The following is a 55,961-nucleotide window of genomic DNA, read 5'->3' on the forward strand; positions in this document are numbered from 1 at the left end:
GGCTGCGTGTCAGCCCCGTCGCGACAAACAAAAACCGCGTGAAGCCTTTGGGCTCACGCGGTTTTTTTGTGCCCTGCTTTGGCGGGGACAGAGTTGCTGGGGCCGAGCAGCGGCCCCAATGCGATTCACTGCACTTGCTGCGGCGTCTCCTCGCCAACACAGCGCACCGCACGCTTGCGGTTGTCGACCAGCACACCGGTCAGGCCCTTCTGCTGCATATCGATCAATACCAACACCCCATCCATGCACTGCGCCACCTGCGCCGCAGGCTCCAGCGAGACCTTGTAATCCTCGCCCGGCACCGTCTTGAGCATGGTGAAGTCCTGCAGCAACAGGGCATCCTCAGGCTTGGCAAAATGCAGGTAGCCGTAATACCAGAGGGCCCCTACCGTCACGATGATGCTACCGACGCCGGTCAGAATCAGCGGGATGGCGTTGCGTTCTTCACTCATTGCTTGTTCTTCTCATCAGGGAAATTAGGCACTTCGGCCAAGCGCCGCAGGCCGTTGAAATGGGTCGGATCATCCAGGAAGCGGATCATCACCTGGCGCCAGGTCGGGTCGGCAAAGGTCTGCACGTGGCCGCCGCGGGTCAGTTGCAACACCCGTGGTGGTGGCGCATGACGGTACAAATCCAGACCGTTTTCCAGCGGCACCAGGGCATCGTCGATGCTGTGGAAAAACAACTTCGGCGGGCTGTCCAGGCGCTCGATCGAACGGATCGCGCTGTCGCCGTCGGGCACCAGCCATGACAGCGGCACCTGCAGCGGCCAGGTCAGCCAACCGGTACCCAGCGCGTATCGCCCGACCGAGCGATAACTGGCCGGCACACCATCGAACACCAGCGCACTGAAGCGCTGACGCTGCTCAGGGTGGCCCGCCAGGTAATGAATCGCCATCGCTCCGCCCAGGCTCTGCCCCAGCAGCACCAGTGGTTTGCCCTGCACCTCAGGCGCCCGTTCAAGCCAGCTCATGGCCGCAGCTATGTCTTCGTACACCTCAGGCAGGCTTGGCTTGCCTTCGGACAGGCCATAACCGCGATAGTCGATCATCAACACCTGGAAGCCCTGCTCCGGCAGCCAGTAGCTGCCGCCGAGGTGCCCAGGCAGGTTGCCGCCGTTGCCGTGCAGGTGCAGCACCGTACCCTTGACCTCGACGCCATCCTTGGCCGGCAGCCACCAACCGTGCAGGCGCATGCCATCGCTAGTGGTCAGGGTCACATCGCGATAGGCCAGCTTGGCCCGCTCGGGGGTGAATGCCTGGCCCGGCTCGGGATAGAACAGTAGGCTGCTGCAGCCGCCGAGGGTCAGGGCCAGGGTCAGGGCCAAGCCTTTACAGAATGTTCGCGTAGTCGGCTTCAATGCGATCAAGGCTCAGGTGGTTGAGGAAGTTGGAGAAGCACATCCAGGCAGACAGCGCATTCAGGTCGCGGAACTGCTCGGGCAGGTACTTGGGCGGTTCGACCAGGCCTTCCTCGACCAGCTGGCGCAACGTACGCATGTCCTCCAGAGTGGTCTTGCCGCAGAACAACAACGGGATCTGCTCAAGCTTGCCCTTCTTCACGGCCAACTGAATGTAGTTGTAAACCATGATGAAGCCCTTGAGGTAGGACAAGTCCTTGGTGAATGGCAAGCCGTTCGGCACCGAGCCGCGGAACACTCGGCTGGCGTTGCTGTAACTCTGGCCGATCTCGAAGCCCTGGCCACGGAAGAACTCATACACCTGCATGAAGTCGGCGCCCTGCTCGACCATGTGAATGGCACGAGTGCGGTTGGTCAGCTTGCGCAGGCGACTCGGGTACGAGGCAAAGGCGATCACTTCCATAAGGATGGCCAGGCCTTCCTGAGTCACAGTCGACGACGGCGGTCCCTTGGCGAGGAAGGTGCAGATCGGCTGGTTAAGCCCGTTGAGCGTGGTACCAACATGCACCAGTCCTTCATGAACCTCCAGCGCACGCACATCACGGCTGTTGAACATGGCATCGGCACGCACCTTGATGTAGTCGGCGCCCGCCGCTGCATCGGCGACGATACCGTCGGACTCGAACACGCGGATGGTGCCTTCGGCCTCACCGAACACCGTATTCAGCCGGCGCTGGAGGATATCCACCGCTTGCTTGGCAGTAAGGTTCTTCGGCTCGTCCTTGAGATCGCCGCGGCCATCGATGTTGTTCAGGTAATCAGAAAGCATCAAGCCAAGGTCGGCCAGGGTCGGGTCGCCGGCATGAAACGCATCGGAAGCTGCACCATACAGCTCCTGCGAAATCAGGCCGAAGTCCTCGGTGCCGCGCGCTTCCAGCATGCGCACCACCATGCGGTACTCGCGGCACATGCGCCGCATGATCTGCCCGACCGGGTTGAACTGGCCCAGCTGGCGAGTGATGTCGCGCTCGATGCTCTGAAACTCGGCCTTCAATGCACTCGAATCGAAGCCCAGGGGGCGCGACTGGTAATAGGCGCGGTCCACGGCAGGCGGCTCTTTGCCCTTGCCGTTGATGAAGGCCTGGCGGATGTTGTCGTCCCACTTCACCGCATCGAGCACGCGGATCGGCGTCTGCGCCACGACAATGCGGTCGGACAACGCGCGAATGGTCTGCTGATACTCGTCCACGGCTAATTCCTTGTAGCGGCTATTACTTGCCGACGCGCTGGAAGCGCGCCACTTCGACGAACAGGTCAGAGTTGGCCGGGTCATCCAGGTAGGCCAGCACTCGCTCGGTCGGGCTGTCGATCAACACGCCCGGACCGTTGTCTTCCGGCACCTCGATACTGCGCCCGCTGAGTTCCTTGCGCGTGAGCGCCTCGTGCACCTGATCGACGTCCAGGTTGTACACCACCAGTTCCTTGCCGTCGGCGCTGACCTCGAAGCCGCCAATCAGGAAGTTGCCGCCCAGGCGCTTGGGCACCCCGGCCGACAGGTACCAGCGGCTGCCATGACGGGCCACGGTAAACACGTAGTCTTCAGCCGGCTTGCCTTTGGCTGTGGCAAACGCCTTGTAGCTGTTGCCAGCCGCGCGGCTGATGCTCAGCGTGAGCGGCTCGCCCCAGGCATCCTTGCTGCTCCACTTGCCCAGTAACGCCTTGGGTGCGGTCTGGTTGGCCGGCAGCGGGTCGCCAAAGGTCACCAGACAACCGCCCAGCATCAGGAATGACAACGTCAACAACACCATACGCCAGGCTTTCATCAGGCTCTCCTAGATAGATCAGTGACAGCGCAAACCGCTCGCAGCTCAGACCGATGCCAGCACCAGGTGCAGGTAGCGGGTAAGAATAGCGAGCATCTGCCCATCGGCCTGCCTGTTCGTTTGTTCAAGCAGGCCTTGATATTCCATCTGCTCGATAATCGCCGTCAACATCTGTGCGTCCTGCTCGGGATGATGCGAGCCGATTACCTGGAGCATCTGCCGCGCGCCTTGCGCGAGGATCCGTTCGTGCGCGCGCACAAGCTCGGCCAGCCGCGGGCAGAGCAAGGCCTCCTGGCGGAAAGCCTGCTCGGCCATGAGAAAGTCACGCCGATTGCTCAGTTGCCGGCTGACGTAGTCGGCGGTCATCCGCGCGATTTCATCGACCAGCCGCGTCCGTGATGCGGCGCTGCCATCGTCCTGCGCGAGCAACTGGCGCAACACCCCTTCACTGGTCGCCCACAGCTTGGCCATGTAGTCGGCGCTGCGCTCGACGTACTGGGCAAAGGTGTCGGTGAGCAGGTCTTCGATGTCCTTGAAGTAGTAGGTGGTGGCCGACAGCGGCACACCGGCCTCGGCAGCCACGGCGCGGTGGCGCACGCCGCGCACGCCATCGCGGACGACGATGCGCATCGCTGCGTCGAGAATCAGCTGGCGGCGTTGTTCACTGCCCTGGCGACTGGTCTTGCGCCCTTGGTACTGCACGCTTTCAGCAACGGCGCTGGCTACGCCGGCTGCGCCTTGTTCGGCGATTGCTGGGTTCACGCTGAATACCTCATGAGGGAAGTGTGCGGCTCATATGCGCCTGGCGCGATCAGCACGGGGCCGCTACGCGGCCCTTTCGCGACACAAGGCCGCTCCTACAGGGCCCGCGCATGGCTTGAATGCTTGCGCGATCGATGTAGGAGCGGCCTTGTGTCGCGAAAGGGCTGCGTAGCAGCCCCTGCAATCCAGAAGTGTAAACCCGCTCAGCCCTGTGGGCGCATATGCGGGAACAGGATCACATCACGGATCGACGGCGAGTTGGTCAGCAACATCACCAGGCGGTCGATGCCGATGCCTTCACCGGCAGTCGGCGGCATGCCGTATTCCAGCGCACGGACGAAGTCGGCGTCGTAGTGCATGGCTTCGTCATCACCGGCATCCTTCTCCGCCACCTGGGCCAGGAAGCGCTCGGCCTGGTCTTCGGCATCATTGAGCTCGGAGTAGGCGTTGGCGATTTCACGGCCACCGATGAACAGCTCGAAGCGGTCGGTGACGTTCGGGTTGGCGTCGTTGCGGCGGGCCAGCGGCGACACTTCGAACGGGTACTCGGTAATGAAGTGCGGCTGCTCCAGCTTGTGCTCGACCAGCTCTTCGAAAATCATCACTTGCAGCTTGCCCAGGCCTTCATGGCCGAGCACCTTGGCACCTGCCTGCTTGGCAATCGCGCGGGCCTTGTCGACGTCCTGCAGGTCGGCGGCGGTCAGCTCGGGGTTGTACTTGAGGATCGAGTCGAACACCGACAGGCGCACGAACGGCTCGCCGAAGTGGAACACCTTGTCGCCGTAAGGCACGTCGGTGCTGCCCAGCACCAGCTGCGCCAGCTCGCGGAACAGCTCTTCGGTGAGGTCCATGTTGTCTTCGTAGTCGGCGTAGGCCTGGTAGAACTCGAGCATGGTGAACTCGGGGTTGTGCCGGGTCGAAACACCTTCGTTACGGAAGTTGCGGTTGATCTCGAAGACCTTCTCGAAGCCACCCACGACCAGACGCTTGAGGTACAGCTCAGGCGCGATCCGCAGGAACATCTGCATGTCCAGCGCGTTGTGGTGGGTTTCGAAGGGCTTGGCTGCCGCACCGCCTGGGATGGTCTGCAGCATCGGCGTTTCCACTTCGAGGAAATCGCGCTTGGCAAGGAAGCTGCGGATGTGCGAGATCACCTGCGAACGCACACGGAAGGTGTGGCGGGTCTCTTCGTTGACCATCAGGTCGACGTAGCGCTGGCGATAGCGCTGCTCGGTGTCGGTCAGGCCGTGATGCTTGTCCGGCAACGGACGCAGCGATTTGGTCAGCAGACGCACGCTGGTCATTTCGACGTACAGGTCGCCCTTGCCGGAACGCGCCAGGGTGCCTTCGGCGGCAATGATGTCGCCCAGGTCCCAGGTCTTGACCGCAGCCAGGGTCTCTTCCGGCAGGGTCTTGCGGTTGACGTAGACCTGGATGCGCCCGGTCATGTCCTGGATAACCATGAACGAGCCACGGTTGAGCATGATACGACCGGCAACCTTGACCGGGATCGCTGCAGCTTCCAGCTCTTCCTTGGTCTTGTCGACATATTGCTTCTGCAGGTCGCTGCAGTAGCTGTCGCGACGGAAGTCGTTGGGGAAGGCCTGGCCCTTGGCACGCTCGGCGGCAAGTTTTTCCTTGCGCAGCGCGATCAGGGTGTTTTCTTCCTGTTGCAGGTCTTGCGGGTCGAGTTTGAGATCGCTCATGTCGTCAGATTTTCCATCAAGGATTCATTGCCCTCGCCCGCAGGCGAGGGTCTTGCGCCAGCTCAGCAGCCGAGAAGTTACAGGCCTTGCTTGAGGCTCGCTTCGAGGTATTCGTCGATATCGCCGTCCAGCACCTTGTCGCAGTCGCTGCGTTCGATGTTGGTGCGCAGGTCTTTGATTCGCGACGCGTCGAGCACGTACGAGCGAATCTGGTGACCCCAGCCGATGTCCGACTTGCTGTCTTCCAGAGCCTGCGAGGCTGCGCTGCGCTTTTGCATCTCCAGCTCGTACAACTTGGCCCGCAACATTTTCATGGCGGTGTCCTTGTTGGCGTGCTGGGAACGTTCGTTCTGGCAGCTGACCACGGTGTTGGTCGGCACGTGAGTGATCCGGACCGCCGAGTCGGTGGTGTTGACGTGCTGACCACCGGCACCCGAGGAGCGGTAGGTGTCGATACGCAGGTCGGACGGGTTGATGTCGATCTCGACCTTGTCGTCGATCTCGGGCGAGACGAACACTGCCGAGAACGAGGTGTGGCGACGCGCGCCGGAGTCGAACGGGCTTTTGCGCACCAGTCGATGAACGCCAATCTCGGTACGCAACCAGCCAAACGCGTACTCGCCCTTGATGTGCACGGTGGCGCCTTTGATGCCGGCGACTTCACCTTCGGACAGCTCCATGATGGTGGCGTCGAAGCCACGCTTGGAGGCCCAGCGCAGGTACATGCGCAGGAGGATGTTGGCCCAGTCCTGTGCTTCGGTACCGCCGGAACCGGCCTGGATATCCAGGTAGGCGTTGTTCATGTCCATCTCGCCGCTGAACATGCGACGGAATTCGAGCTTGGCCAGGGACTCTTCGAGACCTTCGAGCACTTCGACAACGTCGTTGACCGCCGCTTCGTCGTTTTCTTCGACGGCCATGTCGAGCAGCTCGCGCGAATCGGCCAGGCCACTGGACATCTCGTCCAGGGTGCCGACGATCTGCGCCAGCATGGCGCGCTCGCGGCCCAGCTCCTGGGCGTACTCGGGTTTGTTCCACACGGCCGGGTCTTCCAGCTCGCGGTTGACTTCGATCAGGCGCTCAGCTTTCAGATCGTAGTCAAAGATACCCCCGAATCGATTCGGAACGTTCGGTGAGGTCTTTGATGGTGTTGAGGATCGGTTGGATTTCCATTGGGCAGGCTACTCGCGCGAATTCGGTGAAAAGCCGGTGAGTATAAACCAGTCCGAGCCACGACGGCAGACCCGCCGGGCAGGCGCAAGGCGCTTATCAGGCAATACCGGCCTGATTGCGCCCATTGTTCTTGGCCAGGTACAGCCCTTTGTCGGCGGCCGAGATCAGTTGCCGGCAATGGCTACCGATAGCCGGGGTCAGGGTGGCGATGCCCAGGCTCACGGTCAGCCGCGCATCGGCCTCGGGTGCGGTGTGGGCGATGCCCAGGCCGTAGACCGACTGGCGCAGTTTTTCGGCAATCAGGCGGGCGCCGCCCGGCGAGGTGTTAGGCAGCACCAGGGCGAACTCTTCGCCGCCGTAGCGCGCCGGCAGGTCGCTTGGCCGTGAGCATGAACTGCGAATCGCCGCAGCCACCTGGCGCAACGCCTCGTCGCCGGCAAGATGGCCGAAGCTGTCGTTAAAGGCCTTGAAGTAGTCGACGTCGATCATCAACAGCGACAGTTGCTGCTGCTCACGCATGGCCCGGCGCCACTCCAGTTCCAGGTACTCGTCGAAGTGGCGGCGGTTGGACAAACCGGTCAAGCCATCGGAGTTCATCAGGCTCTGCAGCATCAAATTGGTGTCGAGCAGTTGCTGCTGGCTGACGCGCAGTGCGCGATACGCCTCGTCGCGCTGCAACAGGGTCATGTAGGAGCGCGAGTGGTAACGAATCCGCGCCACCAGCTCGATGGTATCCGGCAGTTTGACCAGATAATCATTGGCCCCGGCGGCAAACGCGGCGCTCTTGACCAACGGGTCCTCCTTGGTCGACAGGACGATGATCGGGATGTCCTGAGTGGCCGGGTGGTTGCGGTATTCGCGCACCAGGGTGAGGCCATCCAGGCCCGGCATGATGAGGTCCTGGAGGATCACCGTCGGCTTGATGCGCATGGCCTGGGCGATGGCCTGATGCGGATCGGCACAGAAGTGGAAGTCGATATTCTCTTCATGGGCCAGCCCACGCCGCACCGCTTCGCCGATCATTGCCTGATCGTCCACCAGCAGCACCATCGCCGAATTTTCGTTGGCGGTCACAAGACCTGCGCTTGGTAGATCAATCATGCCTGTTCACCTGATCACGACCGTCCAGGCGGTGTGACTCAATTGCTGATGTCATTTGGTAAAAAACTCCGTCAATCGCCCGGCAATGCGCTCGAGCGGGCGGATCTCCATCGCTGCATCAATCGCCGCAGCGGCCTTGGGCATACCATATACAGCACTGCTCTGTTGGTCCTGGGCAATGGTCAGAAAGCCCTGCTGGCGCATCATCTTCAAACCCTGGGCGCCATCGCGGCCCATCCCGGTGAGCAGAACGCCCACGCCGGGCGCATTCCAATAGCGGGCCACGCTCTCGAAAAACACATCGATCGAGGGCCGGTAGATTTCATTGACCGGCTCGGCGGTGTAGGCGAGCTGGCCGTTTTTCAGCAAGCGGATATGGTGGTTGGTGCCTGCCAGCAATACCTGCCCGGCCTGCGGCGGCTCGCCTTCGCGGGCAAGCCGTACGACCTGGCCGCAGGTACTGCTGAGCCAGTCGGCCATACCTGCGGCAAACACTTGGTCCACATGCTGCACCAGCACGATGGCCGCCGGAAACTGCTTGGGCAGGCCCTTGAGCAAAACTTCAAGCGCGGCCGGGCCGCCAGCAGACGAACCAATCGCCACCAGGCCGGTACGCTGCGAGACTTCGCGCACAGCGGTGGGCACGTTGCTTGGCGCCGAAGTGCGCTGTTGGCCGATCAGCCAGCCGATATTGAGGATCTTGCGCAACAATGGCGCGGCCGCTTCGCGCGGATCACCCGCGCCCAGCGCCGGCGTATCGACTACATCCAGCGCGCCGTGGCCCATGGCCTCGAACACGCGGTGCACGTTCTGCTTGCGGTCGACCGTGACGATGACGATAGCGCAGGGCGTTGCCGCCATGATTCGCCGGGTTGCCTCGACGCCGTCCATCACCGGCATGATCAGGTCCATCAAAATCAAGTCAGGAGTCTGTTCGGCGCAGCGCTCGACCGCCTCCTGGCCATTGCCGGCGACCCAGATCAGCTCATGCGCTGGCTCCAGCGCAAGCGCCCGGCGCAGCGCCTCGACGGCCAGGGGCATGTCGTTGACGATGGCAATTTTCATCCTTGTGCACCTCCGATCAACTCGACCACTGCATCCAGCAACGCGTCATCGTGGAAGCTGGCCTTTGCCAAATAGTAGTCGGCGCCGGCATCCAGGCCACGCCGGCGGTCTTCTTCACGGTCCTTGTACGACACCACCATCACCGGCAAGCCTTGCAGGCGCTGGTCGCGGCGCACCAGGGTGACCAGTTCGATGCCATCCATGCGCGGCATGTCGATATCGGTTATCAGCAGGTCGAAGTCATCGCCGCGCAGGGCGTTCCAGCCATCCATACCGTCCACCGCCACGGCCACGTCGTAGCCGCGATTGCTTAGCAGCTTGCGTTGCAGCTCACGCACCGTCAGCGAGTCGTCCACCACCAGCACGCGCTTGCGGCTGACGCCCTTGGCACTGGCGCCGTTGCGTTCGATGCGCTCCAGGCGGCCGGTAGTCAGCAGCTTTTCCACCGAGCGCAGCAGGTCTTCGACGTCGACGATCAGTACCACCGAGCCATCGTCGAGCAACGCTCCGGCAGAAATATCCTGAACCTTGCCCAGGCGCGCATCGAGCGGCATCACCACCAGTACGCGCTCGCCGATCAGGCGCTCGACGGCAATCCCGTATAACTGATCGCGCTCGCGAATGACCACAACCCGCAGGCTGCGCTCATCGCCCTGCCCTTGCGGGCGATTGAGCAACTGATTGGCCGAGACCAGGCCGATATGGCGCTGCTCGTGCCAGAAGTGTTGACGCCCTTCGATCTGGACGATGGCCTCGGCGGGCACGTCGAGGGTGCGCTCGATATGCGCCAGCGGAAAGGCATACGCCTCGCCGCCGACCTCAACCACCAGGCTGCGCACCACCGACAAGGTCAGCGGCACCTGCAGTTGGAAGCAACAGCCTTGGCCAGCAACCTGGGTCAGCTCGATCGAGCCGCGTAGCTCGCGCACCATATGCTGCACTGCGTCCAACCCCACCCCGCGACCGGACACCTCGGTGACCCGATCGCGCATGCTGAAACCGGGCAGGAACAGGAACGTCAGCAGCTCGGCTTCGCTCATCTGCGCCACGGTCTCGGCCGGTGACAAGGCCCGTTCGGCAATACTGCAGCGCAGCCGCTCAAGGTCGATGCCGGCGCCATCGTCACTCAGCTCGACAATCAGCATCCCAGCCTGGTGGGATGCACGCAGGCGGATCACGCCATCGCTGGGCTTGCCCGCCAACAGGCGTCGTTCGGGCAGTTCGATGCCATGGTCGACGGCGTTGCGCAGCAGGTGAATCAGCGGCGCTTCGAGTTTTTCCAGGACATCGCGATCGACCTGGGTTTTCTCGCCCTCAATCTGCAATTGCACCTGTTTGCCCAGTGAGCGGCCCAGATCGCGAACCATCCGGCTCTGCCCGGTAAGCACATCGGCGAACGGCCGCATGCGGCAGGCCAGCGCCGTGTCATACAAGTTTTGCGCGCGCTGGCTGGCTTGCCAGCCGAACTCATCGAGCTCGGCTGCTTGCTGTTGCAGGATGGCCTGGGTTTCGCCGAGCAGGCGTTGGGTCTGGGCCAGCGCATCGAGTACTTCAGGGCTCTGGCCGCTGCTCTCAAGCTGGCTCTTCAGCCCGTCGAGGGCACGCATGCCCTGCCCGTGCATGCGCTTGAGCCGCTGCAGGCTGGCTAGGTAGGGCTTGAGCCGCTGGGTTTCCACCAGCGACTTGCTGGACTGGTCGAGCAGGCTGTTCAAGCGATCCGCGGTCACCCGCAATACTCGCTCGCCGGTCTGGCTGCTGCGTTTGCCTGGCCGCGGTGCAGGCTCGACATCGGCTTGCGCCTCGGCTGCCAGGACGAGCACATCGGCGCTAGCCACTGACGGCGCGGCCAACAGCGGTTCGCTCACTGCGGGGGTAACCACCTGTGGCGCCGCGCTGAACGCAGCAGCGGGGTCGAGCAACGTCGCCATCTGTGCGACAAAGCCCGGCACTGCCAGCTCACCGGCGGCATCGCCCGGCGTGGCGATGCGCATCAGCAGGTCGGTGCCTTGCAGCAAGGCATCGATGTGTTCGCCACGCAAACGCAGCCGGCCTTCCTGGGCCGCGACCAGGCAGTCTTCCATGACGTGGGCAACGCTCACCCCGGCATCGACGCCGACGATCCGCGCCGCGCCTTTGAGCGAGTGCGCGGCACGCATGCAGGCTTCGAGCTGATCGGCCTGGGTCGGGTTGCGCTCGAGCGCAATCAGGCCAGTGTTGAGCACCTGGGTCTGGGCTTCGGCCTCCAGACTGAACAGCTCCAACAAAGACGCATCACGCATTTGCTCAGGGGTCATGACAGGCTCCGCTTGACAGCAGACAGCAAGTGGGTCGAATCCAGTACGCGCACGCTGCGCCCGCGCCACTGCAGCACTGCGGCGGTGAAGCGCGCAGTGTCCTGGCTGTCTTCACAGGCATCGATATCAAGCCGATGGATGCCATCGACTTCATCCACTGGAGCAACTACCGGCCCGCCTTCGGCGGCCAGAATCAGCATGCGTGGCATTACCCGACCATTGATGGGGCTGGCCGGCAGGCTGTCGGCTCCCAGCAGCGCGGCCAGTGACAGGCACGGCACCAGGGCGCCGCGCACATTGGCCACACCTTGCAGTACCCGCGAGCGCTGATGCGGCAGGGAATGCACGGATTGCACCGGAGCGATCTCGGCGAGGCTGGCAGTCGCCAGCGCCAGCCATTCTTCACCCAGGCGGAACACCAGCATCGAACGCCCGGTGCATTCGGTCAGCGGCGCGGCTGCGACAGGCGCTTCGTCCTGCTGCAGGGCGTAGCGATCGAGCAGGCGCGTGGCGGCTGCGGCATGCACTTCACAGTTGCGGCAGTGAATATGCTGTTCAAGCAAAGGGCATTGTTTGTTGCCATGCACGCCGATGCGATTCCAGCAGTCGTCGATCGGCGCGTGGTCTTCGCTGACCAGCAGCAGCTCATGCATCTCGCTCATCGTTGCGGCTCCCGACCGGCCCGCGCGGCGCGTTCCTGCAGACGCCGCGCACCGGCCTCATCGCCTTGTGCGGCGAGCAGCGTGGCCAGCTGCAGCAGCGCCTCGGGGTGTTGCGGCTCGAGGTACACGGCCTTGCGGTAATGAATAATGGCGTTGTGGCTGTCGCCTGCGGTGTCGCTGAGCAGGCCCAGCCAGTAATACACCTGCGCCTTGGGTTCGAACTGGCGCAGGTAGCGCTCGCAACTGGCCAGCGCGGCCTGGCTGTCACCAGCGTTGGCCTGGCGGGCGATTTGCGCCAGCAGCTCGCTCTCGCCGGCCTGCCCGGCAATGGCCACCATCGACGGGGCGGGCGCTGAGCGCACGTGCCGCGGCGCTGGCGGCAAGCTACGCGGCACAGGCGGCTGGCTCCATGGCGCAGACACCAGGGCCGGCCGTGCAGGCGTCCGGGTAACTACGGGCACGGCTTGTTCCGGCTGGCGCACATAGGCGAACGACTGCGGGATGCCCAATGGCCGCATGCCCAGGCGCGCCAACAGGCTGCCTTCGGCGGGGCCAATGAACAGCACACCCTGGGCATGCAGCAATTGCTTGAGCACCGCAAACACCCGGCGCTGGGTGGGCACGTCGAAGTAGATCAGCAGGTTGCGACAGAAGACGAAGTCATAATGCCCGTTGCGACTAGCCAGGGCTGGATCAAGCACGTTGCCGACCTGCAGATCGACCTGGTGGCAGACTCGCTCGTGCAACTGATGGCCCTCACCGGTATCGCTGAAGTGCCGCTCGCGAAAGGCCACATCACTGCCACGAAACGAATTGCGCCCGTACAGCGCCTGGCGTCCACGGTCGACCGAGTTGGGGCTGATGTCCAGCCCATCGACACTGAACGCGGCGGCGCTCATGCCGCTGTCGAGCAACGCCATGGCTATCGAATAGGGCTCTTCGCCGGTCGAGCACGGCAGGCTGAGAATGCGTAGCGGCCGCACACCGGCCAGTTCGGCCAGGCGCTTGTGCGCGAGGCTGGCCAACGCGGCAAACGACTCGGGATAACGGAAAAACCACGTTTCCGGGACGATCACCGCCTCGATCAGCGCTTGCTGTTCAGCCGCCGATTGCTGCAGCAGCAGCCAGTAATCGTTCAAGTCGTGGGCTGCCAGCGCAGCACTGCGCTGACGCAGGGCACGCTCGACCATGGGCGCACCGACCGACTCGACATCCAGGCCGATGCGCTCTTGCAAGAATCGAAAAAACTGCTGTTCGATCATACCGGCACCTGCGCTGGCGGATCCGCGAACAACAAGCGACGGACCTCGTCACTGAGCAACTGGTCGATCTCGATGCGCTGCAACATGCCCTGGGCATCCTGGCGCACCGGGCCCAGATAGGGCGCCTCGACGTTGTCCAGGCCATACGGCTGGAACTCGTCAGGCTGGCAGCGCAGGGTCTCGGTGGCCTGCTCGAGGATCAACCCCAGGCGCAGCGTTGTAGCGCTGGCAGCCGGGTGATAACGCACCACCACCAGCCGCGTGCTGGTGCGTGCTGCGGCCGGCCTGGCAAAGCTCAGCGCGGCCAGGTCGATCACCGGGATCAGCGCACCACGATGGCTGAGAATCCCGCGCACCCACCCCGGCGCCTGAGCGATAGGCTTGAGCGTACGCAGTGCCAGCACTTCCACCACCTCACGCACATCCAGAGCGAAGCGCTGGTCATTGAGGCGAAACTGCAGGTACAGCACACCTTTGCCGGTGCCGGCTGTGGGTTCGCGCTGAGGCAGATCCTTCATTGTCATCAGACTTTGAAACGCGAGACACCGCCACGCAGGCCAGCCGCGACCTGGCTCAGCTCATCGATGGCGAAACTGGCCTGGCGCAGCGATTCGACGGTCTGGGTGCTGGCGTCGCTGAGCTGAGACAGCGCCTGGTTGATCTGCTCGGCACCGGTAGCCTGGGCCTGCATACCGTCATTGACCATCAATACCCGCGGCGCCAGCGCCTGGACCTGATGGATGATCTGGCTGAGTTGCTCGCCAACCTGCTGCACTTCGAACATGCCGCGGCGGACCTCTTCGGAAAACTTGTCCATGCCCATCACCCCGGCCGAAACCGACGACTGGATCTCGCGCACCATCTGCTCGATGTCGTAGGTCGCCACGGCGGTCTGGTCGGCCAGGCGGCGCACTTCAGTGGCCACCACGGCGAAGCCGCGGCCGTATTCGCCGGCCTTCTCGGCCTCGATCGCAGCGTTCAGCGACAGCAGGTTGGTCTGGTCGGCAACCTTGACGATGGTCACCACCACCTGATTGATGTTGCTGGCCTTCTCGTTGAGGATGCTCAGCTTGGCGTTGACCAGATCGGCCGCGCCCATCACCTGGTGCATGGTTTCTTCCATGCGTGCCAGGCCTTGCTGGCCGGAGCCGGCGAGGATCGAGGCCTGGTCAGCAGCCGAGGTGACCTCGGTCATGGTCCGCACCAGATCACGCGACGTGGCGGCGATCTCACGCGAGGTGGCGCCGATTTCGGTGGTAGTGGCTGCGGTTTCGGTGGCCGTGGCTTGCTGCTGCTTGGAGGTGGCGGCAATTTCGGTAACCGAGGTGGTCACCTGCACCGACGAGCGCTGGGCCTGGGCGACCAGGCTGGCAAGGGATTCGGCCATTTCGTTGAAGCCGGTTTCGATGGCGCCGAACTCGTCCTTGCGGTCCAGGTCCAGACGCATGCTCAAGTCGCCCGAGCGCAGCTTATCGAGGGCATGGACGATGCGTTGCATGGGCGTGGTGATCGCACGCATCAACAACAGCCCGCAAATGCCGGCAGCGATGATGGCCAGGATCAGCGAAACGATCATGCTGCCCTTGGCGGTGGCCACGGCGCTGACGATATCTTTGGTGGCTACGTCGGCCGCTTCGCGATTGCGTTCGATCACGGTGTTGAGGTGCTTGCGCCCTTCGACCCAGGCGGGCGTCAGCACGTCGGTGATCAAGCGCTCGGCTTCGGCGTAGTTCTTCTGCCGGTAGGCCTCGAGTACCAGTTCGATGTCGGCGATGTAACGTTTTTCCATGTCAACGAAGGCGTCGAAGCTGGTCTGGTCTTCCGTAGTACGAATGGTTGCCTGATAACTGGCCATATGCTGGCGCAGTCGCTCGTCAAAGCTCTTGAACAGTTCGATATCCGCAGAGGCGATATCGCGATGCTTGCTCAGGCCGACCAACTGCTGGCTGGTGACGTAGCTGTCGACCCAGGCGCTGCGGATCATCGAGCTGTAGTAGACGCCGGGGATGGCATCGGAACCGACCGCTTCCTCGCTCGCGGAAATGGCGACCAACCTTGAGTAGGCTGCAACGATCATCAACAACATGATGGCGATGATCACGGCAAAACTTGCCAGGATCCGTTGGCGCATGGTCCAGTTTTTCAAAATCAGCCCTCAAGAATTCAGTACGAGCGGGGAAATCGCTCGAGTATAGCCCAGGCATGATCCGGGTTTCTCAGCTGAATGAGCGGCGTTCGCGGCATCCCTGCCGGCAAAGGTGGCAAATAGCCAGATTACTGACCGGCGGCAAGCCTGGCCTGGGCTTCGAGCTCCTGGCGTAGGGCCGGGTCGAGGCGCAACTGGCGCGACAGCTCATCGAGGTAGGCGCGCTCCATGAAGTTTTCCTGATCAACCATCATCAAGCTCGCCAGGTACATCTCGCCGGCCATTTCCGGGGTTTGCGCGGCGCGGGCAACTTCTGCCGGGTCGAGCGGTTTGTTCAGCTCGGCGTGCAGCCATTGCTGCAGTTCACGATCGCTGTCCAGACGGGTGAATTCGCCTTCGATCAGTTCACGCTCACGCTCATCGATATGGCCATCGGACTTGGCTGCCGCGACCAGCGCACGCAGCACGGCCTGGCTGTGCTGCTCGGCTTCAGCCGGTGGCAGCCGGTCGAGCGTCTGCGGCTCCCGCACCTGGCCGGTGGCCTGCTGCGCCTGCCAGTTGTTGAAGGCCTTGTAGGCGATCACCCCCAGCGCAGCCAGGCCGCCGTAGGTCAGCGCCTTGCCGCCGAACTTGCGCGCGCTCTTGTTACCCAGCAACAAGCCCATGGCGCCACTTGCCAGGGCGCCGCCGCCCATGCCGGAGAGCAGCCCACCGAGCCCGCCTGCACCGAGTGACGGCTTGCCGCCAGCACTTTTACCGGTTTGTTTGCTGAGCATTTCCTGGCCGGTCTTGAACAGTTGATCGAGCAAACCTCGGGTGTTCATGCGCACGTCTCCACGCTACAGAAAGGAAAACCCAGAGTAAGGCTTGGCCTGTCGTTCGCCATGGAAGTATTTGCTTCGGGATGTTGCACAAGCCGACCAAGTGCGCTGGCAAGGCGGCACGCTCGGCCTGATCATCGAATACCCGCCAAGGGTCCAGCTCCATCGACCATGCATGGCCAAACCTTGCTCAGCGGTCAACCTTGCAACATTTTTGGGGCCATCCTGAATTTGCTCTGCGAAACCGCATAATCGGCGCTGAAACGATAATGGCCATGTGCGGCCATTGAAATTAGGTGATGTTGCTAGCCATGAAACGAGCCGAACTGCTGGACTACCTGCATCTGACGATCAGCAACTTCTACCGCCTTGATTCCGATGCCGCGCTGGACAAACACCTGCAGTTGATGCTTGAGCAATATCGGCGCAAACCATTCTTCTTCAAGAGCTTGCTCAAATACGACCGGTTAATGGTCGTGCTGTCGCTGCTCGCCTTTTATTTCCACGACCCAATGACGCCTTTATCCCGGGTCAAGGCATTTTGCGAGCGGCGTGGCTACCTGACGCGCAACACCCTGGAGTCGTACTTCTCGTTCTTCCTGATATCGGGCTATATGCACGTATCGCCCCACCCGGATGATGCTCGGCAACGCATCTACAGGCCCAGCAAAACAGCTATCGATCTGGCCACGCAACTGATCAGCGCATACCTCATACCGGCCCAGCAACTGATCCCCGATGCACAGCCTGGGCAGCGCACCGAGCCAACTGCGTTCCTGCGTCAATACTTTAGCGGATTCGCTCATCTGCTGGATGCCGACGTGCTGCTGGACGGGCTGCTGCCGGGGGCCAAGTGGATCATGAACCGTGACGGTGGTCATCTGCCGATGCTGAGCCTGTACCTCGATGCCCGGGGCTTTCACTCAAACGACGGCGGCTACAAGGTCTCCAGCTATGCCGAGCTGTCCTCCCGGCTCGGGGTGTCCACCATGCACGTGGCACGGCTGGTCAAGGAAGGCGAAAGCAAAGGCTACTTCCGCACCCAGGGAACACTGGTCGAGATGCGCCCGGCATTCGCCGAGCTGGTCAGGCACACCATGGCGATCTACTTCGCCGTTACGCGGGTCAGCATGGAGCTTGGTAGTTATGCCCTCGAATCGGAAATACCCCAGCCTGGAGCTGGATGTCTCGGCTGATCATCGCCCGCGCATCAGGCTGCTGCTGCGCGAGGGCATCATTGCCGTGCAACTGTTGGTTATCGCCAGCTGGCTTGCCGTTCACCTGGTGCTTGACGAACGCATCGCCACCCTCGGCGCCTGGGGACCGCTATTGATGATGGTAGCTCTGTTCACCATCCAGACACGGACAAACTCGGACAATGTATGGCGGTATTCGGGCTTGCTGTTCATGTTGACGGTGGTGCTCGGCTTCAAGTTGATCTTTCTCGAATACCCGCTATTGCATCGCCAGTTCTCTCTGGCCATGACCGTACTGGCGGTGGTCGGCGCATCGCTGCTGATCCGTGGGCCAATGGATTATCTGCTGGTCGCCGTGTTGAGCTGGGTGCTGGTGATGCCCCACATCGGTCACGATGACGTGAGCGACTACCGCTGGTATCTGGCTATTTTTTTTGCCTTCTCGATCAGCCTGGGCTGGATCAACAGCCGCACCTACCTGCGCGCACTGAGCATCACACTGCAGATCGAGCAGCACTATCGTACCCTGTCGGAAACCGACTACCTGACTTCGCTGTACAACCGACGTGCACTGATGGACCGCTTCGAGCGCTTCATCGAAAGCCACGGTGGCGGTTTCTTCATGATGATCGATATCGACGACTTCAAGCGGATCAACGACCAACTTGGTCACGCCGCCGGCGATCAAGTGCTGCGCGTGCTCGCTGCACGCCTGCGCAACATGGCCGGCAGCCACTGTGCCGGGCGGCTAGGTGGTGAGGAATTCGGCGTCATCATCGACACCCTGAGCCCAGCCATCGCCCTGGCCATCGCCGAGCGCCTGCTGGAGGCGGTACGCAACAGCCGCGAAGCTCCCGCCCGCTTCACCTTCAGCGCTGGGCTGGTGCCCTTCAGCCATGATCAAGCCCTAGCCGACATCCTTATCCACGCCGACCGCTGCCTGTACAAGGCCAAACGCGCCGGCAAAGACCGGGTGCATTTCGGTGTAGGCGAGCATTTATCCTGACAATTACCGGAGTTCGCCGTGTTCAACCGCCGCTGCACGCAGGCACTGCTCGCTTGCCAACAACAACTGGACAGCCTGCAAGCTGTGCTCGCCCAACTGGAACAGCAACTGCTCAGCGCTCGCCTCGATGCCAACGGCTGCTTCACCGAGGTCAATGCGCCGTTCGCCAACGCGCTTGGCTTTTCCGCCGCGCAACTGCTCGGGGTCAAGCTCGAAGCCCTGCTTGAACCAGGCTGCAGCTTGCCGGCACCACTGACAGGCTCGCCGTCGCTCAATTGCCGGGGCGCCGACGGCCGCCCGGTGCTCCTTCAGCTATGCTGGTTGCGCGACGTGCTGGGCCAACATCGTGGTTACGGCTGCGCCAGCCCCGGCACCAGCCGCCGTGACCGGGACGGGCTGGAGTTATACAACGCCCTTGACCATTCCACCGCCATCATCCAGTTCAACCTCAACGGCATGGTGCTCGACGCCAACAAAGCCTTTCTCAACGCCATGGGCTATGGCCTGACGCAGATTCTCGGCAAGCACCACCGCATGTTCTGCTCTGCCGAGGACGCCGCCTGCGCCGACTACACCCAGTTCTGGCAAGCGCTCAATCGCGGGCAGTTCGTGGCGGGGCGCTTTCGTCGTATCGACGCCCGCGGCAATACCGTATGGCTTGAAGCGACCTACAACCCGATCAAGGACCAGCACGGTCGCCTCTACAAGGTGGCCAAGTTCGCCAATGTGGTAACCGAACAGGTGGAAAAAGCCGACCTCGTGCGCGGCGCTGCCGAACTCGCCCATGATGTTTCGCTGACCACCGAGCACAGCGCACAGCAAGGCCTGACAGTAGTCATGCAGGCCGCGTCGGCCATGCAATCCATCGCCGGGGAAATGGCCAGCGTTGGCCAGGACATGCAAGCGCTGCAGGCGCAGTCCCTGAACATTGGTGCGATCGTCGAGATCATCGGCGGGATTGCGGCGCAGACCAACCTGCTGGCACTCAATGCGGCCATCGAGGCCGCTCGTGCCGGCGATCAGGGCCGTGGCTTTGCTGTGGTTGCCGATGAAGTCAGGCGCCTGGCCGCGCGCACTACCGAGGCCACCCGGGACATTTTCGAGGTAGTGCGTCTGAACCGGGAACTGGCCGATGGCGCCTTCAATGGCATTCAGAACAGCCGCGAGCATGCCTGCGCTGTGCAGGACTTGGCCAGCCAGGCCGGCAACGCGATGAACGAAATCAGCCGCGGCGCACGCCAGGTCGTCGAGGTCACCAGCCGGGTAGCCAATGAGCTGCAGTGAGTGGTCTACGCTATCGACCATCGCAAATGCCTCGGAGGATTGCCCCATGCACACCCAGATGCTGATCAACGGCCAACTGGTGGCCGGTGAAGGCCCGGCCTGGACCGTACTCGACCCAGCCGCAGGCACTGCCCTGGCGCAGATCAGCGAGGCCAGCGAGGCGCAGGTCGACAGCGCCGTGCGCGCCGCCGACAGCGCCTTTGCCAGTTGGTCGCAGACCAGCCCGAAAGACCGCTCGCTGGCCCTGCTGGCGCTGGCCGATGCCATTGAACAACACGGCGAAGAACTGGCCAGCCTCGAATCGCAGAACTGCGGCAAGCCCCTCGCCGCCGCCCTCAATGACGAGATCCCGGCCATTGTCGACGTGTTTCGCTATTTCGCCGGGGCGGCGCGCTGCCTGGGCGGTTCGGCGGCAGGCGAGTACCTGCCGGGGCACACTTCGATGGTGCGGCGTGACCCGCTGGGCGTGGTCGCCTCGATTGCACCGTGGAACTACCCGCTGATGATGCTCGCGTGGAAGATCGCGCCGGCACTGGCCGCAGGTAACACCGTGGTGCTCAAGCCCTCCGAGCTGACCCCGCTGACAGCGCTGCGCCTGGCCGAGCTGGCCCGCGAGATCTTCCCGGCGGGTGTGCTGAATATTCTGTTTGGCCGTGGCGCGACTGTGGGCACGCCGCTGGTCACTCATCCGCGCGTGCGCATGGTATCGCTGACCGGCTCGATCCCGACTGGGGCGAACATCATCGGCGCCACTGCCGCCAGCGTGAAGCGCATGCACATGGAGTTGGGCGGCAAGGCGCCAGTGCTGATCTTCGATGACGCCGATCTCGATGCGGCCGTCGATGGCATTCGCAGCTTTGGTTTCTACAATGCCGGCCAGGACTGCACCGCCGCGTGCCGGCTGTATGTACAGGACGCCATCTACGATGAATTTGTCGAGCGCCTGGGCCAGGCTGTCGCCAGCATCAAGCCGGGACCTCAGGGTGCGGCCGACACCGAACTCGGCCCACTGATCAGTGCGCAACACCGCGACAAGGTAGCGGGCATGGTTCAACGCGCCCTCGACCAGCCGCATATCCGCCTGGTCACTGGCGGTAAAGTGTTGGAGGGTGCAGGCTTCTTCTACACGCCGACCCTGCTGGCCGACGTGCTGCAGGACGACGAGATCGCCCGTCATGAGGTGTTCGGCCCGGTGGTCACCGTCACTCGCTTTGCCGACGAAGCCCAGGCGCTGGAGTGGGCCAACGACTCCGAGTACGGCCTTGCCTCATCGGTGTGGACCACTGACGTGGGCCGCGCGCACCGCCTTGCCGCACGCCTGCAATACGGCTGCACCTGGATCAACACGCACTTCATGCTGATTAGCGAGATGCCCCACGGCGGGCAGAAGCAATCGGGCTACGGCAAGGATATGTCGATGTATGGGCTGGAGGACTACTCCTGTGTCCGCCATGTGATGTTCAAGCACTAGCCGTATTGGCTGCCTTGTCGCCGTCTTCTGTCGACGACAAGGCAGCCACATCAACGTCAGGCGTCGCGCAGGTCGGACTCGTGAATCGGGTTGGCGCGGTGGGTTGCCCGTTGGTATTGCGCTGGCCAAGTGGCCTTGTTGCCACCCAGATCATCGTCGGCATGCAGCGGCCAGTACGGATCACGCAGCAGTTCGCGGGCGAGGAAGATCAGGTCAGCCTGCCCCGTGCGCAGAATGTGCTCGGCCTGGGCGGGTTCGGTGATCATGCCGACGGTGCCGGTGGCGATCTCCGCCTCTTTGCGCACGCGCTCGGCAAAGCGCGTTTGATAGCCCGGGCCGGTGGGAATCTCGGCGTTGGCCGAAGTGCCGCCCGACGACACGTCGATCAGGTCGACGCCCAACGCGCGCAGGCGGCGCGCCAGCTCGACGGTTTCGTCAGGGTTCCAGCCGTCTTCGACCCAGTCGGTGGCCGATACCCGGACGAACAGCGGCAGCTCTTTGGGCCATACCGCACGCACAGCCTCGGTAATCTGAAGGGTAAAGCGAATGCGGTTTTCGAAGCTGCTGCCGTATTCATCGCGGCGCTGGTTGCTCAGCGGCGAGAGAAACTGATGCAGCAGGTAGCCATGGGCAGCGTGCAGTTCGACCACCTTGAAACCCGCAGTGAGCGCGCGCTCAGCGGCTTTGACGAAGGCGTCGATGATCTCCTGGATCTCGCTGGTACTCAGCTCACGCGGTGCAGTGTGCTCCGGGTCGAAGGCGATTTTCGACGGACCGACCGGCTGCCAGCCGCCGTCCTCCGGCTTGACGCTGCCGTGCTTGCCCAGCCAGGGCCGATGAGTGCTGGCCTTGCGCCCGGCATGGGCCAACTGAATGGCGGGCACTGAACCCTGGGCAGTGATAAAGCGAGTGATGCGCTGCAGCGGCGCAATCTGCTGGTCGTCCCACAGACCGAGGTCTTCAGCGGTAATCCGACCATCGGCGGTGACCGCCACGGCTTCGGTGAAGACCAGCCCGGCCCCGCCTACGGCACGGCTGCCCAAGTGCACTAGATGCCAGTCATTGGCCAAGCCATCGGCGGCCGAATACTGGCACATCGGCGACACGGCGATGCGGTTGGGCAGGGTCAACTGGCGGAGGGTGTAGGGCTCTAACAGCAGGCTCATGGGGGATCTCCCTGGGACTCCAAATGGGTGACCGGCCCGGGCACTGATGTGCAGCCGTGGCCTGGTACCGGTTCTCTTGAGCCTAGACCAGTTTGTTGCGACCTGGGTTCAGCCCGGTCGCAGGAGTATCCCGCAGCAGCCGGTTAGCGTGGTTCGATGTGCGCGATCATCAGTTGCACGCTTTCGTTGCCGCGAAACTCGTTGACGTCCAGCTTGTAGGCCAGCTCGACCCAACGCACGGTGGGGTTGGGCCAGACTTCGCGGTCGATACCGAAGGCAATACCGTCGAGTTTGACCGCACCGCACTCGCTTTTGAGCACCACTTTGAGATGCCGCTCACCGACCACACGCTGCTCAACCAGCTGGAACACACCATGGAACAGCGGCTCGGGAAAATGCTGGCCCCACGGGCCGGCGTTGCGCAGGGCGCGGGCCAAGTCCAAGTGGAATTCTTCAACCGCCAGGGTACCGTCGGTCAACAAACGCCCGGTCAGGTCGTCTTCATTGAGCTGACGCCGGGTTTCTTCGTCGAACGCGGCGGCAAAGGCCGGGAAATTATCTGCCGGCAGCGACAAACCGGCGGCCATCGCGTGGCCACCGAACTTGCTGATCAACTGCGGGTGGCGCGCAGCCACGGCGTCCAGCGCGTCGCGGATATGAAAGCCTGGCACCGACCGCGCCGAACCCTTGAGCACACCCTCACCGGCATCGGCAAAGGCGATGGTCGGGCGGTGGTAACGTTCTTTCAGGCGCGAGGCGAGGATACCGATCACGCCCTGGTGCCACTGGGCATCGAACAGGCACAGGCCGTACGGCATCGACTCCAGCGGCAACTCCTTGAGCTGGGCCAGCGCTTCGCGCTGCATGCCCTGCTCGATCGACTTGCGGTCCTGGTTGAGGCCGTCCAACTGCTCGGCCATGTCACGGGCCAGCGCCGGGTCGTCACAGAGCAGGCATTCGATGCCCAGGCTCATGTCGTCCAGCCGGCCTGCGGCGTTCAGGCGCGGACCGAGGATAAAGCCCAGATCGGTCGAGGTGATGCGCTGGTAGTCACGGCGAGCGACTTCGAGGATCGCCTTCAAGCCGGCGCGGGCGCGACCAGCGCGAATTCGCTCGAGGCCCTGATGGACCAGGATGCGGTTATTGGCATCCAGCGGCACCACGTCGGCGACACTGCCCAGCGCGACCAGGTCGAGCAGCTCACCGATGTTCGGTTGTGCCTGGGTCTGGTAACGGCCAAGGCTGCGCAAACGCGCGCGCAAGGCCATCAGCACGTAGAAGATCACCCCTACCCCTGCCAGCGACTTGCTGGGGAACTCGCAGCCTGGCTGGTTCGGGTTGACGATGGCGTCGGCGTCCGGCAAGTGCTGGCCGGGCAAGTGGTGGTCGGTCACCAGCACCTTAAGCCCAGCGGCCTTGGCGGCGGCAACGCCCTCGACACTGGAGATGCCGTTGTCGACGGTGACCAGCAGTTGCGGTTGGCGCTGCAGCGCGACTTCGACGATTTCCGGGGTCAGGCCATAGCCGTACTCAAAGCGGTTTGGCACCAGGTAGTCGACATGCGCCGCGCCCAGCAGCCGCAGGCCCAGCACGCCAACGGTGCTGGCGGTGGCGCCATCGGCATCGAAGTCGCCGACGATGAGGATGCGCTGGCGCTGGTCCAGCGCCTCGACCAGCAGATCGACCGCCGCGTCGATGCCCTTGAGCTGCTGATACGGCAGCAGACGGGCGAGGCTCTTGTCCAGCTCAGCCTCCGATTGCACGCCGCGAGCGGCGTACAGGCGGGTCAGCAACGGCGGCAAGGCACCCAGAAAAGGCAGGGTGGGCGGCAACGGGCGGGGTTCGATACGCATGGGGTCTTCAGCAGTCTATAAAGGTTGAAATCAGCCGCGCTCGCCGAGCAGCCACTGCAGCTGCACTTCGTGCTGGCCGCGGTCGTCGGTGACGAACACCGTGCCTTCGCTGATCATCACATCCCACTTGATCACCCGCGGCATGTCCTTGGCGATGACTTCCAGCACGTCTTGCGGGACGGCGGCGATGTTGACGTTTTTCAGGTTCTTGATCGCGCCGAGCACCTTGGTTTCCCACACGCGCAGGCTGCCATAGGCGAGCAGGCTGGTGCGCTCGGTGCGACGCGAGCACCAGGTCAGCCGATCAGCGTCGGGCTGGCCGACTTCGATCCAGTGCAGGACCCGATCATCCAGGCTCTTTTCCCACAGCGCAGGCTCGTCGACGTCCGACAGACCACGGCCGAACGACAGTTGCTCGTTGTACCAGAGCGCGTAGGCGAGCAGACGCACGGCCATGCGCTCTTCGGTTTCCGAAGGGTGGCGGGCGATGGTCTGTTTGACGCTTTCGTAGACGTTGCGGTCGAGGTCGGTCAGGTTCAGTTCGAACTTGTAGGTGGTGGACGGCTGGGCCATGGGTGACGGGCTTCTAGCTGGAGAAAGTCGGCTAGTCTAACTGATCCTGCCCTGCTTGCGTCGCGACAGTATCTGCCGCAGGCGAGCTGTGATAAAACCAGCGCTTTGTTTCTGCCGCCACGGATGCCCCCATGCCCACGCCCAGCAAACCCCTCGCCGGCCTTAAAGTCATCGAGCTCGGGACCCTGATCGCCGGCCCTTTTGCGTCGCGTATCTGCGCCGAATTCGGTGCCGAGGTGATCAAGGTCGAATCGCCCGACGGCGGTGATCCGCTGCGCAAATGGCGCAAGCTGTATGAAGGCACGTCGTTGTGGTGGTTCGTCCAGGCGCGCAACAAACAGTCGCTGACGCTTAACCTCAAGCATGAGGAAGGTCGCGAGATCCTCAAGCGGCTGCTGGCCGAAGCCGACATCCTGATCGAGAATTTCCGCCCCGGCGTGCTGGAAAAACTCGGCCTGGGCTGGGACGTGCTGCATGCGCTCAACCCGCGCCTGGTCATGGTGCGCCTGTCGGGCTTCGGCCAGACCGGGCCGATGAAAGACCAGCCGGGCTTCGGTGCAGTCGGCGAATCGATGGGTGGCCTGCGTTACATCACCGGCTTCGATGACCGTCCGCCCGTGCGTACCGGTATCTCTATCGGCGACTCGATTGCCGCCCTGTGGGGCGTGATCGGTGCATTGATGGCGCTGCGTCACCGCGAGGTCAATGGCGGTGCCGGGCAAGTGGTCGATGTGGCGCTGTATGAAGCGATCTTCGCCATGATGGAAAGCATGGTGCCGGAATTCGACGTGTTCGGTTTTATCCGCGAGCGCACCGGCAACATCATGCCCGGCATCACTCCCTCGTGCATCCACACCAGCGCCGACGGCAAGCATGTGCAGATCGGCGCCAACGGCGATGCGATCTTCAAGCGCTTCATGCAGGCAATCGGCCGCGACGACCTGGCCGATGACCCAACCCTGGCCAGCAACGACGGCCGCGACCTGCGCCGTGACGAGCTGTACGGCGTGATCGATCGCTGGGTCAATGGCTTGCCGCTGGAACAGGTACTGGAGGTTTTGAACACCGCACAGGTGCCGGCCAGCCGGATCTATTCGGCAGAAGACATGTTCAGCGACCCGCAGTTTCTGGCCCGCGAGATGTTCCTGCAGGGCCGCTTGCCCGATGGCAAAGCGTTCAAGATGCCCGGCATCGTGCCGAAGCTGTCCGACACGCCAGGCTCGACTGAATGGGTTGGCCCGGCGCTGGGCGAACACACCACGGCGCTGCTCAGCGGCCTTGGCTACGACGCTGCAGCCATTGCCCGGCTGCGCAAGGATGGCGCGGTCTGAACCGCGCCGCCGTGGTGTTCAGACTCAAGTTAGGCAGGCTGCGGACGCTTGCACTTATCTGCGCGCTGCTGCCCGGCGTAGCCATGGCCAAGGAAACGCTGCTGTGGCTGATCCGCGATCTGCCGCCCTTCACGATCTTTGAAGGGCCTGAACAAGGCCAAGGCGTGCTCGACCGCATGCTGCCGCTGCTGATCGCGCAGATGCCCGAGTACGAGCACAGCATCGTCCGGGTCAACCGCGCCCGCGGCATCCAGATGCTGCAAGAGCCTTCCTTCACCTGCGATCCTACCCTGCTGTGGACTCCGGAGCGGGCCAAGTACGCTTATTTCTCCAGCCCGACCATGGCCACGTTGAGCAGCGGCCTGTTGGTGCGCAACGAGGACCAGGCGCTGATCGAACCTTACGTGCAAGGCGGCAGCGTCGACCTCAAACGCCTACTGACCCAGAGCACGTTGAAGCTCGGGATCGTTGCCGAGCGCAGTTACAGCGCCTCGGTCGATGAGATGCTCAGGCAACTGCCCGACAGCGCATTCAACCGTCACTACGGCACCGAAGCGACCGCCAGCTTGCTGCAGATGCAGCAGTTGGGCCGTTTGCAATTGGTGCTGGGTTACTGGCCAGAGGTGCGCTACCTGCTCAATCAGCAAGGCGCGGATACGCACAGTTACCATTTTTATCCGATCCAGAGCGTGCAGCCCTACCAGCTACTGCATGTCGCCTGCTCCGACACACCGCTCGGGCGTGAGGCGATCGGCCATATCGACAAACTGTTGCCGGCGCTGCGCCGTGACACCTTGCCGCATCTGTATGCCCACTGGCTAGATCAAGAGCAGCGCGAAGCGTATATGCAGCGAGCCGCAGAGCTGGCCGACGATCAGGCCTACGCCACGCCCTGAGCCAGAAAAAAGAAACCCCGGTCGCTGGGGAAAACGACCGGGGTCAAGCGAAAGTCATCTGGACTTTCCGTGGCAGCGCAACGTCACCGGAGCAAAGCGCCGCTGGGCTGCCATTAGCAAATAAGACGCAGTCAGCTGGCAAAGGTTCCGTGAATCGGTTGGCGCTGCTGCAGCGCAGCGATCACACAAGGCTGCAGGCGTCCTTCAGCAATCTGCACATCCCGATGCAGGCCATCGACCAGATCTATCAGCAGGCTCTGTTCTTGCAATTGTCGCGAACTGACAGCCCGTTGCAGGGTGACATTGCCTTGAGGGTCACGCAGAACCAGTTGACGATTGCCATCGGCATCGGCGGCGGCAAGGTGAGCTTGGTAAGGGGTCAGAGCATCATTGAGCAGTCTGCAAATTCTTTCCATCCGGCGCACTCACTTGTTTTTTGGCTATATGGGTACTGACCCTTGGCGGCCGCAGAAAGTTCGTTGCTGCGGGACTCAGTGAGCATGCGCGCGCATCATGACAGTTTGAAAATCGCTCACAGCAGGTTTATAGCGGCTGCCACCCACCCGCTGCAGCGTCCGTTGCAGTGCTGGCATCGACAAAGGCCAGGCCAGTTCGTTGACCACCCACAAGCCTTTTTGCCGGGCCTGCTGAACAATATCAACCTGAGCGGGACGCGGCTGACCGATCAACAGCAACGCGGTCGATGGACAGGTGACACTCAGTTGCTGCAGCAACTGAATGCCGTCGGCACTGGGCATGGCGTGATCGAGGATCAGCAGATCAGGTGCACGCCGGCTGGCCAGCAAGATTGTAGCGATAGCCAGGTTGTCGGCGATGCGCACATTGAAAATACCCTGAGCATTGCAGGCCTGATGCAAGCTGATCTGCTGGGCAGGACGAGTTTGATAGATGACGACGTTGAGCCGGTACATAGGGCGCTCCTGAGCGCCGCGCGCCCGGATTGAAGTAGCGCCAACTGTAGAAAGGGTCAAGTGCGAGGGATATAGGAAAAGGCTGAATGTGCGGGGCAGGACAATCCATGAATGGGGTCTGCTCGCAGACCTTCGCGGGTGAACCCGCCCCCACAAAAGTGACTCGCCGTAAGGGCGAAAGGGGCCTGCATAACCACCATCGGAAACGGATAAGTCCACAGCAATGGTGAACGAACCGGAGATCGCGGGGGCCGCTGCGCGACCCAATCGCGACACGAGGCCGCTCCTACAGAGATCCCACTAGGCAAACCATATGTAGAAGCGTCCCCCATCTACCCCATCACAAAGGCTTACCGCGATTCCCATGCTGGCTAACAAACCCCTGCACCACTTTCAGGTCATTGGCCAACACCGTACACCGCTCTTCCCGCTCAAACAGGTCAGTCAGGTGCGCCGGCAATTCCAACGCCTTGCCCACCCCAGCCTTCTCCACTGCCTCGGGGAACTTGACCGGATGCGCCGTCCCCAACACCACCATCGGCGTATCCAGACTGCGCCGGCACTCACGCGCAGCATGCACGCCAATCGCCGTGTGCGGATCCAGCACTTCACCCGTGCTGGCAAATACCTCGGCAATGGTCGTGCAGGTCTGCTCGTCACTGACCGCCAGCGAATCGAACAGCTTGCGCGCCTCGGTCCAGCGGTCTTGCTCGACGCTGAAACCACCACCCTGCTTGAAGTTGGCCATCAACTCGGCAATCGCCGCACCGTTGCGCCCGTGCAGGTCGAATAGCAGCCGCTCGAAGTTGGACGAAACCATGATGTCCATCGACGGCGACAGGGTCGCGTGCAGGGTTTCCTTGACGTACTGATTGCCGCTCATGAAGCGGTGCAGGATGTCGTTACGGTTGGTCGCGACGATCAGCTGGCTGATCGGCAGGCCCATGTTGCGCGCCAGGTAACCGGCGAAGATGTCGCCGAAGTTGCCGGTCGGCACCGAGAACGCCACCGAACGCGCCGGCCCGCCCAACTGCAGGGCCGCGTGGAAGTAGTAAACGATCTGGGCCATGATCCGCGCCCAGTTGATCGAGTTGACTGCCACCAGGCGCGTGCCTTTGAGGAACGACTGGTCGGCGAAGCTGGCCTTGACCATTTCCTGGCAATCGTCGAAGTTGCCTTCGATGGCGATGTTGTGGATATTCTCGCCAAAGATGGTGGTCATCTGCCGGCGCTGCACTTCCGACACGCGCTGGTGTGGGTGCAGGATGAAGATGTCGACGTTGTCGCAACGGCGGCAGCCTTCGATAGCTGCCGAGCCGGTGTCGCCGCTGGTAGCACCGACGATCACCACGCGCTCGTTGCGCTTGGCCAATACGTGATCGAGCAGGCGGCCGAGCAGTTGCAGGGCAAAGTCCTTGAACGCCAGGGTCGGGCCGTGGAACAGCTCAAGTACCCATTCATTGGAGCCAAGCTGGCGCAGCGGCGCCACTGCCGCATGGGCGAAGGCGCCGTAGGTTTCTTCGAGGATCTTCTTGAAGTCGGCGTCGGTAATGCTGCCGGCCACGAACGGGCGCATCACCCGGAAGGCCAGCTCGTGGTACGGCAGGCCGGCCCACGAGGCGATTTCTTCCTGGGTAAAGCGCGGCAGGTTCTCCGGCACATACAGGCCGCCATCGCTGGCGAGACCGGCAAGCAGGACGTCTTCGAAATTCAGGGCCGGTGCCTGGCCGCGAGTGCTGATATAGCGCATGGTGCAAACCTTCAATGCTGGGGCCCGGGCCGCAGACGCGGCCCGACGGCGAAATTAGTTGAGCTGCTCGACGCGGATGCGCACGACCTTGCCGACTACATCCTGCAGGCTCTCCAGAGCCAGGATCGCGTCGTTGATGTGCTCCTCGACCACGCGGTGAGTGACCAGGATCATCGGCACCAAGCCGTCCTGCTCCTCAGCTTCCTTCTGCATGATCGACTCGATGTTGATCCCGCGCTCGGAGAGGATGCTCGCGACCTGAGCCAGCACACCGGGGTGATCCTTGGCCTGGATGCGCAGGTAGTAGGCGCTCTGGCAGGCTTCGATCGGCAGGATCGGGTGGGCTGACAGCGAATCCGGCTGGAAGGCCAGGTGCGGCACGCGGTTTTCCGGATCGGAGGTCATCGCCCGTACCACGTCGACAAGGTCGGCGATCACCGACGAAGCTGTCGGCTCCATGCCGGCGCCAGCGCCGTAGTACAGCGTGGAACCCGCGGCATCGCCATTGACCATGACCGCGTTCATTACGCCATTGACGTTGGCGATCAGGCGGTCGCTCGGGATCAGCGTCGGGTGCACGCGCAGCTCGATACCGGCCTCGGTGCTACGGGCCACGCCCAGGTGCTTGATGCGATAGCCCAGTGCTTCGGCATAGTTGACGTCAGCAGTGGTCAGCTGAGTGATCCCTTCGGTGTAGGCCTTGTCGAACTGCAGCGGGATACCAAAGGCAATCGAGGCCAGGATGGTCAGCTTGTGCGCGGCATCGATGCCTTCGACGTCGAAAGTCGGATCGGCTTCGGCATAACCCAGCGCCTGCGCTTCGGCCAGCACATCGGGGAACGCCCGGCCTTTTTCGCGCATTTCGGTGAGGATGAAGTTACCGGTGCCGTTGATGATCCCGGCCAGCCAGTTGATGCGGTTGGCCGAAAGCCCTTCACGGATCGCCTTGATCACCGGAATACCACCGGCAACGGCGGCTTCGAAAGCAACGATAACGCCCTTCTCGCGCGCCTTGGCAAAGATCTCATTGCCATGCACGGCGATCAGCGCCTTGTTCGCGGTAACTACATGCTTGCCGTTTTCGATGGCCTTGAGGACCAGGTCACGGGCAATGGTGTAGCCGCCGATCAGTTCGATGACGACGTCGATTTCCGGGTTGCTGGCAACCTTGAACACGTCAGCGGTAATGGGGGTACCGGTAATCTGACAGTTCGGGTTCTGCGAGCGCATGGCAATCTGAGCAACTTCAATACCGCGCCCGGCACGACGGGCAATCTCCTCGGCGTTGCGTTGAAGTACATTGAAGGTACCGCCACCGACGGTCCCCAACCCACAGATGCCTACTTTGACCGGTTTCACTGTGAACTCCCCATAGAACGGCCGGCACTCGGCCGACCGTGAAAACTACCGCCGCCGCATGGCGACGGCGCACTGAATTGAATTACTTGCTGCCGGCAGCCAGGGCCAGCTTGGCCACTTGCGGGGCTGGCTGGTAACCAGGAATCACCTGCCCGCTTTCGAGCACGATGGCTGGCGTACCGTTGACACCGATCGACTGGCCCAACTGGAACTGTTTGCCCACCGGGTTGACGCACTTGGCCGCTTTGACGTCCTTGCCATCGGCCATCTTGTCCATCGCCGCGCGGCGGTCGCTGGAGCACCAGACGGCCTGCAACTGCTCGTCACCGGTCGAACCCAGGCCCTGGCGCGGGAAGGCGACATAGCGCACTTCGATACCGCGACGGTTGAGCTCGGGTACTTCGGCGTGCAGCTTGTGGCAGTACGGGCAGGTGGTGTCGGTGAACACGGTGATGTGCGACTTGGTCTCGCCCTTGGCAGGATAAACCACCATCTCGGCAGCTGGAATGCCGTTGATGAGCTTGGCGATACCCTGGCGCTCGGTCTTCTCGGTCAGGTTGACCGGCTTGCCATCGGCGATCTGGAACAGATAACCCTGCATGACGAACTGGCCGTCGGCGCTGGCGTAGAGCACGCGGCCGCCCTGCAGCTTGACTTCATAGAGGCCATTGAGCGGGCTGCTGGCGACGCTCTCGATCGGCACTTCCAGCTCGAGGGTCTGCAGGCTCTTGCGGATTGCCTGCTCGGCGCCATTGTTGGTTTCGCTGGTTGCAGCCACAGCAAAGGTACTGGCCAGCGCCAAGGCGGCGGCGGCAATGATACGGGTAACGCGCATGGGGTACTCCTGAAGACGGACCGGGCCGAAGACGTCACCTGCGGGTAAAAAACCGCGGCGACCGTGCGGCCCTTGGTGCAAACCGACCAAGCCTACCACATCAGGCTGTGCTGAATGAGCCCTCAGCGACCGCTCAGCGCAACATGAATTTGCTTCATCCACGCGGATGGTGCTGTGCGTGCAGCTGCTGCAGCCGGGCCTTGGCTACATGGGTGTAGATCTGCGTGGTCGACAGGTCACTGTGGCCCAGCAGCATCTGCACCACGCGCAGGTCTGCACCGTGATTGAGCAGGTGCGTGGCAAAGGCATGACGCAGGGTGTGCGGCGACAGGGCCTTGTCGATTCCGGCAACCTTGGCCTGGTGCTTGATCCGGTGCCAGAAGGTCTGCCGGGTCATCTGCTCGCCGCGCAGGCTGGGGAACAGCACGTCGCTGGGGCGCTCGTTGAGCAGCTCAGGGCGGCCATGACGCACATAGCGCTCCAGCCACAGCACAGCTTCCTCACCCATTGGCACCAGCCGCTCCTTGCTACCCTTGCCCATTACCCGCACCACGCCCTGGCGCAGATTGACCTGATCAAGGGTCAGACTGATCAGTTCGGTAACGCGTAAACCACAGGCATACAACACCTCAAGCATGGCCCGATCACGCTGACCGATAGCCTCGCTGAGATCCGGCGCCTGCAGCAACGCCTCGACGTCAGCCTCCGACAGCGACTTGGGCAGTGGCTTGCCCAGTTGCGGCATGTCGATCTGCAGGGTGGGATCGACGGCGATCAGCTTCTCCCGCAGCAGGTAGCGAAAGAAGCCACGCAGGCCGGAGATGAAACGCGCCGTCGAGCGCGGCTTGTAACCCTGATCGAGGCGCCAGGCCAGGTGATCGAGAATCAACGTACGACCAGCATCTGGCAGCGCAACGCCATGCTCCTGCAGCCAGCCGTTGAACAGCGCAAGGTCACTGCGGTAGGACACGCGGGTGTTGTCGGACAGGCCTTTCTCAAGCCATAGCGCATCGAGAAACTGGTCGATCAAAGGGTGGTCAAGGGCGGGCATGCACAGTCGCTATCCAGGGAAGATGGGCTGAGTGTTTCACAGCCGCCGAGGGGCTGTCATCGGCGCTCGACCAGACAACAGTCAGAACCCGGCCAGCACCGGCACCGGGCGTTTGTCCTCGTCGATGGCGACAAAGCTGAAGACCCCATGAATGGCGCGCTCGCGGCCATCCAGATACATGTTCTCGACGAACACATCGACCTGCACCTGCAGACTGGTATTGCCCACCTTGATCACAGTGCCGACCAGCTCGACGATGGTTCCCGCCGGGATCGGGTGCTTGAAGTCGATGCGGTCGGTCGACACGGTCACCAACGGCAAGCGGCAAAAGCGCGTTGCGGCGATGAACGACACTTCATCCATCCAGGCCAGCGCGGTGCCGCCAAACAAGGTGTTGTGGTGGTTGGTGGTGTTGGGGAACACCGCCTTGGTCACGCGGGTTACCGACAGTTCGGTGCGGCGCTGGATTTCCTGCTCGCGGGTATTGGTCATGGTTATGTCACATCACTAAGGCAAGGTTGCAGAAAGCAAAAAAGCAGCCCGAAGGCTGCTTTTTTTCTCGCATGGCGGCCGCAGCCGCCAGTCAAACTGTACTCAGGACAGTTTTTCTTTGATGCGAGCGGCTTTGCCGGACAGGTCACGCAGGTAGTACAGCTTGGCTTTACGCACGTCACCACGACGTTTCACGGCCAGGCTGTCGATCTGCGGGCTGTAGGTCTGGAAGGTACGCTCAACGCCAACGCCGCTGGAGATCTTGCGCACGGTGAAGGCGCTGTTCAGACCGCGGTTACGCTTGGCGATAACAACGCCTTCGAATGCCTGCAGACGGGAACGATCACCTTCCTTCACTTTAACCTGGACGACAATGGTGTCGCCTGGTGCGAAGGTAGGGATTTCCTTGCTCATCTGCTCTGCTTCGAGCTGCTGGATGATTTTGTTAGTCATGCTGTGCTCCTAAGGTGGAAAACGTGATCCACCATCGATACGTTAACTATCGTTCCGCTCGCGGAGGTATTCCTCGAGCAGCTTTTTCTCTTCTCCAGAAAGTGAGCGACTTTCCAGAAGATCAGCGCGACGTTCGAAGGTCCTACCAAGGGACTGCTTCATCCGCCATCGCCGGATATGTGCATGGTTGCCACTTAGCAACACGTCGGGTACACGCTGATCCGCATACACCTCAGGTCGGGTGTAGTGCGGGCAATCCAGCAAGCCATCGGTGAAGGAATCTTCCTCCGCCGAGCCTACATGCCCTAAAGCTCCGGGCAGCAGCCGCGTAACCGCATCGATCAGTACCATGGCCGGCAGCTCGCCACCGGAAAGTACATAGTCACCAATCGACCACTCTTCATCGACATGAGCCTCAATAAAGCGCTCGTCAATGCCTTCGTATCGGCCGGCGATCAGGATCAAAGATTCCTGTTCGGCCAAGCCTTGAACCGCCTGCTGATCCAGCTTGCGGCCCTGTGGCGAGAGGTAGATCACCTTCGCCGTCGCTCCGGTCGCTTGCCTGGCGCTAGCCAGTGCATCTTCCAGAGGCTTGATCTTCATTACCATCCCCGGACCACCGCCAAACGGCCGATCATCCACCGTATGGTGACGATCTGTGGTGTAGTCCCGCGGATTCCAGCAAGTGACTTGCAACAAGCCCTGCTTCACCGCGCGGCTGGTAATGCCGTACTCAGTAATGGCCGAGAACATCTCGGGGAACAACGTGATGACTTCTACGCGAAGGTTACCCATCAGTTAGAAATCCGCGTCCCATTCGACCCGCATCACGCCGGCTTCAAGGTCGACTGCAAGCACGCATTGCGCCGTATAGGGCAACAGACGCTCACGGTCATCCAGGCTGCCTGCACAAGGCTTGACCACCATTACATCGTTCGCGCCGGTCTCCAACAGGTGATCAACCGTGCCGAACAGATGCTCGTCCTGGTTGATGACTTTCAGACCTTGCAACTGGTACCAGTAGTACTCGTCGTCAGTCAGGTTGGGCAAAAGGCTTCGCGAGATGCAAATCTCGTAACCGCTCAGAAGACGTGCTTCGTCACGATCGTCGAGGCCCTTGAGCTTGGCGACCAGCTCCTTTTTATTGGAACGGCCACTGACCAGCTCGACCTGTTTGACCGTCCCTTCGCGCCGAAGCGTCCAGTTCTGGTAATCCAACAGGTTTTCAATCGGATCGGTAAAGGAATAAACCTTCACCTCGCCGCGAACGCCGTGTACCGAAAAAATCTTGCCAACGACGATGAGGTCGTCAGCCTTTTCTGGCGTCGCGTTCATACTGTTCAGGCAGCAGCCTTGGCAGCTTCCTTCAGCAGCTGAGCAACACGCTCAGACGGCTGTGCGCCAACGCTCAACCAGTGAGCAACGCGGTCTTGTTTAACGGACAGACGAACTTCCTGACCACGAGCGACTGGGTTGAAGAAACCAACCTGTTCGATGTGGGAGCCGTCACGCGGGTTACGCGAGTCGGTTACGGTCAGTTGGTAGAACGGGCGCTTTTTGGAGCCGCCACGGGCAAGACGAATGGTAAGCATTGAACATCGTTCCTGTAGTCGGTGCTGCAAATCATGATGCACAGCGGGCACACGGGTGCCCGAAAGGCCGCATATTCTCAAGGAATATCCGGACATTTGCAAATGCCTTTTTTCACCGGGTTGTTCACCCTGAAAAAAGACCCGCCTGCCGATCTGCGATAAAGCTGCCTCGCAAGGCAGCGGTGTCCCCGCCGAAGCGGGATCCCGGCCAGCCGCGCCTTCGCGCCACTGGCCTGAGTAGGGTTACATCTTGGGCATGCCGCCACCTGGCATCATGCCGCCAAGGCCGCGCATCATCTTCGACATGCCGCCCTTGGTGGAAAATTTCTTCATCATCTTCTGCATTTGCTTGTGCTGCTTGATCAACCGGCCGACGTCCTGCACCTGGGTGCCGGAGCCGAGGGCGATGCGGCGCTTGCGCGAACCGCTGATCAAATCGGGATCGCGGCGCTCGGCCGGGGTCATCGAGTTGATCATCGCTTCCATCTGCTTGAACTGCTTCTCGGCCGCGCCCTGGGCATTGCCCATCTGCGACAGGTTGACCCCGCCGATGCTCGGCAGCTTGTCCATCAGGCCGCCGAGGCCGCCCATGTTCTTCATCTGTTGCAGCTGGTCGCGGAAGTCTTCGAGGTCGAAGCCCTTGCCCTTCTTCAGCTTCTTGGCCAGCTTGTCGGCCTTGGCCTTGTCGATGGTCTGCTCGGCCTGCTCGATCAGGCTGAGCACGTCGCCCATGCCGAGGATGCGCGAGGCGATACGGTCAGGGTGGAACGGCTCGAGCGCGTCGCTCTTCTCGCCCATACCGATGAACTTGATCGGCTTGCCAGTGATCGAGCGTACCGACAGCGCGGCACCGCCACGGGCGTCACCGTCGACTTTGGTCAGCACTACGCCGGTCAGCGGCAGCGCATCACCAAACGCCTTGGCGGTATTGGCGGCATCCTGACCGGTCATGGCGTCGACCACGAACAGGGTCTCGACCGGCTTGACCGCGGCGTGCAGCGCCTTGATCTCGTCCATCATGTCGCTGTCGATGTGCAGACGACCGGCGGTGTCGAGGATGACCACGTCGATGAACTTGAGCTTGGCCTCGCGGATCGCCGCTTCAGCGATTGCCACAGGCTTCTGGCTGATATCGGACGGGAAGAAAGTCACGCCGACTTCGCCTGCCAGGGTTTCCAGCTGTTTGATCGCCGCCGGACGGTAGACGTCGGCAGACACCACCATTACCGACTTCTTCTTGCGCTCTTTAAGGAAGCGCGCCAGCTTGCCGGCGGTGGTGGTCTTGCCCGCACCCTGCAGGCCGGCCATCAGCACCACAGCGGGCGGGGCGGCGTTCAGGGCAAGGTCTTCGTTGGCTGCGCCCATCAGGCTTTCGAGTTCGGCCTGGACGATCTTCACGAACGCCTGGCCCGGGCTCAGGCTGCGCGACACCTCGGTGCCGATTGCGCGTTCCTTGATGCTGTTGACGAAATCCTTGACCACCGGCAGCGCAACGTCGGCTTCGAGCAACGCCATGCGCACTTCGCGCAGCGTGTCCTTGATGTTGTCTTCGGTCAGCTTGGCCTTGCCGGTGACATGGCGCAGCGTCTGTGACAGGCGGTCGGTCAGGTTTTCGAACATGGTGATCCTTTCAGGCTTGGCAAAGCCGCGATTTGTCAGGCGCCCCGGCGGTAAACGACACGCACGGGGAACAGCAAGCCGGCGATTATAGCGGAGACTTGACGCCGCGCACACCATGTACAGGACCATCGGCCCAATCACCCGCAGCGCGAGGCCTGCGCTGGATCAACGCCAGAGCCGTGCGTCGGCCTTCCTTGGCACCCGCGTTCTATGCCAAACTCGCGGTCTTCCCGGGCTTGCCTATCAGGACTTATGCTCTCTTCACCCAGCCTCATCCCCAATCTGCTCGCCGCCGGCCTTTATATTGCCGCTGCGATCTACCACAGCATGCGCCTGGCCCAGGGCACGCGTGCCGACAAGCGCCTGCTCGGTCTGCTCGGCACGATCGCGGTCATCGCCCAGGCCGGCGCGCTGTTCTTCCAGTTGATCACCCCGTTGGGGCTGAGCCTGGACTTCTTCAGTGCCTCGAGCCTGATCGCCGTCGCAGTGATCGCCCTGACCCTGCTGGCGTGCCTGCGCATTCCAGTGGAGAACCTGCTGGTCCTGCTGTTCCCGCTCGGCGCGATCACCGCCTTGCTGGCGCAGTTCGCCCCCGCAGGTACAGTGCCGCTGGTCAACGAAGAACCGGGCATCCTTGCCCATATCCTGCTGTCGATCCTGGCATACGGGCTGTTCACCATCGCCGTGTTCCAGGCGCTGCTGCTGTTGCTGCAGGACTACCAGCTCAAGCACAAGCACCCGTCCGGGCTGATCCGCAACTTCCCGCCGCTGCAAACCATGGAAAGCCTGCTGTTCGGCTTCCTCTGGGCCGGCTGGGCATTGCTGTCGCTGTCACTGATCTCGGGCTGGCTGTTTCTCGACAACCTGTTTGCCCAGCACCTGGTGCACAAGACCTTGCTCGCCTGCGTGGCGTGGGTGGTGTTCAGCGTGCTGCTGTGGGGCCGCACCCGCCTGGGCTGGCGCGGGCACAAGGCGATCCGCTGGACCCTGGCCGGTTTCTGCCTGCTGATGCTGGCCTATTTCGGCAGCAAGCTGGTACGCGAATTCATCCTGCATATCTGACGGTGGTCCATGGATAGTCTGCCACTGTTCGTCCAGTTGCACGCGCCACTGCTGGGTTGCCTGGCCCTGGCGCTACTGTGGGCGGCATTGTTCACTGCGGTCGATAGCGCCCGCCAACAACTCAACGCGCAACCACGTGGCACAGAGCCTGCAGCACCCGCCTTGCCGGCTCAGGCGCTGGTGTTCGGCGCCAGCCTGGGCAAGCTGCTGGTGTTTGGCCTGGGCTGCCTGCTGGGCCAGCGCTACAGCGGCGAGCACGGTTTTTGGCTGGGCGGTCTGATGGCTGCGGTATTGGTGTTGGTACTGGCCGAATACCTGCCGCGGCGAATGGTACGGCGTAATCCGGAAGCGTTCGTCAGCCTTGGCGCCAACCTGCTGAAGTTGCCGCTGACCCTGCTGCAACCGCTGGCGTGCCTGCTCGACGGCACCGCCAAGCTCATCCTGCGCCCGTTCCGCCCGGCGCCGACTGCGGTTGCACTGCACCCACAGAATAACGACGATGACGATCAGGACGAGTTCGAAGCCCAGCGCCACGGCCTGCTCGATGGTTTGCGTTCACTTGACGAGATCACCGTCAACGACATTCTGGTGCCACGCAACGAAGTCGACGGGATCAACCTCGACGACCCTATCGAACGCATCATCGAACAACTGATCGTCAGCCGGCATACCCGCTTGCCGGTGTTTCACAACGACATCAACCAGGTCGAGGCAATCCTCAACACCAAGCTGATCAGCCATCTGCTGCCACACGCCGAGCTGACCCTGGAGGCGATTGCCGCCGCCTGCTATGAGCCGTACTTCGTGCCCGAAAGCACGCCACTGCAGATGCAGTTGCTGAACTTCCACAAGCAGCAACGGCGCCTTGGCGTGGTGGTCGATGAGTACGGCGAAGTGCTGGGCATCGTCACTCTGGAAGACATCCTCGAAGAAATCGTCGGCGAGTTCGAGGACGAGCAAAGCCCGCAGAACCCGCACATTCATCCGCAGGCCGACGGCCGCTTCGTCATCGAAGGCGCCGCCTCGCTGCGCGAGGTCAACCGCAGCCTGGGCTGGCATCTGCCCTGTGACGGCGGGCCGAAGACCCTCAACGGGTTGGTCACCGAGGCACTGGAAAGCATCCCGGCCAGTGCCGTGTGCCTGAAGATTGGCCGCTACCGGCTGGAAATCCTTGAAACCGAAGACAATTGTGCGAGCAAGGTACTGGTCTGGACCGTGACCCGCTAGCTATACTCGGGTCACGCTTACCCAGCCCTGCCGTCGCGCCCGCTATCCGCATTTGGCGCCACACGGCCAGTCCGCTCCACTGATGTACCCCGCGCGCCTGCCTCCCATCCTGAACAGTGCTCGCTCCCCTCGCCTACCCCCAGGGCTTTGATCAGTCGAGCGACCCACAACCATTCGCTCCAGCGCCTGTGCGCGCGCAGCTGCCTGTCTGGCCAGCGCCGGCCATGGAGCTTCGACTGTCAGGGATCTACACAGATGACCACCAGCAGCACCTATTCCGATTCGACCCCGGCAGCACCGGTCAACTCGCCAGCGAGGGTGGCTACCGCCAGCTTTATCGGCACCGCGATCGAGTTCTACGACTTCTATGTCTACGCCACCGCCGCCGCGCTGGTGATCGGCCCGGTGTTCTTCCCGTCCGGCTCGGGCACCGCGCAGATGCTCGCGGCGTTTCTGACCTTCGGTATCGCCTTCATGGCGCGGCCGTTGGGTTCCGCCCTGTTCGGCCATTTTGGCGACCGGATCGGCCGTAAATCGACTCTGGTTGCCTCGCTGCTGCTGATGGGCGTGTCGACCACGCTGATCGGTGTGCTGCCGGGCTACGACAGCATTGGCGTGTGGGCACCGATCATCCTGTGCATCCTGCGCTTTGGCCAAGGCTTGGGCCTGGGTGGTGAATGGGGCGGCGCAGCATTGCTGGCCACAGAGAACGCCCCGCCAGGCAAGCGCGCCTGGTTCGGCATGTTCCCGCAACTTGGCCCGTCGATTGGTTTTCTGGCGGCCAACGGGCTGTTCCTCGGCCTCGCTCTGGGCCTGAGTGACGAGCAGTTCCGCGCGTGGGGCTGGCGCATCCCATTCCTGCTCAGCGCCGCACTGGTGCTGGTCGGCCTGTATGTGCGCCTCAAGCTTGAAGAGAGCCCGGTGTTCGCCAAGGCCATTGCCGACAATCAGCGGGTGAAGATGCCGGTAGTGGATGTCTTTGCCAAACACTGGCGGCCAACCCTGCTCGGCGCCGCGGCCATGGTCGTGTGCTATGCGCTGTTCTACATCTCGACGGTATTCTCACTCAGCTATGGCGTGAGCACCCTTGGCTACAGCCGCGAGACTTTCCTCGGCCTGCTGTGCTTTGCGGTGGTGTTCATGGCCCTGGCCACGCCGCTGTCGGCCTGGCTCAGCGACCGCTACGGGCGCAAACCGGTGCTGATCGTCGGCGCACTGCTGGCAATTGCGTCGGGCTTTACCATGGAGCCACTGCTGACCTCAGGCTCGACCGCGGGCGTGGCGCTGTTTCTGGCGATCGAACTGTTCTTGATGGGCGTGACCTTCGCGCCGATGGGCGCACTGCTGCCCGAGCTGTTCCCGACTCAGGTGCGTTATACCGGCGCGTCGGCGGCGTATAACCTGGGCGGTATTGTCGGCGCCTCGGCGGCACCGTTCTTTGCCCAGAAGCTGGTGAGCATGGGCGGTTTGAGCTGGGTTGGCGGGTATGTGTCGGCGGCAGCGCTGATCAGCCTGCTGGCTGTGCTGTGTCTGAAGGAGACGCGCAACGCGCGCCTCTGATAGAAGTTGGGGCTGCAAGGCAGCCCCATTGCTGAATCAGAACTCGACCTTGACCGCCTGCGCTGAACGGGTCGCCTTGGCCCGTGCGGCCTCGATCGACTCGTCACGCGCCAGGCACACGCCCATGCGGCGCTGGCCGTCGATTTCGGGCTTGCCGAACAGGCGGATCGCCGTGTCAGGCTCGCTCAGGGCAGCGCCAAGGTTGGCGAAGCTGGTCTGCTGCGACTTGCCTTGCGGCAGGATCACCGCCGACGCCGACGGACCAAACTGACGCACCAGTGGAATCGGCAGACCGAGGATCGCCCGTGCGTGCAGGGCAAACTGCGACAGGTCCTGGGAAATCAAGGTGACCAGGCCGGTATCGTGCGGGCGCGGCGAGACTTCGCTGAACCACACCTGATCGCCTTTGACGAACAGTTCGACACCAAACAGGCCACGCCCGCCGAGGGCATCGGTGACTGCCTGGGCGACGCGCTGCGACTCGGCCAAAGCCTTGGCGCTCATCGCCTGTGGCTGCCAAGACTCTTGATAGTCACCCTTCTCCTGACGATGGCCGACTGGCGCAAGGAAGGTGGTGCCACCGACGTGGCGCACGGTCAGCAGGGTGATCTCGTATTCAAAGTCGATAAAGCCTTCGACGATTACCCGACCCTTGCCGGCGCGGCCGCCTTCCTGGGCGTAGTCCCAGGCCTGTTGCAGATCATCGGCGCTGCGCAGCAGGCTCTGGCCCTTGCCCGACGAACTCATCACCGGCTTGACCACACACGGGTAGCCGAGGTCGTTGACGGCGCTGGCGTAGTCTTCGAAGGTGTCGGCGAAGTGGTACGGCGAGGTCGGCAGGTCCAGCTCTTCAGCGGCCAGGCGACGAATGCCTTCGCGGTTCATGGTCAGCTGAGTCGCGCGTGCGGTTGGCACCACGTTGAAGCCTTCGTTTTCCAGCTCGACCAGGGTCGCGGTGGCGATGGCTTCGATTTCAGGGACGATGTAATGCGGTTTTTCTGCCTCGATCACGGCCCGCAGCGCAACCCCATCAAGCATGTTGATGACGTGGCTGCGGTGCGCGACCTGCATGGCCGGCGCGTTGGCGTAGCGGTCGACGGCGATCACTTCGACGCCCAGGCGCTGCAACTCGATCACCACTTCTTTGCCCAGCTCGCCGCAGCCGCACAGCAGTACACGGGTCGCGGTCGGCGACAGTGGAGTTCCGATACGGGTCATTTCAGGTCCTCGTGGGCGTGCGGGGCGGCGTCAGGCTGAGCGCTACCCGCTGAAAAAGGACCGGTATTCTACAACAGGCGCGGCGCTCAGCGCAGCAGCGCTGCCTTGCGTGCGCGCCAGGTCATCGCCAACCACACGGCGCTGACGCCGGCAAACTTGGAGGCCATGGCGGTGCCGACCACAAGCGGCGTCAACGCGCCGATCATGCCGAAGAAGATAAAGGTGTCGACCGGAATGCTCAGCGCCGAGCTCAGCCACAGGCGATCGCGCAGCGGCCGCTTGGTGATGCTGAATACCAGCCAGTCGATCAGTTCGGAGACAAAGAACGCGGTGGCGCTGGCCAGGGCGATGGCCGGTTCCGAGGTGATGTACGACAGCACCAGCGCGGCCAGCATCGCCACCAGCGCGCCGTGGCCAAAGCGGGTTTGCACCATGTCACGCAGAATGAACACCAGCCCGCCCCAGGCAGACCAGATCACGTCCAGATGCGGAGCGCTGGAAAACGCGTAGTTGATCAGCACTACGCTGCTGATATAGGCGAGCAGATAGAACATGGTGGGCGACCTTCGGGCAAGCCGCACAGATTACTTGATTTTCAAGTCAACGCCAGCCTCACAGGGCAACAATCATCCCGGACGCCAGCGCCCGCTCATGGCACAGCCTCAATACCTGCCGGCGTTCGTCGTTATCCATCCGCCCCCAACGGCTGATCTCGGCCACGCTGCGCTGGCAACCGGTGCAGATATCCTGTTCATCCAGCGCGCAGATGTTCACGCAGGGCGAGCTGACCGGACGTTCGACTTCGCTCATGTCAATCTTCCTGCACAGCCAGGTCGCGGGCATAGCGCTCGGCGTTGTGCACGTAGTGAGCGGCGCTGGCTTCGAGCATGGCTTTCTGCGCATCGGTCAGCTCGCGCACGACCTTGCCCGGCGAGCCCATCACCAACGAGCCGTCAGGGATTTCCTTGCCTTCGGCAATCAGCGCATTGGCGCCGATGATGCAGTGCTTGCCGATACGCGCGCCGTTGAGCACCACCGCGTTGATGCCGATCAGGCTGTGGTCGCCAACCGTGCAGCCATGCAGCATGGCGTTGTGGCCAATGGTCACGCCCTTGCCGATGGTCAGCGGCGAGCCCATATCAGTGTGCATCACGGTGCCGTCCTGGACATTACTGCCCTCGCCGATGTCGATCAGCTCGTTGTCGCCGCGCAGCACCGCGCCAAACCACACGCTGGCCCCGGCCTGCAGGCGGACCTTGCCGATCAGCGTGGCGGTCGGTGCCGTCCAGCTGGTGGGATGAGTCTCTACGTGCATGTCTCCCAGGCGGTACTTCATGGTTGGCTCCTCACGGTCGGCAGCTTGGTGGGGTCGACCCCACTCAGATATTGATGAAACGCTCAGGCGGCTGATGCAGGCTGATACCTGCGTCATACAACAGGTTGACCAGTTCGACGATCATGATCGCCGACAAACCCCAGATCTTGTAGCCCTCATAGCGATAGCTGGGCACATACCAACTGCGGCCTTGATAATCGATGCGGTGGGTGTGGTCGCGCGGGTCCTGACGGAAGAACTCCAGCGGCACACTGAACACCGCGGCAATCTCGGCGTCGTTGGGCCGGTACTCGACGTAGTCAGGGATCAAACCGACGAACGGCGTCACCTTCAGGCCATGCAGCGAAATCAGCGGGCTGAGCGGCCCGATCACTTCCACCAGGCCCGGCGGCAGGCCGATCTCTTCATGGGCTTCGCGCAGCGCGGTGAAGATTAGATCCGGATCTTCCGGGTCACGCCGTCCACCGGGAAACGCCACTTCGCCGCCATGAGTCGACAGGCCCTTGGCGCGCAGGGTCAAGACCAGCTCGGGCTCGTCGCTGCGGGTGATGGGCAGCAGCACCGCCGCTTCCGGAAAACGACGGTCACCCGCCATGGCCGCGGGGGTATGGTTGCTCATTCGGCGCAACAGCTCGTCCAGCATACGCACTCTCGATTGCAAGGCCTGCCGTGCATGATGCACCAAAAGCTGCGGGCCACCCAAGCCCTGGCCGACGGGCACTTGCTGGGCGACGGCAAGGCGCGCCAAGATAGGCGCATATAAAGGGAGCAAAGCATGAATTTCTGCAGCGCGTGCGGCAAGCCGGTCATCCAGCGCATCCCCGACGGCGACAGCCGCCTGCGCTACGTCTGCGATCATTGCCAGACCATCCATTACCAAAACCCCAACATCGTCGCCGGGGTGCTACCGACCCATGGCAGTCAGGTGTTGCTGTGCCGCCGCGCTATCGAGCCGCGCCGCGGCTTCTGGACTCTGCCCGCAGGCTTTATGGAGAACGGCGAGACCATCGATCAGGCCGCTCGTCGCGAAACCGTCGAAGAAGCCTGCGCCAGGGTCGGCGAAATGCGGCTGTATCAGCTGTTCGACCTGCCGCATATCAATCAGGTACACCTGTTCTTCCGCGCCGAGCTGGCCGATCTGGACTATGCCGTCGGCGTCGAAAGCCTGGAGGTGCGTTTGTTCGAGGAGCATGAGATCCCGTGGGACCATCTGGCTTTTCGCACAGTCGCACGCACACTAGAATGCTATTATCGCGACCGCATCGAGCAGCACTTCCCCATAGGCCATGAATACGTGGCGCCGATGACCGTTGCGCCGCCCATTACCTAGTCTGCAGGGATACCGTTTCATGCGTTGGTTGCTAGCCCTTATCTGCTGTGGTGTCGCTTCGGTGTCGCAAGCGGCGTTTACCGAAGTCATCATTCGCAAGCCCCAGGGCCAGGTGCAAACCCAGGCGCCCGCGCAACAGCAGCAGACGCAGCAACCGCTGATCGACAAGGTGCTGGTGCTCAAGTCCGAACGCCGCCTGCAACTGATCAGCCGCGGCGAGCCGCTCAAGACCTACCGCATCTCGCTGGGCAAGCAGCCCAAGGGCGCCAAGGAGCGCGAAGGCGACAAACGCACCCCGGAAGGTTTCTACTGGCTCGATTGGCGCAAGGCCAGCGACCGCTACAACCTGGCCATGCACATCTCCTACCCGAACATCACCGACGCCGCCAAAGCCCGCCGCGCAGGCGTACCCGCCGGCAGCATGATCATGATCCACGGCACGCCGCTGGATGAGGAATACCCGGAGTGGTATTTCCATACCCTGGACTGGACCGAGGGCTGTATCGCCATGCGCAATGCCGATATGCGTGAGGTATGGAGCATGGTCAAGGACGGCACCATGATCGAGATCCGACCTTGAAGCGGACGGCTCCCGGCAAGAAATTTCCTACACAATTCGCACATTTGTCTGACGCTCCGGTCGGCACGGTACGGCATATTTTCCAATAGCCAACTTCTTAGAATTTCCGCAAAGAAGCACGCAAAGCGTGCCGTAGTTGCGGAAATTCACCATGCCTACTTGCCTGCCCCGTGTAGCTCGACTAGTCCTTTATGCCCTCTTGCTGGGCCTACTGGGCACAGTAGAGGCGCTCGCCAGCGACCCCGCCAGCCAGCAGATACGTGATCAACAACGGGCGCTGCAGCAAATCGAGCAGCATCAGCGTTTGCAGCAGTGGCAGCGCCGGGGGCGGGCCGACAGCAGTGTCGAGTCGACCACGTCAGCCCCGGCTGATCACCTGTGTTGGGAAATCTCCGGTGTGCGCATCACCGGCAACAAACAGATCTCCAGCGCCGACCTTGAACAACATCTGCGGCCGCTGCTGCCATCCTGCACGGGCGTGGCCGATCTCAATCGTCTACTCAAAGCCATTACCGAACTCTATGTACGCGCCGGTTATCCGGCCAGTCGACCGTACCTGGCCCGGCGACCAGCGACTGGCAAGCCACTCGAGGTGGTCATCATCGAAGGCTTTGTCGAGTCGATCAGGCTCGCCGATCCCGACCTGCCATTGTCCTTACGCGGCGCCTTTCCCAACCTGCTGGGCCGGCCGTTGTACTTGCCTGATCTGGAGCAAGGCCTCGACCAACTCAATCGGCTGCGCGCCTACGACCTGACTGCCGCGCTGCTGCCGGGCACCCTGCAGGGCGGCACCCAGATACTCATCGAACCGCGCGCAGTGGGTTCGCGCTGGCACCTGGACAGCCGCCTGGACAACCGCGGCAGCCCCCTTACCGGTCGCCACCGGTTGAGCCTCGGCCTCGGCGTCGACAGCCCGCTGCAGGTCAACGACGACCTGCGCCTGACCCTCAACGCCGCCGTATTCGATGCCCCAGGGCAGAGCCAGGGTGCCAGCCTTTACTACAGCGTGCCCTATGGCCCGTGGACGTTCACCGTCAACGCCAGCCAGCTCAGCTACCGAGCGCCGATCCCGGGTGCCAGCTACACCAGTAACGGCACCAGCAGCTTTCAGGGCGTGAGCGTCGAGCGCGTGCTCTGGCGCGGTCAGCACGGCATGCTCAGTGCCAGCGCGCGGCTTGACCGCAAGCAACTGCAAAATCGCCTCGACGACAGCCTGTTGCAACTACAGAGCCCGACCCTGACCACGCTGGAGTCCGGGGTCAATCTGCTGTGGCTGGACGCAGGCCTGTGGCACGGCTACCTCGGCATTGCCCGCGGCTTGGCCTGGTTGGGCGCAGACCCACCGGCTAGCGCAGCCGCGCATCCACAAGCGCAGTTTCTCAAGTACCGGGCAAATCTGCTGCATCTGCGTCAGGGGCCAGCGCAAAGCCCCTGGCGCTGGCAGAGCGAACTCAATCTGCAGTACAGCCGCGATATGCTGCCGGCCATCGAACAGTTGCTGCTCAGCGACGACTCGGCGGTACGCGGTTTTCGCGCCTACAGCGTCGCCGGCGCCAGCGGCGCGGTCTGGCGCAACAGCGTTAGCCAACCCTTGGCCGTACCCCTCCCCTTCAACCTGCAGCTGCGCCCACAACTCAGCCTAGACCTGGGTTGGGCTCGCCTCGCCAGCGACAGCCCTTGGCAACGACTGGCCGGCGCCGCCCCTGGCGTCGAGGTCAGCCTGCCGGGCAGCCGCCTGCGCCTCGATTACCAATATCCGCTGTACGCCAGTGACCGCTCTCGACAGGCACTCGAGCCGGGTTTCTGGGTGCTGGACTGGAGCCTGTCCCTGTAATTCACCCACCACCACGAGAAAAACAATAATGAAAAACCTTGCGCAACTCCCCCTGGTTCAACCAGACACACTACGTTGGGCGGTGTTTGTCGGCCTGTTCTGCACGGGCGCAGCCCTTGCCCAACCCGCATTGCAGCCCAGCAGCGGCCCCGGTGGAACGCCCGTGATCAACCCGACCCATGGCGTGCCGGTGATCGAAATCGTCCCGCCAAATGCCAGTGGCCTGTCGCACAACCAGTTCATTGACTACAACGTCGGCAAGCCCGGGCTGGTGCTCAACAACTCGCTGCAGTCGGGCCAGTCGCAGCTGGCCGGCGCCCTGGCGGCCAACCCTCAGTTTCACGGTCAGGCCGCTTCGACCATCCTCAATGAGGTGGTCAGCCGCAACGCCTCGCTGATCGAAGGCCCGCAGGAAATCTTCGGTCGCGCGGCCAACTACATCCTCGCCAACCCCAACGGCATCACCCTCAACGGCGGCAGCTTCATCAACACCACCCGGGCCGGCTTCGCGGTCGGTACTGCAGAGGTCCAGGACCAGCAGTTGAAGCTGCTCGATACCTTGCAGGCGAGCGGTTCGCTGCAGGTGCTGAGCGGCGGCCAGCGCAACGACGGCGGTGCGCTGGACCTGATCGCACCGCAGATTCACAGCACGGGCGAGCTCAGTGCCAAGGACGACCTCAACATCACCGTTGGCCGCAATCGTATCGATGCGGTGACCGGTAACGTCGTCGAACACCTGGCTGCGACGCCTTCGAGCATCGACGCCCAGCTGTTCGGTGCGATGCACGCAGGGCGTATTCGGGTAGTCAGTACTGGCGAAGGTGCCGGCGTGCGCGTTGGCGCGGTACAGGTCAACGGCCGCGACGGCGTCAGCATCGGTTCGGCAGGCGATCTGTTCATCAGCGGTGAACCCGGCCAGGCCGCCACGTTACGCAGCGAGCAGGGGCTGTTGGCGCTGCAGGCCATGGACAACTTGACCCTGCGCGCTGTTGATGGCCAGGCCAAGCGTATCGAAGCCAAGGCCGGGCAACAGCTGACCCTGGATACCACTACCCGCGAAACCATCGCCCGCGAGCAGGAGAACTGGGACAAGGGCTGGTGGTTCGTCACCACCGAAACCTACAACCGCGACCGCACCAGTACCGAGCGCACCTTGCAAGGCACCACCTTACAGGCTGACGAAGCGGTCCAATTGCAGTCGGGCGGCGACCTGCGCATGGTCGCCGCGACGCTGACCAGCGCGGGCCAGATCAACCTCGTCAGCGGCGGCAAACTGGACATCGATGCCGGTGTCGACAGCAAGCGGGTCGAACAGAGCATCCGCCATCGCAAGCACCTGTGGAATGGCGACAGTGACAGCGATGACTACCAGCAAACCGCCCGCGGCAGCCGCCTTCAGGCTGGCCAGGTCAGCGCCAGTGCCAGCGGCGCGATCACGATTCGCGGCAGTGAGGTGCACAGCCAGAACGATGCGCTCCTGCAAAGTGATCAGGGCAGCCTCCAAGTCACAAGCGGGCAGACCCTGTCAAGTTCCCACTCGCACAGCCGCGATAGCAAGTTGTTCGGCCTCATAAGCACGAGCAAGGACGACGCCGAACAACATGAACAAGCCCAGGGCAGCGAGGTGCAAGCGCAGAGCAACCTGCATCTGGCCAGTGCCGAGCAGATGCGCATTCACGGCTCCAGGCTCAAGGCTGGCCAGCAGCTGAAGGTCGAGGCCAAGGGCGACCTGCTGATCGACAGTGCCCAGTCTCGATCCCAGCAGCAGACTTCGACTCATCAACGCGGCCTCACCGCATCTGCCAAGCAGACCCAGGAGGCTGAGGACGGCAAGCCTGCTTCGCACCAGTATCAGGCGGGCTTGGGCTATCAGGTAGTCAATAGCCAGCATGAGCAGCAAGACACCACTCAGCTGGGCAGTGAGCTGCATGCCGGCAGCGTCGACCTGCGCAGCGATGCCCACCTGCAACTCAACGGCTCACAGGTCAAGGCCACCCACGGCGACCTGAACATCAGCGCACAGCAAACCACCCTGGGCGCCACCCACAATCAGCACGAGTCGCTCGACAGCTCCCGTCAGAGCGGCGGCGGCCTGCTGTTGAGCGGCGGCATCGACAAGCTCGGTGCGGCCTTCGAAGGCCACCACAACCGCGATACGCAACAGCAAAAGGACAGCAAGGTGCAGCGCAGCGAACTCTCGGCCACAGGCAAGCTTCATATCAACAGCAAGCAACTGGTCACCGAAGCCGCACGGGTGACTGCCGGCGATACTCTGCAAATCGATGCCGAGCACATCGACAATCGGGCAGTGCATGACACTGAAGTGCGCGAGCACAACCGTAACGACTGGAGCGCCAGCCTGGGTGGCAGCCTGGAATACCGCGGGCTCACCCGGCCGATCGAGCAACTGATCGCAGGAGGCGAGGGTCAGCGCTTCCAGCAGGCCTCTGTGGAGGAGGCGCTGGTCGCCCCGAGTGCCGGCGCCGACATGACTGTGGAGCACCTCAAACGCCTGGAAAACCAGCGCCGCGGCTATGCGCAGGTCAGCGAGCTGAGTGGTGGCTCGGTGGTGGTCAAGGCAGATCGCATCGATGATCAAGGTACGGCATGGCGAGCCAATACCGGCACCCTGCAGATCGATGCCGACCGTCATCACATGGCGGCAGCGGTTGATCAACAGCAGAGCAAGGTCGACCGCCTGGCCTATGGCGGCGACCTGCGGGTCGACACCAGCACTGGCGAAGACATCAATGTGCGCGCCTCGGCCAAGGGCGATTCACTGGCAAGTCTTGTCAGCAAGGACACGGCCCGCCCAGGCAGCCTCTACGGCAAGCAAGGCATTCAGGTTCAGTTGGGCAGCGAAGGGCGCTATGAGGGCAGCCGCTTCGACGGTGGCGATGCGGGGGTAAGCCTGCACAGCGGCGGGCAACTGAGCCTTGTGCAGGTCACTGATCGGCACAGCGAGCAGATCAATGCCATCGAGGGCAACGCCTGGGCCAAAGGCGGCAACCGCCCCGGCAGCACGGGGGGTGAAGTGCGCGGCTATCTCAAGGGCGAGCAACGCTCGCTCGACGATACGACTGCGCAGGTAGCCCAGATCGACGCCAAGGGCGATGTCAGCCTGAGCAGTGCTGGCGACCTGTTGCTGGAAGGCACACGTATCGGCAGCCGTGCGGCCAAGGTCGCCAACGTCGATATAAACAGCGCCGGACTGTTGCAGGTCAAGGCCGCCACCTCAAGTCACGAGGCCCACGGCAACGCCCTCGGCGGCGGCCTGGAATTGGCCCTCAAGCAAGGCGATAGCCGCGGTGGCGCAGTCGGCGGCCACTTCAACAGTGGTCGTGTGGATGAGTCCTCGCGCCAGGCAGTGGATGCGCAGATCGACACCACCGGCAAGCTGGCCCTGGCCAGCAGCGCACGCGAAGAAACTGCCGTGCACCTGCAAGGGCTGCAGGCGACGGCGGGGCAGATCGCGATCACCGCAGACAACGGCGGCCTGCTGCTGGAAGGCTCATCGAACAGCGAGCGGCGCGACAACCTCGCCATCACTGCCGGCGCCGGCTTTGCCCAATCCAGCGGCAGCCTCGACAGCCAAGGCCTGCACGGCCGGGTCAAGGTCAACCTCGACCAACGCGACAACCAGACCTGGAACACCAGCAGCCTGCGCGCCGACCACATCGTCCTGACCAGCAGCGGCGACGGTCGCTTGCTGAGCGCGCGCCTGGATGCGGGACGCATCGACGCCGACATCGGTGGCGATCTATTGGTCGCCAGCCGCAAAGATCAGGTCAACAACCTAAGCGTCGATGTTGATGCGCGCTTGAGCCGCGAGCGCAATCCGCAGGGCTTCAACAATGCCCTGGCTGCGTTGGCAGGTCCCGCAGGCGACAAGCTCACCGGCAAGTTCGGCAAACAGGTCAGCAAGGTCGACCCAAACCTGTCGCCTACGCTGAAACTGGACGTGTCGCAGGTTCAGCGCGATACCGTCAGCGAGCAAGCGAGTTTGAGTGGACGCGATGGAGTCCAGCTCAACGTCGGCGGCAATCTGAAACTGGAAGGTGCCAAGCTGCAGTCAGGCAAAGGCCAGGTGGAGGTGCAGGCTGCATCCGTCACCGAGCAGACCCTATATGGCCGCGACTACCGCCGCGATGTGGCTGTGAATGCGTCAAATTCGCCGGTCGATCTGGGCACGGCATTGGTTGACGTGATCAAGAACAGCATGCGCGCTGATGGTGAGAATGCCTTGAACCTGGGTTTGTTGCGCACCAGCGGGCATGATCGAAGCGAGGTATTCGCATCGAGTATTCAAGACCCACGCACGCCACGTGAGTGAGTGAGGGCTGCGCTGGCCTGTTCGGTTCAGAACGTGCGGGCCTGCGCGGGTGGGTTGCTACCAGCTGACACGGCGCTGCATCTGTAATGCCTGCATGCCCAGCAACTGCGCCCCCCGCAAGATCGGCACCAGGCCAGTGTCAGGCTCCAGCGCGAGGTTGATCTTAGCTTGCCGGCGCAACAGGTCAGCGTCCACACGGCCGTGGTGCTGCCCGTCTGCCTGCAGTGTTCCCGATAGATTCCAGCCGTCACTGCAGTCCATCTGCAGCGTCGCCCGGCCCAGCCCCAGCGACCATGGCTCGACCAGTGCCAAGTCGTGCGCCTGAAGTTGCCCTTGCGCCGCGCTGCAGCCCCAGCCAGAGCCCTGCATGCTTATCGCGCCCTGCCATTGCCCGGCCAGGCGGAAGCCGACCGGCACCCGTGCCTGCGCGCCAAGCGCGGCCAGTTCTGCCCGCCACGCCCAGGGCCAGCCGGACACCTGTGCCTGCCAGTCCTGGCCTTGAAAGCCCGCCTGCACCTGCCCGCTGATGCGCCACGGCTGCAAGTGCCAACGTACCAACCCAAGCTGCCCCCACTGCGTCGCCTGGCCCTGCCAGAGGCTGCCGACAACCCCCGTTGCGGGCAGGCCCAGGCCGCTGACGATCCAGCTGGCGGGCAGTTGCGCCAGCACACTCACGCAGAACACCAACACCAGCCACAGCCCAGCGCGCTTGCTCATGGCTGCACCTGCAGCTCGAAACGCAGCCCGCTTGGGTCTCGCTCCAGACCCCATTGCAGCAACTGCACGCCATCGGCCTGCAAGGCCGCCAGCCACTGTTGCAGATGCTGCTCATCAGCCACCTGGCCGCGCAACTGCCAGAGGCCATCGCGCGGCTCGACATCGAGCAGCTTGACCTGCCGCACCTGCGCTGATTGGCGCAGGCGCTCAAGACTCACCGGCGCACCTTGCTGCAAGCTGGCCGCCGACTCAGCCAAGGCTTGCCATTGGCGCATCTCCCCCCAGTGCGCCAGCGCGGTACGGCTCGCAAGCGCCAGCAGCAACAGCGCGATCAGGCCGCAAGCCAGCGGCATACGGTTTCGGTGCAACCATTGACGGTCCATCATGCGGCTCCCAGATCGAACACCACCGGCCACTGCCCTGCAGCGCCGACTTCGACGCTGGCGCCGACGGATTTGGCCAGCGCCTGCCAGTCCGGGGCCCTGCCCTCCCCGTCCAGGCGCAGTTGCCAGCGCTGGCCATCGAAGCGCACCGCTTGCAGGCGCCAACCGGAATTCTTACCCAGCCAAAGGTCCAGCTGCGCCTGCAAGTCCTGCAGCTTGCGCAGGCGCAACTGACGCTCGCTGTGCACCTCGCCCAGGCGCTTGAGTGCCACACTCGCCTGGCGCAGCGTGGCCTGCTCACCGGTTACGGCCAGCACCTGCTGGCGATACACCTCAGCCTGGCGCCACTGCTGGCTCACCCAGATGCCGGCCCACAGCGTGGCCATGGCGAGACAGCCAACGGCCAGGCGCAACGGGCCACGTGGCAGCTTGAGCGGCTGACGCTGACGCGGCGCGGCGAACAGATCGGGCAAGCTATCGAGGCATTGCAGTTGGGTCGGCCAACTACCTTGCACTGAATTGAGCTGCAGTTCGGCCCACGGCCTGGACGGTTCCTGGCCCAGGCGCTGCGGCCAACACAGCCAGTGTTCAAGGCCATCGGCGGTAGTGGCACGCAGCAGCTCGAGGCCATTGCCACGTTGCCAGCGCCAGCCGCTGCCGACAGCAGGCGCAGGCAGCAATTGCATCTCCGTCCAGCAGCGTTCGATGTTCAACGCCCACCCCGCGCATTGCTCGCGCCAGACTTGCAACTGCGCCCGCGCAACCACTGCCAGGCGCAACTGTCCTGGCGAACGCCCGAGGCAGGCACACAACACGTCATCAGCTGCCTGCAACAGTCGGTCTTCAAGCAGCAGCGGCCATTCGTCGCGCTTCAAGCCGGGTGGCGCGGACATGTGAAAATGGCTGCAAGACGCGGCAGGAATGATCAGCGCAACCCGAGCCTCAAGATCGGTCGGGGGCTGGCCTTTGCCGTGGCGCGACGGCTGGTTACCCTGCACCAGCAGCCAGTCCCACGGCTGATCAACGTTGCCCGGACGCAACAGCAACCAAGGCCGGGCGCTGCGCTTGCGACGCCAATCAACAATCATCAGCGCCACCTTCAGGACAGCCCATGGGACAAAGCGAACGTGCAGACATAAGGTGCTCCATCACGCTGCAGTTGCAGCCGCACACCGGCGCCGGGGTGTGCCGGTTGATCGGAAGGCCAGGCCAACCAGCGGCCGCCCTGGTAATAGACAACGCTCCAACTGCTGACCCGCTGCAACCGCTCGCGCACGACCCAATGCGGCATGCCGACGGCGTAAAGGTCTGCCGAGCTTTCCAACAGCAACTGCTGCTCGCGCGGATCGAAGCGCAGGCGCTGACGTTGCAGTCGCGAGCCGCCCTCGGCCTGCGGCCAGGCGGCGGCAGCCACCCAGAGCAACTGCTGCGCCTGCGGTTGCCAATCGAGCCAGCGCACGGCCAAGGGCAAGCGCTGCTCGTAGAGACGGCGCAGCACCGGGCTGTCGAAACGCCGCTCCAGGGCCAGGCAAAACTCCAGCACACCGCGTTCGTTGCTGGTGCTGTCGAGACGTTCGCGAACTTTGAGCCAGCCGTTGACCAGCGCGGCGAGCATGACCCCGAGCACGGCGGTCAGGGCCAGCGCGACCATCAGCTCGATCAGGGTCAAGCCTGCCTGGCGACGCTTCATGGCCGCTCCAGAAACACGCTGTACAAACCCAGCGGCAGGCGCTGCTCGCGGTCTGCGAACAACTGCAGCTCGCCACGGCGCAGGTCACGCACACCTGTGCTGCGCAATCGCAGTTGCCAATGGCAGATCTGCCCGCCCTGCTGCAATTCTCCGCTGCCCTGATTGGCCGCAGGCCAGTACTGCTCGACGACAAAGCGCGCCTGCAATTCACGCGCGCAGAGCAGCCCGAGGCGATGCTGCTGGACGGTCTCCTGCACCGCCAGGCGCTGGCGCAGGACCTGACTGGCGATCACCGCCAGCACCGAGGCGATGGCCAGCGCCACCACGACCTCAAGCAAGGTGAACCCCGCCTGGCGCGACTTCATGGCGCGGCCTGGGTCAGCAAGCGACCGTCGCGCCCCCACTGCCAGCGCTGGCTGCCTTGCGGCCAGCGCCACAGCAGCGTGCCGGGTTGTGCCCAGCCCTCGGGAGTGAACAGCAATTGCGGCGTAGCACTGGCGGGCCAGTCCGGGCGCAGCGTCTTTGGCCACTGGCCGAGGCGCACCGGTTCGACCACCCAGGCGTCGCCCTCGCGGCGGACAAACTCCGGCTGCTGGCCGTTCCAACGCAGCCCGCGCAATTGCCCGGCATGGCGCGCCAGCGCAGCTTGCTCGCGGGTCTGTGCAGCCAGCCGCTCGAGCGTCTGGCTGACGTTGCTGCTGCCACTGTCGAGCCAGGCCACACTGAGGCCGCTCATCAAGCCGGCAATCGCCATCACCACGAGCAGTTCGATCAGGCTGAAGCCACGCTGGGCGAGCATCGGTCACAGCGCCCAGTTGCCCAAGTCGGCATCCAGGTCTTCACCGCCCGCTACGCCATCGGCACCCAGCGAATACACGTCGACCCGACCATGCTCGCCGGGCATGCGGTACTGGTACGGAGTACCCCAAGGGTCTTCTGGCAAGCGGCGGATATAACCGTCGCTGCGCCAGGCCCGCGGGACGGGTTCGGCGGCCGGTTTTGTAACCAGCGCCGCCAAGCCCTGCTCGCTGCTGGGAAAGCGCAGGTTGTCGAGCCGATACATGTCAAGCGCCTGCTCGAGCGTTGCCAGGTCGGCCATGACCTTCTGGCGCATGGCCTTGTCCTGATTGCCCAGCACGCTCGGTGCGACCACGGCGATGAGCAGGCCGATGATGAAAATCACCACCATGATTTCCATCAGGGTGAAGCCTTGTTGGCGCTTACGTCGATGCTGCATTGCCGGTTCTCCTTGTCACAGTTGCAGGCCCTGGTTGAGTTGCATGATCGGCAGCAAGACCGCCAGCACGATGAACAGCACCACGCCGCCCATCACCAGAATCATCAAAGGTTCAAACAGCGCCATCGCGGTATCGACCTGACGGGCAAAGCCACGCTCTTGATCGTCGGCCACGCGCTCGAGCATGTCGGCCAGGGTGCCGCTGGCCTCGCCGCTGCCGACCATGTTCACCAGCAGTGGCGGAAACTGTTGGCTGGCGTCCAGTGCCCGGTGCAGGCTGGTGCCGCCCTCGACCTGCTGGCGGACCTGTTCCATGGCCTGGCGAATGCGCCGGTTGCCAACCGTTTCGGTGGCCACCTGCAGCGCTTCGAGCAGGGCCACCCCACTGCTGCTGAGAATCGCCAGGCTGCGCGCCAGCC

Annotated in this window: 55 protein-coding genes and 2 pseudogenes (1 of these 57 running past the window's edge); 14 read left to right on the forward strand and 43 right to left on the reverse strand. The window is 63.0% G+C overall.

All coding sequences use genetic code 11. The features are described from left to right. Positions 1-125: 125 nt before the first annotated feature. From FW789_RS08875 to FW789_RS08945, 15 genes are all read right to left on the reverse strand, one after another. Positions 126-452, reverse strand: a complete 327-nt coding sequence (locus FW789_RS08875) for a hypothetical protein (RefSeq protein ID WP_103436295.1) — start codon at positions 450-452, stop codon at positions 126-128. Further along, complete coding sequence (locus FW789_RS08880; protein ID WP_103436294.1) at positions 449-1,360, reverse strand: alpha/beta hydrolase; 912 nt, start codon at positions 1,358-1,360, stop codon at positions 449-451. Before FW789_RS08880 ends, FW789_RS08875 begins: the two co-directional genes overlap by 4 nt. Further along, the gene (locus FW789_RS08885) at positions 1,332-2,609 is read right to left on the reverse strand and encodes a flavohemoglobin expression-modulating QEGLA motif protein (protein ID WP_101317158.1); all 1,278 of its coding nucleotides are present in this window, start codon (positions 2,607-2,609) and stop codon (positions 1,332-1,334) included. Before FW789_RS08885 ends, FW789_RS08880 begins: the two co-directional genes overlap by 29 nt. Positions 2,610-2,631: 22 nt before the next feature. After that, on the reverse strand, positions 2,632-3,183 hold the full coding sequence (locus FW789_RS08890) for a hypothetical protein (protein ID WP_103436293.1): 552 nt from the start codon (positions 3,181-3,183) through the stop codon (positions 2,632-2,634). A 45-nt stretch (positions 3,184-3,228) separates the two neighbouring features. Next, complete coding sequence (locus tag FW789_RS08895; protein WP_186697877.1) at positions 3,229-3,933, reverse strand: TetR family transcriptional regulator; 705 nt, start codon at positions 3,931-3,933, stop codon at positions 3,229-3,231. A 215-nt stretch (positions 3,934-4,148) separates the two neighbouring features. Beyond that, positions 4,149-5,651 (reverse strand): lysine--tRNA ligase, encoded by a 1,503-nt coding sequence (lysS, locus tag FW789_RS08900; protein ID WP_103436292.1) that lies wholly within the window; start codon positions 5,649-5,651, stop codon positions 4,149-4,151. A gap of 77 nt (positions 5,652-5,728) precedes the next feature. Beyond that, positions 5,729-6,824 (reverse strand): peptide chain release factor 2 gene (prfB, locus tag FW789_RS08905; RefSeq protein ID WP_101317151.1). Its coding sequence is split into 2 segments (ribosomal slippage): positions 5,729-6,751 and positions 6,753-6,824, totalling 1,095 coding nucleotides; the frame shifts between segments, so codons are not numbered across the junction. 96 nt (positions 6,825-6,920) lie between these two features. Then, the gene (locus FW789_RS08910) at positions 6,921-7,925 is read right to left on the reverse strand and encodes a response regulator (protein ID WP_103436291.1); all 1,005 of its coding nucleotides are present in this window, start codon (positions 7,923-7,925) and stop codon (positions 6,921-6,923) included. Between the two features lie 51 nt (positions 7,926-7,976). Further along, on the reverse strand, positions 7,977-8,990 hold the full coding sequence (cheB, locus tag FW789_RS08915) for a chemotaxis response regulator protein-glutamate methylesterase (protein WP_186697640.1): 1,014 nt from the start codon (positions 8,988-8,990) through the stop codon (positions 7,977-7,979). After that, positions 8,987-11,284 (reverse strand): hybrid sensor histidine kinase/response regulator, encoded by a 2,298-nt coding sequence (locus FW789_RS08920; RefSeq protein ID WP_411562094.1) that lies wholly within the window; start codon positions 11,282-11,284, stop codon positions 8,987-8,989. Before FW789_RS08920 ends, cheB begins: the two co-directional genes overlap by 4 nt. After that, positions 11,281-11,946, reverse strand: a complete 666-nt coding sequence (locus FW789_RS08925; protein WP_103436288.1) for a chemotaxis protein CheW — start codon at positions 11,944-11,946, stop codon at positions 11,281-11,283. Before FW789_RS08925 ends, FW789_RS08920 begins: the two co-directional genes overlap by 4 nt. After that, positions 11,943-13,208: a CheR family methyltransferase gene (locus FW789_RS08930; RefSeq protein WP_446431345.1), complete on the reverse strand. Its 1,266-nt coding sequence runs from the start codon at positions 13,206-13,208 to the stop codon at positions 11,943-11,945. The genes FW789_RS08925 and FW789_RS08930 overlap by 4 nt, the downstream gene beginning before the upstream one ends. After that, positions 13,205-13,726: a chemotaxis protein CheW gene (locus FW789_RS08935; RefSeq protein ID WP_411563221.1), complete on the reverse strand. Its 522-nt coding sequence runs from the start codon at positions 13,724-13,726 to the stop codon at positions 13,205-13,207. The genes FW789_RS08930 and FW789_RS08935 overlap by 4 nt, the downstream gene beginning before the upstream one ends. A gap of 5 nt (positions 13,727-13,731) precedes the next feature. After that, a complete protein-coding gene (locus tag FW789_RS08940; RefSeq protein ID WP_103436285.1) occupies positions 13,732-15,354 on the reverse strand; it encodes a methyl-accepting chemotaxis protein in 1,623 nt (540 codons plus the stop codon). Between the two features lie 128 nt (positions 15,355-15,482). Next, positions 15,483-16,178, reverse strand: a complete 696-nt coding sequence (locus tag FW789_RS08945; RefSeq protein ID WP_340612329.1) for a tellurite resistance TerB family protein — start codon at positions 16,176-16,178, stop codon at positions 15,483-15,485. 308 nt (positions 16,179-16,486) lie between these two features. On the opposite strand from FW789_RS08945, the gene FW789_RS08950 reads away from it, so the two are divergent. From FW789_RS08950 to FW789_RS08970, 5 genes and pseudogenes are all read left to right on the forward strand, one after another. Continuing rightward, positions 16,487-17,371, forward strand: a complete 885-nt coding sequence (locus FW789_RS08950; protein ID WP_103438707.1) for a hypothetical protein — start codon at positions 16,487-16,489, stop codon at positions 17,369-17,371. After that, a complete protein-coding gene (locus FW789_RS08955; protein ID WP_186697629.1) occupies positions 17,322-18,377 on the forward strand; it encodes a GGDEF domain-containing protein in 1,056 nt (351 codons plus the stop codon). Before FW789_RS08950 ends, FW789_RS08955 begins: the two co-directional genes overlap by 50 nt. Positions 18,378-18,707: 330 nt before the next feature. Then, a pseudogene (locus FW789_RS08960) lies at positions 18,708-19,109 on the forward strand (PAS domain-containing protein); the annotation flags it as partial. 120 nt (positions 19,110-19,229) lie between these two features. Beyond that, positions 19,230-19,661 (forward strand): annotated as a pseudogene (locus tag FW789_RS08965) (methyl-accepting chemotaxis protein); the annotation flags it as partial. A gap of 46 nt (positions 19,662-19,707) precedes the next feature. After that, positions 19,708-21,132, forward strand: coding sequence for a gamma-aminobutyraldehyde dehydrogenase (locus FW789_RS08970; RefSeq protein ID WP_446431346.1), 1,425 nt, complete (start codon positions 19,708-19,710; stop codon positions 21,130-21,132). A 56-nt stretch (positions 21,133-21,188) separates the two neighbouring features. Here FW789_RS08970 and FW789_RS08975 read toward each other — a convergent pair whose 3' ends face one another. The 3 genes from FW789_RS08975 to FW789_RS08985 form a co-directional block, all read right to left on the reverse strand. Further along, positions 21,189-22,298, reverse strand: coding sequence for an NADH:flavin oxidoreductase/NADH oxidase (locus FW789_RS08975; protein ID WP_446431347.1), 1,110 nt, complete (start codon positions 22,296-22,298; stop codon positions 21,189-21,191). A 143-nt stretch (positions 22,299-22,441) separates the two neighbouring features. Next, complete coding sequence (recJ, locus tag FW789_RS08980; RefSeq protein ID WP_103436279.1) at positions 22,442-24,151, reverse strand: single-stranded-DNA-specific exonuclease RecJ; 1,710 nt, start codon at positions 24,149-24,151, stop codon at positions 22,442-22,444. Between the two features lie 30 nt (positions 24,152-24,181). Next, complete coding sequence (locus FW789_RS08985) at positions 24,182-24,724, reverse strand: YaeQ family protein (protein ID WP_103436278.1); 543 nt, start codon at positions 24,722-24,724, stop codon at positions 24,182-24,184. A 131-nt stretch (positions 24,725-24,855) separates the two neighbouring features. Between FW789_RS08985 and FW789_RS08990 the strand changes: the two genes are divergently transcribed. Both FW789_RS08990 and FW789_RS08995 read left to right on the forward strand, forming a co-directional pair. Then, entirely contained in the window at positions 24,856-26,055 is a 1,200-nt protein-coding gene (locus tag FW789_RS08990) for a CaiB/BaiF CoA transferase family protein (protein WP_101317120.1), read from the forward strand. Between the two features lie 83 nt (positions 26,056-26,138). After that, positions 26,139-26,951, forward strand: coding sequence for a TIGR02285 family protein (locus FW789_RS08995; RefSeq protein WP_242548495.1), 813 nt, complete (start codon positions 26,139-26,141; stop codon positions 26,949-26,951). A 131-nt stretch (positions 26,952-27,082) separates the two neighbouring features. Here the strand turns inward: FW789_RS08995 and FW789_RS09000 are convergent, their stop codons facing one another. The 12 genes from FW789_RS09000 to ffh all read right to left on the reverse strand — a co-directional run bounded on the left by FW789_RS09000 (position 27,083) and on the right by ffh (position 37,035). Continuing rightward, positions 27,083-27,367 carry a DUF3509 domain-containing protein gene (locus FW789_RS09000; RefSeq protein WP_103436276.1) on the reverse strand — a complete coding sequence of 95 codons (285 nt, stop codon included), beginning with the start codon at positions 27,365-27,367 and terminating at the stop codon, positions 27,083-27,085. 75 nt (positions 27,368-27,442) lie between these two features. Further along, complete coding sequence (locus FW789_RS09005; protein ID WP_103436275.1) at positions 27,443-27,883, reverse strand: response regulator; 441 nt, start codon at positions 27,881-27,883, stop codon at positions 27,443-27,445. 340 nt (positions 27,884-28,223) lie between these two features. Beyond that, positions 28,224-29,633, reverse strand: a complete 1,410-nt coding sequence (gene thrC, locus FW789_RS09010) for a threonine synthase (protein WP_207072496.1) — start codon at positions 29,631-29,633, stop codon at positions 28,224-28,226. Positions 29,634-29,687: 54 nt separating this feature from the next. Continuing rightward, a complete protein-coding gene (locus tag FW789_RS09015) occupies positions 29,688-30,992 on the reverse strand; it encodes a homoserine dehydrogenase (RefSeq protein WP_446431348.1) in 1,305 nt (434 codons plus the stop codon). A gap of 82 nt (positions 30,993-31,074) precedes the next feature. Beyond that, positions 31,075-31,827, reverse strand: a complete 753-nt coding sequence (locus FW789_RS09020; protein ID WP_103436272.1) for a thioredoxin fold domain-containing protein — start codon at positions 31,825-31,827, stop codon at positions 31,075-31,077. Between the two features lie 154 nt (positions 31,828-31,981). After that, positions 31,982-32,878 carry a site-specific tyrosine recombinase XerD gene (gene xerD / locus FW789_RS09025; RefSeq protein WP_101317105.1) on the reverse strand — a complete coding sequence of 299 codons (897 nt, stop codon included), beginning with the start codon at positions 32,876-32,878 and terminating at the stop codon, positions 31,982-31,984. Positions 32,879-32,959: 81 nt separating this feature from the next. Beyond that, positions 32,960-33,370, reverse strand: coding sequence for an acyl-CoA thioesterase (locus FW789_RS09030; protein ID WP_101317103.1), 411 nt, complete (start codon positions 33,368-33,370; stop codon positions 32,960-32,962). 102 nt (positions 33,371-33,472) lie between these two features. Next, positions 33,473-33,823 (reverse strand): 50S ribosomal protein L19, encoded by a 351-nt coding sequence (rplS, locus tag FW789_RS09035; RefSeq protein ID WP_023629812.1) that lies wholly within the window; start codon positions 33,821-33,823, stop codon positions 33,473-33,475. Between the two features lie 42 nt (positions 33,824-33,865). Next, positions 33,866-34,618, reverse strand: coding sequence for a tRNA (guanosine(37)-N1)-methyltransferase TrmD (trmD, locus tag FW789_RS09040; protein ID WP_103436271.1), 753 nt, complete (start codon positions 34,616-34,618; stop codon positions 33,866-33,868). A 3-nt stretch (positions 34,619-34,621) separates the two neighbouring features. Continuing rightward, positions 34,622-35,158 carry a ribosome maturation factor RimM gene (rimM, locus tag FW789_RS09045; RefSeq protein ID WP_101317099.1) on the reverse strand — a complete coding sequence of 179 codons (537 nt, stop codon included), beginning with the start codon at positions 35,156-35,158 and terminating at the stop codon, positions 34,622-34,624. A 5-nt stretch (positions 35,159-35,163) separates the two neighbouring features. Then, positions 35,164-35,415: a 30S ribosomal protein S16 gene (gene rpsP, locus FW789_RS09050; RefSeq protein ID WP_101317097.1), complete on the reverse strand. Its 252-nt coding sequence runs from the start codon at positions 35,413-35,415 to the stop codon at positions 35,164-35,166. A gap of 243 nt (positions 35,416-35,658) precedes the next feature. Further along, a complete protein-coding gene (gene ffh / locus FW789_RS09055) occupies positions 35,659-37,035 on the reverse strand; it encodes a signal recognition particle protein (protein ID WP_101317095.1) in 1,377 nt (458 codons plus the stop codon). A gap of 252 nt (positions 37,036-37,287) precedes the next feature. On the opposite strand from ffh, the gene FW789_RS09060 reads away from it, so the two are divergent. The 3 genes from FW789_RS09060 to FW789_RS09070 all read left to right on the forward strand — a co-directional run bounded on the left by FW789_RS09060 (position 37,288) and on the right by FW789_RS09070 (position 40,884). Beyond that, positions 37,288-38,097: a cytochrome C assembly family protein gene (locus FW789_RS09060; RefSeq protein WP_207072494.1), complete on the forward strand. Its 810-nt coding sequence runs from the start codon at positions 37,288-37,290 to the stop codon at positions 38,095-38,097. 9 nt (positions 38,098-38,106) lie between these two features. Next, positions 38,107-39,324, forward strand: coding sequence for a transporter associated domain-containing protein (locus FW789_RS09065; RefSeq protein WP_446431349.1), 1,218 nt, complete (start codon positions 38,107-38,109; stop codon positions 39,322-39,324). 255 nt (positions 39,325-39,579) lie between these two features. Beyond that, a complete protein-coding gene (locus FW789_RS09070) occupies positions 39,580-40,884 on the forward strand; it encodes an MFS transporter (protein WP_207072492.1) in 1,305 nt (434 codons plus the stop codon). 36 nt (positions 40,885-40,920) lie between these two features. On the opposite strand, the gene purT is transcribed toward FW789_RS09070, so the two are convergent. The 5 genes from purT to FW789_RS09095 all read right to left on the reverse strand — a co-directional run bounded on the left by purT (position 40,921) and on the right by FW789_RS09095 (position 44,081). Next, positions 40,921-42,102 carry a formate-dependent phosphoribosylglycinamide formyltransferase gene (gene purT, locus FW789_RS09075; protein WP_101317087.1) on the reverse strand — a complete coding sequence of 394 codons (1,182 nt, stop codon included), beginning with the start codon at positions 42,100-42,102 and terminating at the stop codon, positions 40,921-40,923. Positions 42,103-42,188: 86 nt separating this feature from the next. Continuing rightward, the gene (locus FW789_RS09080) at positions 42,189-42,656 is read right to left on the reverse strand and encodes a VUT family protein (RefSeq protein ID WP_101317085.1); all 468 of its coding nucleotides are present in this window, start codon (positions 42,654-42,656) and stop codon (positions 42,189-42,191) included. 58 nt (positions 42,657-42,714) lie between these two features. Then, positions 42,715-42,912 carry a DUF1289 domain-containing protein gene (locus tag FW789_RS09085; RefSeq protein WP_340612332.1) on the reverse strand — a complete coding sequence of 66 codons (198 nt, stop codon included), beginning with the start codon at positions 42,910-42,912 and terminating at the stop codon, positions 42,715-42,717. A 1-nt stretch (position 42,913) separates the two neighbouring features. Beyond that, positions 42,914-43,438 carry a gamma carbonic anhydrase family protein gene (locus tag FW789_RS09090; RefSeq protein WP_186697604.1) on the reverse strand — a complete coding sequence of 175 codons (525 nt, stop codon included), beginning with the start codon at positions 43,436-43,438 and terminating at the stop codon, positions 42,914-42,916. A gap of 43 nt (positions 43,439-43,481) precedes the next feature. After that, entirely contained in the window at positions 43,482-44,081 is a 600-nt protein-coding gene (locus FW789_RS09095; RefSeq protein WP_446431350.1) for a CoA pyrophosphatase, read from the reverse strand. 132 nt (positions 44,082-44,213) lie between these two features. Between FW789_RS09095 and FW789_RS09100 the strand changes: the two genes are divergently transcribed. The 4 genes from FW789_RS09100 (at position 44,214) to FW789_RS09115 (ending at position 51,515) form a co-directional block, all read left to right on the forward strand. Then, positions 44,214-44,768: an NUDIX hydrolase gene (locus FW789_RS09100; RefSeq protein ID WP_101317077.1), complete on the forward strand. Its 555-nt coding sequence runs from the start codon at positions 44,214-44,216 to the stop codon at positions 44,766-44,768. Positions 44,769-44,787: 19 nt separating this feature from the next. Then, positions 44,788-45,348: a L,D-transpeptidase family protein gene (locus FW789_RS09105; RefSeq protein WP_103436266.1), complete on the forward strand. Its 561-nt coding sequence runs from the start codon at positions 44,788-44,790 to the stop codon at positions 45,346-45,348. Between the two features lie 151 nt (positions 45,349-45,499). Further along, positions 45,500-47,182 (forward strand): ShlB/FhaC/HecB family hemolysin secretion/activation protein, encoded by a 1,683-nt coding sequence (locus FW789_RS09110; protein ID WP_446431351.1) that lies wholly within the window; start codon positions 45,500-45,502, stop codon positions 47,180-47,182. Between the two features lie 28 nt (positions 47,183-47,210). Beyond that, the gene (locus FW789_RS09115) at positions 47,211-51,515 is read left to right on the forward strand and encodes a hemagglutinin repeat-containing protein (protein WP_446431352.1); all 4,305 of its coding nucleotides are present in this window, start codon (positions 47,211-47,213) and stop codon (positions 51,513-51,515) included. Between the two features lie 57 nt (positions 51,516-51,572). Here the strand turns inward: FW789_RS09115 and FW789_RS09120 are convergent, their stop codons facing one another. The 8 genes in view from FW789_RS09120 to gspF are tightly spaced (at most 15 nt apart) and all read right to left on the reverse strand, a layout consistent with a single transcriptional unit that may run on beyond the window. Beyond that, a complete protein-coding gene (locus tag FW789_RS09120; RefSeq protein WP_103436263.1) occupies positions 51,573-52,232 on the reverse strand; it encodes a general secretion pathway protein GspN in 660 nt (219 codons plus the stop codon). Further along, complete coding sequence (gene gspM, locus FW789_RS09125) at positions 52,229-52,615, reverse strand: type II secretion system protein GspM (protein WP_103436262.1); 387 nt, start codon at positions 52,613-52,615, stop codon at positions 52,229-52,231. The genes FW789_RS09120 and gspM overlap by 4 nt, the downstream gene beginning before the upstream one ends. Next, entirely contained in the window at positions 52,615-53,703 is a 1,089-nt protein-coding gene (locus FW789_RS09130; protein ID WP_427118504.1) for a GspL/Epsl periplasmic domain-containing protein, read from the reverse strand. Before FW789_RS09130 ends, gspM begins: the two co-directional genes overlap by 1 nt. Positions 53,704-53,714: 11 nt before the next feature. Beyond that, the gene (locus FW789_RS09135; RefSeq protein ID WP_427118505.1) at positions 53,715-54,305 is read right to left on the reverse strand and encodes a pilus assembly FimT family protein; all 591 of its coding nucleotides are present in this window, start codon (positions 54,303-54,305) and stop codon (positions 53,715-53,717) included. Then, the gene (locus FW789_RS09140; RefSeq protein ID WP_103436259.1) at positions 54,302-54,670 is read right to left on the reverse strand and encodes a type II secretion system protein; all 369 of its coding nucleotides are present in this window, start codon (positions 54,668-54,670) and stop codon (positions 54,302-54,304) included. The genes FW789_RS09135 and FW789_RS09140 overlap by 4 nt, the downstream gene beginning before the upstream one ends. Further along, complete coding sequence (gene gspH, locus FW789_RS09145; protein WP_446431353.1) at positions 54,667-55,104, reverse strand: type II secretion system minor pseudopilin GspH; 438 nt, start codon at positions 55,102-55,104, stop codon at positions 54,667-54,669. The genes FW789_RS09140 and gspH overlap by 4 nt, the downstream gene beginning before the upstream one ends. 3 nt (positions 55,105-55,107) lie before the next feature. Continuing rightward, entirely contained in the window at positions 55,108-55,542 is a 435-nt protein-coding gene (gspG, locus tag FW789_RS09150) for a type II secretion system major pseudopilin GspG (protein ID WP_103436257.1), read from the reverse strand. 15 nt (positions 55,543-55,557) lie between these two features. Next, positions 55,558-55,961 carry the 3' portion of a type II secretion system inner membrane protein GspF gene (gene gspF, locus FW789_RS09155; RefSeq protein WP_446431354.1) on the reverse strand. The gene runs 799 nt beyond the window's last position, so 404 of the gene's 1,203 nt are visible here — the last part of the coding sequence; the start codon falls outside the window, past its right edge — the gene reads right to left on this strand; it ends in the stop codon at positions 55,558-55,560.

It is taken from the genome of Pseudomonas sp. 1121_17, assembly GCF_052850745.1.

What these genes read in the sequence shown, in the direction of transcription:
- FW789_RS09130 (WP_427118504.1), bottom strand. Translation starts at nt 53,703, where the DNA reads ATGATTGTTGATTGGCGTCGCAAGCGCAGCGCCCGGCCTTGGTTGCTG.
- FW789_RS09090 (WP_186697604.1), bottom strand. Translation starts at nt 43,438, where the DNA reads ATGAAGTACCGCCTGGGAGACATGCACGTAGAGACTCATCCCACCAGC.
- FW789_RS08985 (WP_103436278.1), bottom strand. Translation starts at nt 24,724, where the DNA reads ATGGCCCAGCCGTCCACCACCTACAAGTTCGAACTGAACCTGACCGAC.
- FW789_RS09105 (WP_103436266.1), top strand. Translation starts at nt 44,788, where the DNA reads ATGCGTTGGTTGCTAGCCCTTATCTGCTGTGGTGTCGCTTCGGTGTCG.
- FW789_RS09020 (WP_103436272.1), bottom strand. Translation starts at nt 31,827, where the DNA reads ATGCGCGTTACCCGTATCATTGCCGCCGCCGCCTTGGCGCTGGCCAGT.
- FW789_RS08890 (WP_103436293.1), bottom strand. Translation starts at nt 3,183, where the DNA reads ATGAAAGCCTGGCGTATGGTGTTGTTGACGTTGTCATTCCTGATGCTG.
- FW789_RS08990 (WP_101317120.1), top strand. Translation starts at nt 24,856, where the DNA reads ATGCCCACGCCCAGCAAACCCCTCGCCGGCCTTAAAGTCATCGAGCTC.
- trmD (WP_103436271.1), bottom strand. Translation starts at nt 34,618, where the DNA reads ATGGGTAACCTTCGCGTAGAAGTCATCACGTTGTTCCCCGAGATGTTC.
- FW789_RS09005 (WP_103436275.1), bottom strand. Translation starts at nt 27,883, where the DNA reads ATGTACCGGCTCAACGTCGTCATCTATCAAACTCGTCCTGCCCAGCAG.
- FW789_RS08930 (WP_446431345.1), bottom strand. Translation starts at nt 13,208, where the DNA reads ATGATCGAACAGCAGTTTTTTCGATTCTTGCAAGAGCGCATCGGCCTG.
- FW789_RS09070 (WP_207072492.1), top strand. Translation starts at nt 39,580, where the DNA reads ATGACCACCAGCAGCACCTATTCCGATTCGACCCCGGCAGCACCGGTC.
- FW789_RS08935 (WP_411563221.1), bottom strand. Translation starts at nt 13,726, where the DNA reads ATGAAGGATCTGCCTCAGCGCGAACCCACAGCCGGCACCGGCAAAGGT.
- FW789_RS09000 (WP_103436276.1), bottom strand. Translation starts at nt 27,367, where the DNA reads ATGGAAAGAATTTGCAGACTGCTCAATGATGCTCTGACCCCTTACCAA.
- FW789_RS08875 (WP_103436295.1), bottom strand. Translation starts at nt 452, where the DNA reads ATGAGTGAAGAACGCAACGCCATCCCGCTGATTCTGACCGGCGTCGGT.
- ffh (WP_101317095.1), bottom strand. Translation starts at nt 37,035, where the DNA reads ATGTTCGAAAACCTGACCGACCGCCTGTCACAGACGCTGCGCCATGTC.
- FW789_RS09135 (WP_427118505.1), bottom strand. Translation starts at nt 54,305, where the DNA reads ATGAAGCGTCGCCAGGCAGGCTTGACCCTGATCGAGCTGATGGTCGCG.
- recJ (WP_103436279.1), bottom strand. Translation starts at nt 24,151, where the DNA reads ATGCGTATCGAACCCCGCCCGTTGCCGCCCACCCTGCCTTTTCTGGGT.
- FW789_RS08920 (WP_411562094.1), bottom strand. Translation starts at nt 11,284, where the DNA reads ATGACCCCTGAGCAAATGCGTGATGCGTCTTTGTTGGAGCTGTTCAGT.
- FW789_RS08925 (WP_103436288.1), bottom strand. Translation starts at nt 11,946, where the DNA reads ATGAGCGAGATGCATGAGCTGCTGCTGGTCAGCGAAGACCACGCGCCG.
- FW789_RS09115 (WP_446431352.1), top strand. Translation starts at nt 47,211, where the DNA reads ATGAAAAACCTTGCGCAACTCCCCCTGGTTCAACCAGACACACTACGT.
- lysS (WP_103436292.1), bottom strand. Translation starts at nt 5,651, where the DNA reads ATGAGCGATCTCAAACTCGACCCGCAAGACCTGCAACAGGAAGAAAAC.
- rpsP (WP_101317097.1), bottom strand. Translation starts at nt 35,415, where the DNA reads ATGCTTACCATTCGTCTTGCCCGTGGCGGCTCCAAAAAGCGCCCGTTC.
- FW789_RS09140 (WP_103436259.1), bottom strand. Translation starts at nt 54,670, where the DNA reads ATGAAGTCGCGCCAGGCGGGGTTCACCTTGCTTGAGGTCGTGGTGGCG.
- cheB (WP_186697640.1), bottom strand. Translation starts at nt 8,990, where the DNA reads ATGAAAATTGCCATCGTCAACGACATGCCCCTGGCCGTCGAGGCGCTG.
- FW789_RS08950 (WP_103438707.1), top strand. Translation starts at nt 16,487, where the DNA reads ATGAAACGAGCCGAACTGCTGGACTACCTGCATCTGACGATCAGCAAC.
- rimM (WP_101317099.1), bottom strand. Translation starts at nt 35,158, where the DNA reads ATGAACGCGACGCCAGAAAAGGCTGACGACCTCATCGTCGTTGGCAAG.
- FW789_RS09065 (WP_446431349.1), top strand. Translation starts at nt 38,107, where the DNA reads ATGGATAGTCTGCCACTGTTCGTCCAGTTGCACGCGCCACTGCTGGGT.
- FW789_RS09110 (WP_446431351.1), top strand. Translation starts at nt 45,500, where the DNA reads ATGCCTACTTGCCTGCCCCGTGTAGCTCGACTAGTCCTTTATGCCCTC.
- FW789_RS08945 (WP_340612329.1), bottom strand. Translation starts at nt 16,178, where the DNA reads ATGAACACCCGAGGTTTGCTCGATCAACTGTTCAAGACCGGCCAGGAA.
- FW789_RS08970 (WP_446431346.1), top strand. Translation starts at nt 19,708, where the DNA reads ATGCACACCCAGATGCTGATCAACGGCCAACTGGTGGCCGGTGAAGGC.
- FW789_RS09100 (WP_101317077.1), top strand. Translation starts at nt 44,214, where the DNA reads ATGAATTTCTGCAGCGCGTGCGGCAAGCCGGTCATCCAGCGCATCCCC.
- FW789_RS09095 (WP_446431350.1), bottom strand. Translation starts at nt 44,081, where the DNA reads ATGCTGGACGAGCTGTTGCGCCGAATGAGCAACCATACCCCCGCGGCC.
- FW789_RS09030 (WP_101317103.1), bottom strand. Translation starts at nt 33,370, where the DNA reads ATGACCAATACCCGCGAGCAGGAAATCCAGCGCCGCACCGAACTGTCG.
- FW789_RS09120 (WP_103436263.1), bottom strand. Translation starts at nt 52,232, where the DNA reads ATGAGCAAGCGCGCTGGGCTGTGGCTGGTGTTGGTGTTCTGCGTGAGT.
- FW789_RS08955 (WP_186697629.1), top strand. Translation starts at nt 17,322, where the DNA reads ATGCCCTCGAATCGGAAATACCCCAGCCTGGAGCTGGATGTCTCGGCT.
- purT (WP_101317087.1), bottom strand. Translation starts at nt 42,102, where the DNA reads ATGACCCGTATCGGAACTCCACTGTCGCCGACCGCGACCCGTGTACTG.
- FW789_RS09060 (WP_207072494.1), top strand. Translation starts at nt 37,288, where the DNA reads ATGCTCTCTTCACCCAGCCTCATCCCCAATCTGCTCGCCGCCGGCCTT.
- gspM (WP_103436262.1), bottom strand. Translation starts at nt 52,615, where the DNA reads ATGGACCGTCAATGGTTGCACCGAAACCGTATGCCGCTGGCTTGCGGC.
- FW789_RS09085 (WP_340612332.1), bottom strand. Translation starts at nt 42,912, where the DNA reads ATGAGCGAAGTCGAACGTCCGGTCAGCTCGCCCTGCGTGAACATCTGC.
- FW789_RS08910 (WP_103436291.1), bottom strand. Translation starts at nt 7,925, where the DNA reads ATGATTGATCTACCAAGCGCAGGTCTTGTGACCGCCAACGAAAATTCG.
- FW789_RS08995 (WP_242548495.1), top strand. Translation starts at nt 26,139, where the DNA reads ATGGCCAAGGAAACGCTGCTGTGGCTGATCCGCGATCTGCCGCCCTTC.
- FW789_RS09080 (WP_101317085.1), bottom strand. Translation starts at nt 42,656, where the DNA reads ATGTTCTATCTGCTCGCCTATATCAGCAGCGTAGTGCTGATCAACTAC.
- gspG (WP_103436257.1), bottom strand. Translation starts at nt 55,542, where the DNA reads ATGCAGCATCGACGTAAGCGCCAACAAGGCTTCACCCTGATGGAAATC.
- rplS (WP_023629812.1), bottom strand. Translation starts at nt 33,823, where the DNA reads ATGACTAACAAAATCATCCAGCAGCTCGAAGCAGAGCAGATGAGCAAG.
- xerD (WP_101317105.1), bottom strand. Translation starts at nt 32,878, where the DNA reads ATGCCCGCCCTTGACCACCCTTTGATCGACCAGTTTCTCGATGCGCTA.
- thrC (WP_207072496.1), bottom strand. Translation starts at nt 29,633, where the DNA reads ATGCGCTATATCAGCACTCGCGGCCAGGCACCGGCCCTGAATTTCGAA.
- gspH (WP_446431353.1), bottom strand. Translation starts at nt 55,104, where the DNA reads ATGCTCGCCCAGCGTGGCTTCAGCCTGATCGAACTGCTCGTGGTGATG.
- FW789_RS08975 (WP_446431347.1), bottom strand. Translation starts at nt 22,298, where the DNA reads ATGAGCCTGCTGTTAGAGCCCTACACCCTCCGCCAGTTGACCCTGCCC.